This window comes from Phaeocystidibacter marisrubri (assembly GCF_008933165.1).
Lineage (GTDB): Bacteria > Bacteroidota > Bacteroidia > Flavobacteriales > Schleiferiaceae > Phaeocystidibacter > Phaeocystidibacter marisrubri.
Genome location: NZ_WBVQ01000002.1, coordinates 1 through 57671, shown reverse-complemented (window position 1 = coordinate 57671; position 57671 = coordinate 1). Strand labels below are relative to the sequence as shown.

Sequence of the window (57671 nt, the reverse complement as noted above, 5' to 3'; positions counted from 1 at the left end):
ACTTTAAAAATATTGGAAAGTGGGCGGTGCCAGGAATTCGACCAATACGTCTCATCCGAAGTTGCCTCGATCAAGCTTGCCGAAATCCGAATTTGATCACCGGCAACTTGAACCGAACCTTCTAGAATATTTTCCACGTTCAACTTCTTCGCGAGTTCGTCAATAGATAAGTGTGATTCTGCCAGTGAAAAGGACGATCGTCTCGAACAAACCCGCAGTCCAGGAATAGAACTCAATGCCCGAATGATTTCTTCCCCAATCCCTTCTCCGAAGAAAGAATATTCATCGGTTGCTCCCTTATGATCAAAGGGCAGAACAGCAATGGAGGTGCGGTGATTGGACATATCGTAAAAGTAGTATTAAATAGGTTTTAGCCATTCATGCCTCTTTTTGGCAATTTCGGCTGATCACTTCATCCCCCTGTCTCCTTTCATAGCCAAAAACAATGGGAATATAGCCTGTGTCACTAGGCATCCTCTGTTGAAGGCCGTAACTTGTATGGAGTTAATTCTCTCCCGATTTGAGGAAGAACTTCATTCATACGATACACTCATAAATAGATAGACATGGGAAAACCGACATCTGGCAAATGTCCTGTTATGCACGGGGCCAATACCGAAACTCAAAAGACCGTTATGGATTGGTGGCCCAAGGCACTGAATCTAGATATCCTCCAACAACACGATACAAAGTCAAACCCTTTAGACCCTGATTTTAATTACGCGGAAGAGTTTTTGAAACTCGATTTGGAAGCGGTGAAATCGGATCTTAAGGAATTAATGACGACGAGTCAGGATTGGTGGCCAGCCGATTGGGGCCATTATGGAGGCTTGATGATTCGCATGGCTTGGCACTCAGCAGGAACCTACCGAATATTTGATGGTAGAGGTGGGGCAGCTACGGGTAATCAACGTTTTGCACCTTTGAATAGCTGGCCTGATAATGCCAACTTAGACAAGGCTCGTCGTTTGCTTTGGCCCATCAAGAAAAAGTATGGAAATAAGTTGTCATGGGCGGATTTGATGATTCTCGCTGGGAATATGGCCTATGAATCCATGGGACTTAAAACGTACGGTTTCGCCGGGGGGCGCGCTGATATCTGGCATCCAGAACGCGATATCAATTGGGGGTCCGAGAAAGAGTGGTTGGCTGCCACCCACAATCGATACGGTGATGATGAGAAACGCGAATCGCTAGACAACCCACTGGCTGCGGTTCAAATGGGATTGATCTACGTGAATCCAGAAGGTGTAGATGGAAATCCCGATCCACTGAAAACTGCACAAGACGTTCGAACCACGTTTGCAAGAATGGCGATGAACGATGAAGAAACGGTTGCGCTTACTGCAGGTGGACATACCGTTGGAAAAACTCACGGTAACGGTAATGCTGAGGCCTTGGGAGAAAGTCCAGAAGGCGCGGATATCCATGAACAAGGTTTGGGCTGGCACAATCCAAAGGGCAATGGAAATGGTCCGGATACCGTAACTAGCGGCTTGGAAGGTGCGTGGACAACTCACCCAACAAAGTGGGATAATGGCTACTTCTATTTACTGTTCAATTATGAATGGGAATTGAAAAAGAGTCCAGCAGGGGCTTGGCAATGGGAACCGATCAATTGTAAAGAGGAAGACAAGCCTGTAGATGCTTTCAATCCAAATATTCGTCACAATCCCATCATGACGGATGCGGATATGGCTATGATTAAAGATCCGAAGTACCGTGAGATTTCAGAGAAATTCTACAAAGATCCCGAGTACTTTACGGAAGTGTTCGCTCGAGCTTGGTTTAAGCTTACCCATAGAGACCTTGGACCTAAGTCGAGATACCTTGGTCCCGATGTTCCAAGTGAAGATTTGATTTGGCAAGACCCCATCCCTGCAGGGCCAGCGCCATTGTCGGACACCGACTATGCCGCACTCAAGAAGGCCATCTTGAAAAGTGGAGTGTCTAGAGCAGAGCTGATTGCAACGGCATGGGATAGCGCTAGAACGTATAGAGTATCCGATCACCGAGGTGGTGCAAATGGCGCTCGAATTCGACTAGCGCCACAAGTGAACTGGAAAGGAAATGAGCCAGAGCGCTTGGAAAGAGTCCTAGCCGCACTTGAGCACGTGAAGAGTGAATCCGCCAAGCCTATTAGTTTGGCCGATCTCATCGTACTTGGAGGTAATGCTGCTGTTGAAGCTGCCGCTGCTGAGGCAGGCTTTGACATTTGGGTTCCATTTACCGGAGGTAGAGGAGATGCCACTGCAGAAATGACCGATGCTTCTTCCTTTGATGTTCTTGAACCCGTACATGATGGTTACCGCAACTGGTTAAAAGAAGATTTTGATGTTTCAGCAGAGGAGCTGTTGGTGGATAGAACCCAACTCATGGGACTCACCGCTCCAGAAATGACCGTATTGATTGGCGGCATGCGTGTGCTAGGAACCAATTACGGCGGTTCCAAAGCTGGGGTTTTCACCGATAGAGAAGGTCAGCTCACCACCGATTTCTTTGTGAATCTAACCGATATGAACAACAAGTGGGTTCCCAAGGGCCAGAATGTCTATTCAATAGTTGACCGTGCCACTGGAAAAGAGAAATGGACAGCAAGTAGAGTAGATCTCGTTTTTGGTTCTAATTCCATTCTGCGTTCCTACGCCGAAGTGTATGCACAAGACGACAATGCAGAGAAATTTGTACGAGATTTTGTTTCAGCGTGGAATAAGGTGATGGAAGGAGGGATGTAGCAAGTAGTAGGAAATCGTTGAACTTTGCACCACAATCAACACTCCGTGGATACACATCAATCTGCCATACGAACGGCCTATTTCAGCATTATTGGAAATGCCGCACTTGCCCTGGTTAAAGGAGTGGCGGGGATACTGGGGAATTCATACGCATTGATTGCCGATGCCATTGAGTCGACCACGGATATCTTTTCGTCGATTTTAGTGTTGTTGGGTTTGAAATATGCCAAGCGGCCCGCGGATGACAATCATCCTTATGGGCATGGAAAGATTGAGCCTTTGATCACGTTTATTGTCGTTGCTTTTTTGGTGACTTCCGCAACAGTCATTGCCTACGAGAGTATCGTTCACATCCAGACCCCGCACAAGGTTCCGAGTTCATGGACACTGTATGTGTTGGGAGCCATCATTCTTTGGAAGGAAGCATCCTATCAAATCGTGATTCGCAAGAGTCGCGAGACCCACAGCACTTCCTTAAAAGCCGATGCGTGGCATCATCGAAGTGATGCGATTACATCTATTATGGCGTTCCTTGGAATTTCGGTTGCCCTCCTATTTGGAGAAGGGTATGAAACCGCCGATGACTGGGCGGCGCTTCTCGCTTCGGGCTTTATCTTGTACAACAGTTATCGGATTTTCCGACCTGCTTTGAGCGAGATAATGGACGAACATCAATACGACGACTTAGTAGAACTGATCCGTGAAAAGTCGATGGAAGTTGATGGCATATTGGGCACAGAAAAATGTTTTGTCCGTAAGTCGGGCATTAGTTACCACGTGGACTTACACGCGATTGTGAACGGGGCGATATCAGTAAAAGAGGGGCATGACGTTTCTCACCGACTCAAAGATCATCTTCAGTCGCAAATTGCGAATTTAGATCACGTTTTGATTCACATTGAGCCGGATGAATACGACAACGGATAATCCTATGGAATTACGTGTTTTGCAACAAAATGAGAATGCATCAGACCCTCTTTTTCAATCGGAATACGCGCAGCAACTGTTGAGTATCTATGCTGAGTATTACGTCGAAACGGGTTTTCAGTTTCCTTGGGTGGCTTATTTGATAGTGGATGATGGTGAAGTGCTAGGAACGGTGAGTTTCACAAAAGCGCCTGTGGATCACACAGTAGAGATTGCATACTGGACATCTCCTGATCACGAAGGAAAAGGCGTAGCCTCATTCGGTTGTAAGGAGATCGTAAGGATCGCTGTAGAGGCAGATCCAAGTGTGACGATCACAGCTAAGACCGCTCCTGAAATCAACCCTTCCACTCATATCCTCGAGAAGAATGGATTCCGCAAAGTTGAGGTTGTTCAGGATGATGAAATTGGAGATGCTTGGATGTGGAAATATCATGGTTCTGGGGCGGAATAAGTCGTACTTTCCCCCAGCACGCAGGCCATGAAAAACACCAGTCTCATATTTTTGCTCTTGGCGCTTTTAGCGGAGGTGGTTGGAACCATTGGTGGCTTCGGCTCCTCTGTGTTTTTCGTTCCCATTGCCAATTTCTACTTTGATTTTCAATCGGTTTTGGGGCTTACGGCCATTTATCACTTGTCGAGTAACCTCAGTAAAATCGTACTCTTTAAGAAAGGGTTAGATAAGCGACTATTACTTTACATCGGTGTGCCTTCGGTTCTTTTTGTCGTACTCGGTGGGTGGTTGTCGAAGTACCTCAACACAGACTATCTCGAAGCCGTATTGGGCGTGTTTTTGATCGGGTTAAGTGCCATCTTTCTGCTTTTGCCAAGATGGGTCATTCGGGCAAGCAACGCGAATGCGGTGACAGGTGGAGTGCTGTCGGGGTTTTCTGCCGGACTCCTCGGGACAGGTGGAGCTATTCGCGGACTCACCATGGCAGCCTTTAACCTGGAGAAAAGCACGTTTATAGCCACGTCCGCTGTTATCGATTTTATGATTGATTTTTCCCGGACTTTCGTGTATTACGCCAATGGATACATCCATGCACACGATGCTATTTATCTCCCATTTTTAGTGTTGATTGGCATTATTGGAACGATGATCGGCAAGAAAATACTTGTCCGCATTCCTCAACAGAAATTCAAGCGCATTTCACTTTTTCTCATCTTGATGATCGGTACGGTTACCCTCTTCAAGGCCGTATTCCTAGATTGAAGGATTCGTGAAGGGTAGCGAACACTATTGAAGAATAGAGATCGCCATGAAGTTCGTTTCAGCTTCAAGTAGAAAGGTCAACAGGAAAATAGGGAATGGGCGAGGATTTTACACCATCGTACCCGCGTAACTTACTACCCCGATAATGGTACATGAAATGGTGACTCCCAAGCTGATGGCTTTGAAGGCAGAGCTCGGATTGATGCTCAAAACACGAGCGGCAATCACTCCCATATAAGCACCTGTAACGGGTAGAGGAATCATCACAAATACCATCAATCCCCAAAAACCATATTTCTGGATTTTCGTGCCTACTTGAGATTTTGCACGACGCATCATTTTTACGCTGTGTTTACGATAGCGCTTATGCTTCCAGAGTTTATGGTCAAACTTGGAGATTAGTCCATTAAAAATAGGGTAGATGAGTAAGTTACCAATTAGTCCAACGGCAAAAGCCACCCCGGGATGAAGGCCTTTTACCACTCCCAAGGGGATGCCTACTCTCGCTTCACCGAAGGGTGAGACAGAAACGAGAAAAGTATGCAATGAATCAATTAGCATGTTGTGTTTTTGAAGGGGAGTGCAAGATATGCGCTTTGGCGCTTGGTTCGCAAAAAAAAATGTGAAGAAAGGGGGGGAGGTTTACTTGGTTTTAGGGGTTTAAGGTGTTTTAGAGGTTTACGGGGTTGGATGACGGATGGTGGATGACAGAAGGCAGATGGCAGAAGGCAGATGACAGATGGTGGGTGATGGATGACAGGAGTCCAGTCCTACCGCGAGAATCCTTTCGCGTGGTGATGGGGAGTATGTTTTGGGTTTGATGGGTTTAAGAGGTTTAAGGCGTATTAGAGGTTGGGTGACGGATGGTGGATGACGGATGACAGGAGTCCAGACCTACCGCGCGAATCCTTTCGCGTGGTTGTTAAAGGTGTAGGTTGTCAAGTGACGGAGGACGGAAGACTGAGGACAGGTGATGGGTGACTGGGAAACCATTTCTACAGTCCATTCTCCCCTATAACCCCCTGAAACACCTGAAACCCCTGAAACCCCTGAAACCCCTATCTACCGCGCGAATCCTTTCGCGTGGTTGTTGAAGGTGTAGGTTGTCAAGTGACAGTGGACGGAAGACTTAGGACAGGTGATGGGTGACTGGGAAACCATTTCTACAGTCCATTATCCCCTATAACCCCCTGAAACACCTGAAACACCTGAAACCCCTCAAACTTCTAAAACTCCTATCTACCGCGCGAATCCTTTCGCGTGGTCAATGAAGGTAATGGGTGCTGAATGCCTGAAGTTCGACACCCGATGTCTTGAGTCATAAAAAGGTAAGACCGAGTTTATTTATCCGATGAGGCATTAGGTTGAATAATCTCAATGTTGAGGTATTCACTCAGTTTTACAAAATTGTACCTATGACTAGTTTTGGGGTTGGGGAGAGAATGGAATACTAGATTTACAGGAGTTTGTAGTTCTTCCCATCTTTGATAATTGTAGTAGGCTCTTGATTCTGTTGGATACATTGGGTTGGGTTCACGGTGTTCTTCTCCCTCTTCGGGCCAGTCTTTGGGAAGGATGAAGGGTTCGGACAATCGCCAGTTTGCAATGGTGTTCTCGTCTATCCACTCACCCTCAAAATGCGTGAGTACCACTTCGCTCCACGATACGCGCGTCCGATGGTAGTAAAGGGGAATCCAAGCGTGAACGATACCGTTTTTAAGATAATAGAAGCCACAGAAAATATCGTCGGCATTGGGGTGTTCAGAATGTATGCGTTCCTGTAATTCACGCCAATGGCTCACATACTTTTGTTTATTCACGTACGATCCTTCATCTCGGATGATCAGGCCGTTCGGCAAGAATTGAACAGGTTGGACAAGTGAATCTGAATTACCACCTTGACCCTGAAGGGAAATGGCATACACACCGTTCAATCGAAGCGAGTCACGTCGTTCAGATGTGGATGTTGCAAATCGTAGATCATCAATGATTCGAGATCGTACATCATCTTCTAAATTTTCCGTTTTCACGATGCCACAACTCACAGTTGCGAGTAGAAGGAAGGAGAGGTATAGGGTGAGTTGGAGGTTCATGGGGGAGGTTTAGTGGGGTTAATAGGTTTTGGGGGTTTACGGTGTTTTAGAGGTTTACGGGGTTGGATGACGGATGACGGATGGTGGATGACGGATGATGGATGATGGATGACGGATGACAGGTGATGGATGACAGGAGTCCAGACCTACCGCGCGAATCCTTTCGCGTGGTGATGGGGAGTATGTTTTGGGTTTGATGGGTTTGATGGGTTTGATGGGTTTTAGAGGTTTACGGGGTTGGATGATGGATGACGGGTGATGTGAGGCTGGCGCCAGAATACTAGCGACTATTTCGGTTTAAAGCCTATACCCAGTTTTAAATAGAGGATTGAGGTAGTTTCATCTCCAGTTTCACCAATGTTCGATTCATTCGATGTTCTCGGGGATACATGGAGACCTACTCCAAATCGATATAGATACCCATAACTCTTGTATTCGCCATTTATCTTGCGGTACTCACTGGAAATGATTTCTTCCCATCCAATTCGGACACCCACTAAACGTCTATGGCTAAGAGAGACTTTGGTGTTTATTGATTCAGGAACAACATCTGGGTTTTGAATAATGTATCGTGCGTAGAGGGGAACCTCCATGTCTATGAAATATCGATGTTGTTTGGATCTCGACATGGATACGCGTTTCTTTTGTATAAACCCATTTGCTCCATACGTTGAGGTGATTTGAAGTCCGATGGTCATATTATAGGAATGAACACCCAGGAAGTCGGCGTTTAGTGCTTTTATTCGATTGTATAACCTAGAATTATAAGGAGGGGCTCCGTTGTAGGAGTCTAGACGGAAACCAATTCGTGGCCCAACGGAATATTTGGTTATCACATTTGGTCGTAGAACAGCGCTTTTTCTTTCTTCCCAGGAAAACTTACCCAATCTCCTGTGTTTAACCGATTCCCAAAACCTCAAATTGTACCCAAAATTCAGTTCTAAATCAGGGTAAAAGTACAGCCCGTTTTCGATTAGTCGCATTGGGGCTAGTTCTGCGAAATAGATCATCTTCTCCTTATATGTTCCGTGATATGAGAGTGAAACTTGAGGAAAAAGGTCGCATGGTGCAGATAAACTGACTAGGAAAAAGTGGTTGTACTTGGGAAATTGATACTCCGAAGAGTACAATTGAAGAACATCATTGTACCGTTCTGCTCCCATTCCATGAACGACAAATGGAGCCTCATACCCGGAGCTGTCAATTTGGCGAGAATCGCTGAAGTCAAAATCAATTTTAGCTTGAGACCAAAGTTGAGTGGAGCAAAGGAGGACGAAGACAAAGAGAGTAAAGGTTTTACAGCGCATCGAAAGAGAGTATAGAATCAACTTAAATTGGGTGGGAAGTTACTCAATTCATGTATTTACTGTCCTTACTTCATGGTGGGATATGTCACCATTGGATTCAGAATTACTTAATTTAAAGCGCTTAAAGTTCTCTCAATGCTTCGTGTTCTCGTAACAGTTCTCGCTTCCTTGTACGGCTTATCGGCCTTTAGTCAGCAGTATTTTGCGCCATGTAATAGGGATAGGCCTAAAATCCCCATAGAAGATTCTGTAGATGTTCTAGCCTCTTACCAATTGATCCCCGCATTGCTTGATATGAGGGATAGGTTGACATTCTATCGTCTGGATGGCGATTCAGTCATTCGGCTTGATCAGCATGAATATTCTTGGGAAGAACAGGTAGCCACAGATTCCGTTTTCAAAAAGACGCTCCGTGCACATCAGTTTGCTATGATTACACATTTGTTTGCCGTAGCTGCGGTAAATGTAGAATACAGCCCAGATATGAATGGATATGCGGATGGAGCTGACGTTTACATTACTGCACAAAAGCGACATTTTCCAAAGATGTGTGCGTATGCCGGGAATCATATTTATGGGGTGGTTGATGATTTTGTTTTGCTGATGAGACGACTGAAGGAATTTGTGAAAAGTGATCAAGTAGATTTACCTGAAACACTTCAGGAAGACATTTTGAATCTCACGGAGCAATTGAACAGAAGGAATCTCAATCCACAAGATCCTACCTTGGAAGACTATATATATGAGCGAGAGTTTCCCTTTTTTGAGGAGGAATAGAAACATTCATGGAATGCGATTGATGTAATTCAATCGACTTTCCATCTCGAGTCTCATCAATCATTGCTCACATCTCACCCCTCCCACAAACATTTCCCAATCCTTTGAACTAAACCATAGGGGTCAACTGTTAACTCCATTTGAAATTGATCATGGAGAACAAAAGAATAGCCTATTCCATTTTAGAGCTGGCTATAATATCTAAGGGAGAGTCGGTGCAGCAAACGTTGCACAATGCACTTGCGGTTGCTAAGGAAGCAGAAAAGCTCAACTACAAACGGATTTGGTTTGCGGAGCATCACAATTCTGAGAATATTGGAAGCAATGCCACGTCTTTGTTGATGGGGTATGTGGCGGAGAATACCCAGTCTATTCGAGTGGGTTCGGGAGGGATTATGTTGCCAAACCACTCGCCGCTTATTGTGGCAGAACAGCTGGCGACTCTAGCTCATCTCTATCCCAATCGAATTGATTTGGGCTTGGGGAGAGCTCCTGGTACGGATCAGGAAACGGCAAGAGCTATCCGTTCTGATTTTATGGAAGCTGCGCATTCCTTTCCAGGAGAAATAGAAAAGATTCAACAGTATTTTTCGATGGAGAATCAATCGGCAAAGGTGAGAGTTCCGATTGCCGAAGGTCTGGATGTGCCAATCTACTTATTGGGCTCTTCTACAGATAGCGCGCACTTGGCGGCTAGTAAGGGATTGCCGTATGCTTTCGCCAGTCACTTTGCATCTACTCACTTGTTCAACGCCCTGCGAATTTATCGGGACGAGTTTCAACCATCTGACACCACGGCGGCTCCCTACACGATGGCGGGTGTCAATGTGATTGTTGCAGACACCGACGAAGAAGCAGAAAGATTATTCACTTCTACTATTCGAATGTTTATTGGTTTGCTCTCTGGTTCCAGAGGTGCTTTGCAGCCTCCAACAGAACTCACCGCCGACTTACAACAGGCGCTTCAACATCCAGCGCTACACCAAATGCTCAAGTTTTCCTTTGTGGGAAGTGTAGAAACGGTCCGAACGCAGGTTCGGGAATTTGTGGAAGAAACCCGAGTGGATGAGTTAATCGCAGTTTCCAATGTTTATGGTCTAGAAGATCGATTGAAGTCTTTCCGGTTGTTTGCGGAGGTGATGAGGGAGCTTTAGGTTGTTGGCGTCGAGTAACGAGCTTCTAATGTCTGATTCCCAATCCAACGCTCACAACCATTAAGCTCCCTTCAACTTATTAAGTAGCACTCCGTACTTTACACCCTTTCAATCTCAAACCCCGCCCCTTGAACGGCTCGAACAATCTGTTCAGACGTTGCGGTTCCTGTTTTCACCGTGAGTGGTTTTTTAGGGTTGAGAATATCTACTTCCCAAGATTCAACACCTTCGAGTCCATCGAGAGAGGGTTTTACTTTTTCGATGCAGCCTGCACATTTGATGGTTGTATTGAATTTGAATTCGTTCATGACTTTGTTGTTTAATGATGATCAAAAGTAGAAGGAGAGGCTCGCCTAACTTTTATAGTATTTTGACGCAATCCTTCAAGATTTTTGGTTCGTGTTAAATGCGGGCCGAGCGCAATCTCAAACTGTTGAGTACCACCGAAACGGAGCTGAAGGCCATAGCAGCACCCGCAATCATAGGGTTTAAGAGGAAACCGTTGAAAGGGTAGAGAATACCCGCCGCGAGAGGAATGCCAATAATGTTATAGATGAAGGCCCAGAAGAGGTTTTGACGGATCCCCAAAACGGTCTTCTTCGACAAATTCAGCGCTTTTGGAACCGAGGCGAGGTCGGACGACATCAAGGTGATTTTTGCAACGTCCATTGCAATGTCCGAACCCGTTGCCATGGCAATGCTTACATCGGCTTGGGCTAGAGCCTGACTATCATTGATGCCGTCACCAATCATAGCAACGGTCTTACCGGATTGCTGTAGGTCTTGAATGTAGTTGGCCTTTTCCGAAGGCAGCATTTCTCCGCGATAGTGCTTAACTCCCACATTATGAGCTACCGCACGAGCCGTTTCGAGATTATCCCCGGTAAGAATGTGTACTTCGATGTTTCTCGCTAGGAGTTTTTCGACAGCCTGCTTTGAGGTAGATTTCACACGGTCGGTGATTCCAATTAATCCCACAACACGTTGCTCGTTGGCGAAGTAGATGACCGTTTGAGCTTCATCGCTCCACTGCACGGCCAAGTGTAGAATCTCTTCAGACAGAGTGACTTTATTCTCCTCCATCAATTTCTTATTACCCACGTAATAGAGATGCCCAGCACTTGTTGTTGCCCGAACACCTTTTCCCGTGATGCTTTCGAATTGGCTCAGAGATGCTCTCGAGTTCCCTTCCTCCATTAATTGGTTCGTGATGGCTTCAGCTAAGGGGTGCTCCGACTTTTCCTCCATGGCAAGTAAGATGGACTTCCACGTTTCTTCCTGTTGGTTATCAATCCAATACATTCCGCTAATGCTGGGCTTACCCTCGGTGATGGTTCCCGTTTTATCTAGTACCACGACATCTACTTTGTGAGCGAGTTCTAAACTTTCGGCATCGCGAATGAGAATCTGATGATCGGCCCCTTTTCCCATACCCACCATGATGGCTGTTGGCGTGGCAAGTCCTAAAGCACACGGACACGCGATCACTAGAACGGTGACAGATGTGAGAAGCGCGTGAGTGAAGGCATTTTCGCCTCCCCAAATCATCCAAATAGCGAAGGTGAGGATGGCAATGGAAATTACGGTCGGTACAAAAATGGCAGCCACGCGGTCTACTACCTTTTGAACAGGAGCCTTACTACCTTGAGCACGTTCTACCATCTCAATGATTTGAGCGAGTAGCGTTTCACTCCCAATTTTTGTTGCCTCAAATTCAAAACTGCCTTTCTGGTTGACGGTTCCTGCAAACACATCGTTCGATTCACGCTTCAAAACAGCAATGGGTTCCCCGGTGATCATACTTTCGTCTACATAGGATTCTCCTGAAACAACACGTCCATCCAAGGGAACTTTCATTCCTGGCTTTACCCGGATGACATCTCCAACTTTCACATCTTTAATGGGGATTTCTCGCTCTTGGTCGCCCTTCATTACGATCACTGTATTGGGTTGAAGACCTATCAACTTTTTGATGGCGGAGGAAGTGTTGGATTTGGCCTTTTCTTCCATCCATTTCCCCATGGTGATAAAAGTGATGATTACCGTAGCTGCTTCGTAATACACGTGAGGAACCAGTCCTCGCTCTAGCCAATAAGAAGGGTAGAGGGTGTTAAAGACGCTAAAGAGGAAGGCAATTCCAGTGCTGAGAGCCACTAGGGTATCCATGTTTGCTTTTCCATACTTCGCATTTTTCCATGCGCCAATAAAGTAGCTCTTGCCAAAGATGAAGAGGATAGGAATGGAGAGAACCATGGAGATCCACTTACCCGGTTCCCAGTGCATGGCGAACATTCCAATACTGAAAATCGGTGTGGTGAGGACAGCCGACCAGATGGTTCTCCGCTTTACACTTTCATAATGCGCATGCTGTGCATCTCTTTGCACTTCTTTCGCATTCTCCTCGTCCATGATGAGATCATAGCCGATGGATTGAACTGCGCTTTGCATGGATTTCGGGTCTGTATCTGGCGTGTATTCAACCAGAACAGAGCTTGTGGCAAAATTGACACTAGCGCGGACGATGCCTGCCGTGTGCGATAACATCGACTCCACACTTGAGGCACAAGCGGCACACGTCATTCCCGTAACTGGGATGGTGCGCACGATGGTATTTGATTCTGTTGAGTTCATGTCAATGGATCATTTGATTGAGGTACAAATGTCCAAAGGCACGAAGGTGGAATCTTTACAGAATTTTGTGGAAGACTTTTAAGATTTCGTCAAATGCTATCCAGAGGGTGATGACCCGGACGATGCAGTTTCTTGAATTCACCTGGCGTCATTCCAATCTCCTTTTTAAATTGGGTAGATAGGTACGCCGGACTACTGTAATTCAATCGGTAGGCGATTTCTTTGAGGGAAAGCTCGTCGTAGAACAGTAATTCCTTGACTTTCTCCACCCTTTGGCGAGTGACAAAACGCTCGATGGTGATGCCTTCTACCGAGGAGAATAGTCGACTTAGATAGGAATAGTCGTGTGAAAGTTGATCGGCGAGGTAAGTGGAGAAATTCTCCGTTCTTTCCTCTTCATTGTGATGTATGCGGTCGATGATGAGTGTTTTGATTTTGGAAACCAGGCTAGACCGACCTTCTTCCAAGAGCTCAAACCCCAGTTTTTTCAAGGTCTCCGATACCGTGTCTCGAGAGGTTTTTGAAAGGGGTTGATTAAGCACAACTTCACCAAGGGCGACATCTTGCACGTCGTGTCCCTGTTCTGTGAAGGCGTTCTTCACCGCGGTAATACACCTCGGGCAAACCATGTTTTTAATGTGAAGAACCTGTGACATGTCATCTATTTATGTTTGGTAGCGAACTTCAATTGTACTTTCAACAAGGCAAAAGTAAATCAATTCAGTCCGAAGAAGGGCAGGAGGGTTACGAGCAGCAACTTCTTCCTGACTCTTGAATGGGCGGGCAAGCCCTGCTACCATAGGTGCAATACACACAACAATCGCCTTTTTTTGGACGCAGAACTTCTCCGCAGTTTTCACATTCGTAGAAAAACTGACAAGCATCTGAAGGCATGGTTTCCTCCTTCTGGTGACCGCACTTGGGACAGGTAATAGTGGATTGTAGAATTACTTCGCTCATTTAGAATTAGTGAAGAGCAATTGTGAAACTCGATAAAGCTTTCCGGTGTCCCTTCAAAACGGACGTCTGAATCGAAGGTAGTGAGTTTACAATGAAGTGAATTGTAAGGCTATACATCTGTCGCTTTGGGATTGAAATATTCGATGTAATTTTAATCCCATGTCAATGGACCTAGGCGAGATCATCGGTCAAGAACTGAAACTCAAGGATGAACAGAAAGAGCTCATCCGAAAATTGATTCCCATTCATACATATCCCAAAGGGGCCAGTATCACTGCATTGAAAAGTGAGACTGTTCAGGGCTTTTTTGTGTTGAAAGGGTTGGTTCGTCTCCTTCGGAATGTGGATGGGGAAGAACGGAACATTCAGTTTTATACCGAAGGAGATTCCATTGCAGAATCTCTGGAGAAGTCTTCTGATAGAAGTTTAGAATGTTTGGAAGAAACATCGATAGCGGTGCTTACAAGCTCAGCGGAAGCGAAGTTGTTTTCCGCTATCGATGGATTTGAATCCCTTTGCAGAGGTTCGATGGAGGATGATTTTCAGAACCTCCGACACCAATTTGAATCCCTTCTCTCTGAATCGCCTCAAGAGCGATACATCAACCTTATGAAGACCCGACCTGATTTACTGCAACGCGTTCCTCAGTATCACTTGGCCTCCTATTTGGGCATCAAGCCAGAGTCATTGAGTCGGATTCGAAGGAGAATGTCGGAAGGTGGGGATTGATTACATCGCAATCACAATTTTTCCGAAGGCCTCTCCCTTCTGAAGTGAGCGGATCGCTTCATTTACTCGTTCTAAGGGATAGGTTTGATGGATGACGGGCCTTAGTTGAAGACTCTCCACATACTTAGAAATTTCATATAGGTCGGCGGCACTCGGACTAGAGAGCAGCGGACGAATCTGATTTCTTTTCGCTGATCCCCCCAATAGGGAAGCGAAGGTAGCCGATAGAGATACCGCCACGGGAACATACACGCCGCTGGGGGCGAGGATGTTTTTGATTTGTTTCCAACTGACTTTGGCTGCCATATCTATCACAGCATCGTACTTAACCTTGCTCTTGGTGTAATCTTCCGCCTTGTAGTCGATCACCTTCATTGCCCCGAGATTTTGAACGCTATCCCTCTTTTTTGAGCTACAAACGGCCCATACTTCCGCTCCCATGGCGGTGGCTAATTGGACAGCGAGAGACCCCACTCCTCCAGACGCGCCGATGATCAATACGCGATCTCCACGTTTCACATTGGCCTTATCTCGCAAGGCTTTCAGTGCTGTTACGCCTGCCATCGGCAAACTGGCGGCTTCCTCAAAAGACAAGCCTCTGGGAACTGGAATGAACCGATAGGCAGGTGCTGAAACGTATTCGGCCAAACCCCCAAATCCATCAGCACTTAGGTCGCCAAAAACGGCATCTCCTATTTTAAGATGATGAACATTCGGACCCATAGCCACCACCACGCCAGCCACATCTGCTCCCAAGACTTTGTGCTTCGGTCCAAAGAGTCCCGACATCGTTCGAACGGCAAGCGGTTTGCCACTCATCATGATAAGATCAGCAGCATTAAGGGAGGTACTTCGGACCGCGATACGAACGTGACCTTCGCCAAGTTTAGGTTCCGGATAGTTCACGCTCATTTGGAGCTTCGGAACCGCACTGTAAGTGTCGTTTACAAATGCTCTCATGCCTGTACAATAGTTGAAGAATACTTCTTTCGGAACGCGGGAATAAGGAGCCAGAGCAAGAGCCAAATTTCGGCAACCACAGCAAAGAGCATCACAATGGAGGAGAACATTTCCGACTGATTTGGCCAGATTACACTGCCATAAGTTTCCAAGACATAGGTAATACCTGCAACGAGCATCAGGATGGCTAATCCTTTATGGAAGAAGCCAGATTTGTACATCGCATATCCCAATAGGAAACAATGGACGCCGAACATCGCACCTGCTAGGAGGTAGCCCATGTGGTGTGTCTTTACTGCATTCATGGTCAATTCTGCCACTTGTTCATCACTAAAAGAAGTGGCATGAATGGCTAGGTTTCCCGCTTGGAATTGAAAGAGTAAGTTGGAAATTCCAATAGCTGGGTGAGCTATCAGGCGCAATGCACTGAGCGTAGCTGCTAAAACAGAACCCACGGGTTTGAGGAGATAAAAGAAAAGTATGCTGATGAATACGTCGGCAATGAAGGCCGTCAAATCTCCCAGAATGCCGATTTGAAAGAAACGGGAATTGTTCTGAATGGCATCCACAGTGGCGGTACTGTCATCCCACAGGAACATTGTGCCTCGAATGGCTCCTTCACTAAAAAAGGCTCCGATGAAAATGAGGAGATACATGGCTCCTCCCAACGATAGTGTTTTACTGTTAATTCGCATGTCAATCGTTTTTATAGGTTCATTTCATTGAGCTGCAAAATTCAGATGGGAGATAGGTTCAACTTCTTAACCTATGTTAAGAAAGGAATGGAGCATCCTCTCGTTAATGCCCTTTTGAGTAACTTTCGTCCTCCTAATCCCCGTACACTCTTGGAAAGCGATCCAACCCAAATAGCCTTTCAGCATCTGTTTGAAGAATTTCGAACCCATGTAGAACTGACAGAGGAAGAGTTTGCAGAACTCGAACCTTCACTGTCATTAGAGGTGTTGAAAAAGAAAGAATTTCTGGTACAACCGGGACAGATATCCACGCACATGAATTTCATTCACAAGGGGTGTTTGCGCGTGTTTTATTTGGATCAGCAAGCTCAAGAGCACACCTTACAAGTAGGTGTAGAGGGATGGTGGGTGAGTGATTTTTCCAGTTTCATTCGATGGGTGCCATCCGAATTGTATACCCAAGCGCTAGAGGAAACTGTACTCGTTCGAATTCCTAAGAAAGAGTTGGAAGCACTCTATCTCAAGATCCCTGCATTTTCTCACTTCTTTCGGGAGAAAATCCAAGGGGGATATGTTGCCCTTCAAGAGCGTACCATTCATAGTATGTCGCAAGACGCCTATAGTAGGTATCTCGACTTTATCAAGAAGTACCGGAATATCGAGCAGCGCATCCCTCAGTACGTTGTTGCTTCCTACCTGGGAGTGACCCCCGAGTTTCTCAGTCACCTGCGAAAAAAACATGCAAAAGATCTTTCTTAAGATAGCTTAAGCTGTAGGGTTCTGACTGCCAGTAGTTTTGCCTCCAATCAATAACTACTGATATGAAACGAATCATCTATCTAACCGTTCTAGTCGTTTGCACTACCACTGCCATTGCGCAAACGAGTTTCGCTCCAAGCTTGCTTTTTGGAGAGCGTTCACAAGTTTACGCTCATCGATTTGAAGTAGACCTGTCGAGTACGTATTCCATCACGAACATCACACTGATGGACGCCGAGTATGAGTCTACGGAAAACCTCCTTTACTTCACACGGACGTCTTTCAATTACGATCTGAAATCCTGGCGATTTCTAGTGGGAACAGGAATCAAGAACACGGGGATTTTCACCACCGGTGGTGCACAGTACACCTATCGCTATGAGTCTTTTCAAACCTCTTACTTCTTAGGACTCACGTTTGTGGGAGATAGGGCCACACTCGAGCAAAATTTCTCGCTGAGGTTTAATCCTATGCTCTCTCAAAAACTCCGATTCTTGTTCGACACGTTTGTCATTCACAACTCCGATCACAAGGGGATGGACCGTGTGATTCAACAGATGCGCTTAGGTCTTACCATGAATGATATCTCTTTTGGTGCTGCCTTCAAAATGGATCAATTCAGAAACCGAGAAGTCCCTCTGACGAATATTGGCGTGTTTGTAATGGCGGTGATTTAGTCTGCAGTCGTCAAACACCAAACTCCAGTCATCCAGCCTCCGCCATCTATCCTCCGTCACCTATCCTCCGTCACCTGTCCACCGTCATCTGTCCTCTGTCCTCTGTCATCCGTCCTCCAACCATCCGCCCCAAAACTCAAAACAATAAAACCATGACACATTTCAACATCGCCGTTTTTTTAACTCGAATTACCGTTGCTTTTCCCATGCTGTTTTACGGCATCAGTAAGATCGTCAACGGTTTCGACTGGATTGCTAGCAGTCTAGCATCCATGGGATTCCCATCTGTTTTCGCTTATGGCGTTCTCGTCGGTGAAATTGTTGCGCCGCTCGCAATGCTCATCGGATTCAGGACGAGAATCGCTTCTCTCATCTTCAGCTTCAATACACTGGTGGCTTTTTTTGTAGCCCGAACTGGAGATCTGTTTGTCCTCAATCCTCATGGAGGTTGGTCTCTGGATCTGCTCTTCATGTTCATGATGGGTGGGGTTGTTCTCGCTCTGACAGGTGCGGGGAAATGGGCTGTATCCTCAACAACTAAATGGGACTGAGATGAGCTTCGTAAACGGATTACTGGTCTTTGTGGCCTTTGTAGGTGGGGCTGCATTGGCCATTCAAAGCGGATTCAACAGTCAACTGGGGAAGGCCCTAAATCAACCGCTGGCAGCCATTTCCATCTCATTGGCAGGCGGAGCCGTGATTTCGGGGTTGCTCTGGATTTCTAAATCCTTTCGGAATAGTGTTTCTCTAGAGCAAGCAGCTCCCCATTTGTGGTTTAGCGGAGCCATTTTCAGCGTATTGGGGATTGGGATCTACTTCGTGATTATTCCACGGATTGGAATCAACACCACCATAGCCGCAGGGTTGGTAGGACAAATCGTCTTTTCCGCAATAGCCTCACATCAAGGGTGGTTCAATCTACCCGCTCAACCCATCAACTTGACCAAAGCTGTGGGAATGGCACTTATGGTGGTGGGAGTCCTCCTCATTACTTCAAAATCGTAGCAAATGAACACCATTGAATTAAACATCAACAACCTCAAGAGCCTGTGGAAAACGGTAGGCATGGAACGCGGACTTTCGTTTGAGAACCATGCCCTAGCCGGAGTGTACATCCGCGATGAAAGCTGGCCCAATCGGATATGGCTAAAGGACGAAAGCGCCCTTGAGAATTGGCAACTCGCCGTAGAATTTATGGATGCCAATCCCGGTCTGACTTTAACGGCGTTTGGAGAACCGAGTATAGAGTATGCGAGTCTCAGATTGCTTTCTACCCAATATGGGATGGTGAAGGCCATAGACCGTAGTCCTCGCCAATCTGAGCTCACATTGATTCGGGTATCCGATGATGAAACTGCGAAAGAGTGGAGTGCGTTATTCTCCGTTTCATTCGGTTATTCTATTTCTGCCAAAACGGTTCAATCAACGCGAGAGTCCATTGAGTATTACCTCGCCAGAGTTGATGGAGAGTTGGTGGGTACAGCGGTTTTGTATGGTACCGATTCCTTGGTGATGGGAGTGCATTCCATGGGCGTTCTACGCGTGTTTCGAGGGAGGGGATATGCTCGACAAATAATGCAAGCGCTCTTCTTTATCGTAAAGGATCGCCCTCAAACCCACCTTGTTCTACAAGCTTCAGAAGCGGGTAAGCCGCTGTATGAGAAGATGGGATTTCACACAGAATTTATTCAGCAGAACTATGCGCAAACAGCTAAAAACAAGAACAATGACTGATTTACTTACAGCGCTGGAATGGAGATATGCAACCAAGTCATTTAACTCCAGTGTTCGTCTCACCGACCTACAATTAGATGTCCTGAAGAAGGCCGTACAACTCAGTGTGTCTTCCTTTGGACTTCAGCCTTACAAGGTTTTCATCATCGATTCGCAGGAGGTAAAATCCGCCATCATGGAGGCCGCTTATGGGCAGAAGCAAATTGGTGAAGCTTCACATGTTTTTGTCTTTGCTCATCAACGTCAGTATCAATCCAAAGAGGTAGAAGATCTTATTGTGAAATTGGCAGAGAATCAGGGGCGAAAGGTAGAAGAACTGCAACCCTATCAACAATCCATCGACTCTTGGATGGGGGCTATGTCGGATGAGAAGCTCGAAACCTGGATGTCTTCTCAAGTCCATATTGCCATGAACAACCTCCTGCTAGCAGCGGCAACACTAGGCATAGATAGTTGTCCGATGGGAGGATTTGACATCGAGAAAGTAGATGATATCTTGGGTTTGAAATCCGAAGGTCTCAAATCTTGCCTCATTGTTCCCGTTGGTGTGCGAAACGACAAGGACATTTATGCCAATTACCCCAAAACCAGAAAAAGTATATCTGAATTATTCGAGGTTAGATAGAAGAGGGGGCTTGATGTTTTTCCAAGCGTCTATTTATTCAAGTACAACAAAAACCCCGCAGAACTGTGCGGGGTTTTCACTATTGTGAGAGTGGTGGAGGTGTGAGAGATTAATCATCTACCATCGTTGAGTAAGCTATTTAGAAACAGGTTCAATTCCGATTCACACACAACTTACACGACGATCTACACTAATATTCTTTTACTCCATTAAATCGGAATACTTGAAGCTGTACCCCAAGTGTGCCTTTAGTTTCTCGGAGTTGACGATTTTGAATTCATTCTTGGAGTCTTCGTCGAACTCAATGGAGTCAAGACCTATTTTTCTCGCTTCTTTACGGTAGAAATCTCTTCGCTTAGGATGACTATCGGAACAGGCATTAAAGATTTCGTCCCACGCGTTCTGTTTAATTATTTCTCCGATTATCGCGATGCAATCATCTCTATGAATAAAGTTGATGTACCCTTCAGGGTTTGGAATACGTTTCTTGGATCGAACAAAGTTTCCAGGCTTACGGTCATAGCCAAAGAGACCACCGAACCTAAGAATGGTGGAGTGAAAAGAAGGGTTTGAGGTGAATAGTTGTTCAATTTCAACAAGAGGGGTAAGCAAGGTATTCGTGCTTTCCCTGACCACTTCATTGGTGTTTGGGTAGACAGAGGTGGAACTAATGAAGAGCACTTTTTGTACCTCAGAGGCCTCCAAACATTCGATAAGATCCACAAAATGCTCGATGTTCTTACTCGTTATGGCCACAATCAAAATCTCGGCAGATAGAAAGTTCTGAATCGTAGAGTCTATCGAACTTATGTTCATGAGAAATGGCTTAATTCCCGCTTCCGACAGGTCGCTCATTTTTTCCAGCGAAGTGGTTGAGCCAGCCACTTCATAGCCACTGCGGATTAATTCAGTGGCCAAGGCCGATCCCAGCCAGCCACATCCCAATATGCTTATTTTCTGTTGCAAGTTAAATTAGTTTTTGAGGGGGTTGTGATGGTTTGGCTTTGTGTATTTCGTTGAAGGGGAATTCCGCGTAAGACTTGAACATACGTTCTTCTTTCTCATCCTCTGGAAAAAATTCACAGGCCTTAGTAAGAGGCATTTCAATTGAACAGTGAAGTAGATTATTCAGTTCAAATTCTCCACCTTCAAATTCAGGATCTTACTCATGATATCGATGCAACCGTCGAATGGGCAATTGTGTTCATGAGGCGCCATACATTCATTTGGTCAATTTAAGAAAGTTATGGTTGAACATATTTTGTGGCGTGCTTTTGAAGTAAGGTGATATTTTATTTCCAATCTTATCACTAGTCAGTGTTAATTGACTAGGACAATTTTAGAACGGGCAGAGGGAAAAGCAAAGCGCAAAATCGTGCGGAAGTGAGCAAATACGGGAAGTGTAGGGCTCTGAAGGTTGAGGGTTACGTGAGAAGAGCATGAATCGGGTCATCAGAATTCAGCCTTTCTGTCCAAAATCTGGGAGTGACGCCGTGGATGTTGGGATGGTCTAGTTGGGCACCACGATTGAGTAACTTCTCGATGATTTTATACCGCAGATGATTCACCTCCTTTTGATCTTCTCGCCAGGTGAGACCATATTCTCGAATCGCGATGAAGAGGGGAGTGTTGCCATTGGGCTTATCCGCTAAATTCACATTGGCTTCACCGTTCTCAAGTAGGGAGAGTGAAACTCCAGATAAGTCATGGTGGGAAAGAGCTATATGAAGGGAGTTGTATCCGTCCATATTATATTGATTGATATCTGCACCTTGACTCAGCAAGTAATCAATTACTCCTAAATGTTGTTTTGATCCTCTTTTTTCAGGAGAACAAGGAATGGCCCTTATCAAAATAGAGTCTGAATCGAAACTTTCAATTTGCTGATTCACATCGAGTCCGTTTTTCACAAACTCCTTGATCGTCTTTAGATCTGCATGATAAAGAGCACGTTTCAACTCATTGGTGTCAAGATTTTGCGTTTTACGGAAGGAGAAGAGACGTTTCATGTTGTTTTCTTGGAAACGCACATCCGTTAAATCGGACGTGGGTGGTCTTAGTTGACATCCTGCTTGAGCTTCAATCGATCAACTTGATTCTGAAGTTGTTTTCCCCAAATATCAAATTGTCGATAGAAGTCTAAACAATCTTGAATGGTTCTCAGGCTTCCTAATTTCGGTAGAATATCGCTTTCAAAATCAATGCTGAGCTCCGAGATAAAGTCTGCTAGGTTAGTGTGGGTAGTCAATGTGTAGCCAAGCCCACTTTCAGGTCTAAACCTGTGTTTCTTCCTGTCGTCCGATAAGTATGCCTCTTCTCTCAGATTTGTTACTATATCAAAGTAAGTCGCCTTTTTTCTACTGGGGTCTTTAAGGTTCTCTGTCAGTCCAACGCCGATATTAGAACAAAAGCTTAACAATTCCTTACTGTTCCATTGTGAGTTTTGAAGATTAATCACGACACAGAAGTCATCATTTATTTTCCACCAGGTTTGTCTGACGTGCGAAAACCTTCGTCTTTGAGTTTCGGCTTCAAATAAGACTTTATGAATTCTATCTGCTTGTCTTTAGCGGTCATCTTTTTCAGCTAGGGGCTAACGGCCATGTGTATGGCACGTATCCCGCAGGGTATGTGCTATACACGATGTTGTGCATAGTTATTTTATTATTTTCTTCAAAATTCGGTGTCGTTCAAACCGATTAGATTTTTGCCTTGTCCCTTCTTTTGATAGGGATTTATATTGATATACTTCGGACATGAGGTCTGAAAAGTGCTTTTCTAAGAGTTCATCGTTATCATAATTGTCAATGAAGTTTTGATAATTGAGTATTTGCTCATCTGTCAAATTATCATTATCACTTAATATATCATAAACCACGGTGAACAAGGAGTACATATGAACTTGCCTTCTAAGGAATTTCATTCTATCTGAATTTGAATTAATGATTTCGTGAATGGAGCTTAAGATAAATTCAAATTTCTCTTGATCCTTTTCTTTATCCGGATATTCATCGTTATACAAATCGTATATCTGATTCAAATTGGCATTCGAAATATCCTCTGAGATGCCCTTTTTCATGAATACGAGAAGGGTACCAATAAATGATATATCCCTCATTCTTCGTCTGTCGGCTACACCAAAAATTTTGTTTTCCTCCCAAAAATCTAAATCGGCAAGCGTAGATGCGAGTGTCATAAACTCACCTTCAAACTCGGCATTTCTTAATTCCTGAGGATTAAGCGTCATGTTATTACTATTCAGTCGTAGAAACATTTTGACAATGGAATCTCGGTCAACTTGAGATCTAACTAACCTTATTGAAAATATGTAGGCCCATAGAGCTTTTTTTTCTTCCGTCTCCAAGTCCTTGAAATGGCGATTCTTGATTACTGCGAACTTGTTACTATTTGAGTCTAAGTGATTCTCCTTGAGCTTAAAAGTATTGGCAATAAATTGAAAAATTGCACCACACCTCTGTTGCCCATCAATGATAGAGTATTTGGTATCTCCTGTATCTTCATCAGTTCCTGTATTCCATAAATAGATTTCTGGTATTGGATAACCTAAAAGAATAGATTCTATAAGTTGAACTTGATTTTTGAGAGTCCAAACGTAGTGTCTTTGAAAAGAGTTGTCAACCTCTAAAAGCCCTTTGTCATTGAGATCATGAAGCCATTTGGCACTTTGTGGTTGTATGTCTATTTGTTCAATTAGTTTCATCTAGTGTGTTTTTAAGTTTTGTAATACCTTTTAAATGGTATGCTTCAACAGATTCCCAATCGGAATATATGCGATAGTTGATTTCGTGTTGAATATTGAATTTCAATTGTAATTCTGCTTTAAAAGAAAGAATTAGCTTTTGCCACTTCTCTAAGGTTTCATTTCCATAAGTTCTATCATCATCTTTTAGACTTACAAATCCATTAAATACATTGCCGCACTTATATTCATAACCATGTAAGAACTGGTTGTTGGAAATCTTGCGATATGCTTCCCAAATGTCATAGAATAGCCTTCTTGATACAATTATTAAATCGAAATCAGACTCTTCATGAAATTCAGAGAAATTCTTTGAAGGAGAGAAACTGTAGCGTGTCTTTGCACTTCCTACAATCGAAATATTATTAAAAGGAATGCCAAGGTTTCTTGAAATAAATTTTTTGAACTGATCATAATCAGAACTGAAGTCTGGTCCATTGTTCTGGAAATACCAAACCTCTTGACCTAGCAAATAGTCATAATAGATATCCAATTCTTTCTTGGATTTAATATGCTCTACAAGTTCTTGCTTGTCCATTTTCTAATTATGCACAACTCGTTGACATATTCAGTTTGGACTTGCTTTATCTCTGAAATGATCTTGATATGAATAGATTTGAGAGAACAAGCATCAGGTTAAATCTACAAAAAGAAAAAGTCCCCTCGGCCCTCTCTCACGCTAATTGAAACTTTCTACTTCCTTGTCATCGATATCATTGTCATATCCTCTGCCAATTTCCTATTCACAATTCGAGACCATTTTAGAGTTATTCAATGATCCGCAAGTTCTATTTTTCTATGATCTATCTCGGTAAAGGATTCCAAGGGATTACAACCTCCGCTTCGCTTCAGCTGTGATCCCATAAGGGGAAACCTGTGCTAAACTTGAAAACCCACGGCTACTCCTTCGTCGTATCCTAGTTTTTACTTTTCATTTCTTTAAAAGGGGAGCTTGGCGATTACAACCTCCGCTGTGCTTCGGCTGTGATCCCATAAGGGGAAACCTGTGCTAAACTTGAAAACCTGCGGCTACTCCTTCGTCGTATCCTGGTTTTTACTTTTCATTTCTTTCCTTTCAAAGCGGAGCTTTGAGGAAAGCTCTAAAAAGTAAAAACCCCACAAAGCATTGCTTTGCGGGGTTTTCAAGTTTCGCGGTGAGAGGGGGAAATGAACCTCTCATATATCGTCCTGAAAATCAATGTTTCAGAGCTATGTTTCTCAGAAGGGTTACGATTTAGAGACTTCTCAGTGCAGAGGGCTTCTCGCTCAGAAGTTCTCAGTTGGTGACCTTAGCTCGAAGATACTTTTAATTAGCAAAGATGAAATAGAATAAGAATTGTAATATGCCATGTTACCTCGATGAAGCAGTGGTCGACATATATTCTGAGGTGTACTGTTTTTATAGGTTGGAGAATTTGTTATTCTGTGAGATTAGTTCAAAGGTCATTGGTTCAATCTAGCTCATTCTGGGATCATACTCCAACATTACAACCAGTATGAGTCCTGAAGAAATGACTCTTCTAAAAAAACTCCTCAAGATTAATCACTTTCTGACCTGTCGATATCCTATCATAATGATTGAAGGAATGCGGATAAATTTGAATAACAAAAAGTTGATTGTCCTTGATATAGGAGAAATATTGAAGCTTACTGTCTCCGTCGATTTTAACTAATGGAATCCAAAAGTATTTAGCAGAAGCCTTAATCATAACACCACCTCCGACATAACAAGTGTGAGAACTGAATGAGCAGATTCCTGTATTACAATGCCCAGACATGTATACCCTATGGCCGTTAATACTCGGTTGAGGTTCGTTATTATCAAATTTGTAAAGTTCGTATTGTAGTGAATCGACATTTACATCTTCAAGCACTTCGTGAGTAAGGGCTTCTGATGCTTCATTAATACCAAATCGAAGTATTGATATTCTCTTATCATTATAGAAGGCCTCCCTGATTTTGTCTTCTTCAATCGACCCTCCTTCGCAGGCAATTTGGCGGTAAAAGTCAGCTACACTACTTAATTCATCCCATGAAAACCCATGCGGATACAGCTCATCTAGACTACCATTCTCAAATTCAGGATAGCCCCAATATCCATCAATTTTGATGTTTTGAGATTGAGTATCCCTAACCATTCCGAGTGTGAATAATACTGAAAAGAAAATACTGAGTCCATATTTCATACGGGTATCAATTGTCGATAAGAATTAATTATAAGCGAAGAATGAGGTGTTGAGCATGTTTTGGTTCGATGTTAAAACCTGCATCTCAGAGACTTGCTTCTCGCTCAGAAGTTCTCAAAAAGTAACATCCCTGTAAAGGTAGCAAGTAATTGCTGATTACCTATTCTTGTTATACTCAGTAGGGTTTTCCAATCGAATAATGTTATCCTCGATTTTCAATTCAAGTGTGATAGGTGATGCTTCAAAAGAGTCCTGGTCCGTACTAGGAATGACTACTATCGTTATGGTTGAACGGTCTGCTGATAGACTCAATTTTCTATTTTCAAATTGAAATGGTACTGTAAACTGAATCACGCTTCCATTCTCTAACTCCGCATCAAACCCAGTAGGGAAATCGGTTGAGTCCCATTGTAAGTCGTATTGCCCTGTATCGATGCGATTTAAGAAAGTCACGTTGAAGTAGCTTCTAGAATCATAGAAGCTCCCTGAGTAGCCTTGTATTAATGCGATATCCTTGTTAGATAATTGAAAAAGAGTGTCAATTGTCGAACTACTTGTGGTAATAGGAGTTGAACGTGAACTTACACTCTGGATGATGCTATTGTAGCATGTGAACCCTGTATATCCCCGTAGCTCGGAGTAATTGAAGCAAACTTCAACCACATGTCCATTTTCAATTTGATGAAGTCTTGTTATAGGTTCAATACTTTCACTTCGGCCAATTGATAAAAGGGCGCTTGTACTCAAGGAAGAGTCAGCAAACGACATCTCTTCTAGAACCGCCCTGTGAATTATTCGTGTAAGCTGAAGGGAGTCCTTCCGACCATTAAATCCATCTTCTCTAAATTCAATGGGCATCAAAGAGCTTTGGTGTTCTGTGCCTTGAACTATGGAAATGAGCTCGTCGAGCATGGCGTCATTGCTAGTATGGCTTTTAGGGAAAGGCAAGAGAAGTAGAGAATCGTTTCTGATGGTTAGCATTCTGTGTGAATTCCCGTCATTGAGAATGAAGTGGAATCCCTCGTTATACTCGGATTGTCGAAATAGTGAAATACTCGGGTCGGTTAGTACAGGCATCTCTAGCATGGACAACTCATTGTACAAGTCAGGTTCGAAGTAAGTTAAAAATATTGTATCCGTTCCAGTGTAGAGGATTAATTCTGAAATTCCTGTCTCATATAATAGGCGTCCTCCACTAACCCAAAATTTAACGGGTTCGATGGAGCATGTGAGACTCGAATTTAAAAGAGATCTCGCGCATCCATCTGAAACAGGCATAAGTTCATTTGAAAGTTGCTCATTCGAGATTGAATTCAATGGTCGCTGTCCGGAACATTCGAAAGCAAGATTTCTCCAAATGGAAACTGCGAATAGAGAATCTCTGGAGGAGCAAGGAAGGTTGAACTTTAATGGTGAAGTAGTTAAGGGGTCAGACGAGTAAGTGCTCTTCTCCTCACCTAGCAATCTTAGATTAAACAGATTGTCATACGAATAAGTAGACCTTACCGTGTCAAATTGATAGAAGGTCATGTTAAAGTCATCAACTATCAAAGACTTGACAACCTGAATTCTATAAAGCTTGTTTTCTGAGAAGTCAAACTTTGTTTCGGTGGAGTATGAATCGGAGTCTCCCCCAATCATTGCAAGAGGAATGGTAAAACTCGAATCTATGTTTCGAACGAACAGCCGCAGACTGAGCTCATCTCCATAGGCGTGCCCTAAATATTGAACAACTACTACTTCATCGCGTACGTTTGGAATAGAGACAGTCTCAAATGAGGAAGGAAGCACTCCGTCCAGTCGCCAACCGGTGCCGGAAATATGATTTTCTTTCAGAAGAGTGTTGACTTCTTCGTATTGAAAGGTGAAATCCTGAATTTGCAAAGTCTCAAGATTGTCTAAGGTATATTCAGCTTGAACAAAAGGCAAATCTTGAGCAAGGATAAATGATTGAATGCTTAACCCAATAAAAACACAAAACTTCAACCGAAGAGAGCTATTAATTGACATGAAGGAGAAGATCAGAGATATTGATTCCTTAATGATATCAAATAATAGGCCATTCATCGCAACTAAGATTCTTGGAGCCAACTTGCACATCTCCCTCTTCGTGATGATATTAGGTACGAAATCCTCTCTCATGCACAGAATCTTATTCTTCATATTGCTCACGTCACAATTTGCCATCGCACAAGGCCTGCTCCCAGTGAACCCTGGCGAGAAATGGGGATATATCAATCTTGAAGGTGAGATGGTCATCGAGCCGCAGTTTTCATTTGCTGGGACCTTCCACGACTCTCGAGCGGTTGTTCGGGATTCAGGGTACTACTACCTCATTGAAACAACTGGCGAGCAAATCGGGGAGCTGTTATTCGAAGATGTCACCTGGCGATACAACCTCGGATTGAGAGTTGTCATCAACGGCGAGGAGCTAGTTCTATCGTGGAATGAGTTGAGCAACTTAACATCGAATGACATACTAGATTCAAGCTATCAATTCGAATTAGGACAGCAAGGAGAGCTACGTAGAGTAGATTTGGGGCAAGGTTTAGTATTTGTTGGAGAGGGAGAGTACTTGTTCTCGGATTATAGGGGTAAGCAACTTGTAGATGAGCACGGAAAAATTCTCGCTTCCGGTCTCCTTGAAGCTTATCGTCTTCACGATTCAATTCTGTGTATCTTGAATATGCGTGAAGGAGGTAATATTTTTTTTAGTGAAGGCGAAGTAATTCATAGCTCAAGGACCGAACTAAATTGGGGTGCATATTATTATTCTCAGAATAGAATTCTCAGCGGACATCTGAATTCAATGGAAGCAGATTTCCTTCCTTTAGGTTATGCCGATATCGAGTGGCTAGGTTATGGTGACAGTATAAGTCAAGAGCAATATTGGCAGGATAGATTGGGTTTAACTGTAGGCGACAATAACAAGCTTCTTTTCCTCTCTCCTCTTCGCCGAAGGACTTCGAAGTTTTCTGGATACCAAATGGCAACATTTAAGATTGGTAAATCTAGACCTGACTTTTATAAGAGGTGGGATTGGCTAGAGAATGTGCGCGTGGGTGTTGTTAGTGCAAAAGGTAGAGAAGTGCTGTTTCCTGAAACTTTCGATAATATATCAGTTTGGAAGGGTCACCATTGTTTAGTGCGTATTGCAAATGATATGGACACGTTGGATCGATTTGGAAGTCGATTAGTTGAAAAATGGATTCTTGTTGACTCCTTGGGAAATCAAATTGGAAACGACACTATCCTTAAACCGCGGGTTAGAAGAAAAGATGGATGGTCAGATAATGTTTCTACACCTACTTATACCTACTCCATTCCTTACTTTGATAGAGATTCTTCTAAGTACTACACCTATAATTCCTGGGGGCAACGCGACTATGAGAGTCCAAAGGCTTTGACATATAATTCAATCAGAGAGAATATCCCGTCACCACTTAGACATGACGGTCAAGCTGAAAGACAACGCCTGCATAATCTCGGATATGAGGCGAAATTCTACTTGGGATATACAAACAACCGATACAGACGCATTGGATCTCTATCTGTTCGGCAATTAGGAGCCACAGTCCTGTGGGATTCGTTAAACTCAAGCTCCCTTTGGGGATATGAACGAATAGGAGAGCCTGACTGGTGTGTAACTAATTATACTGTGTACGGTAGTGACTCCGACTTTGTGTACTTCTTTGATTCTGGAAACTCAATTTTACTGAGTAATGACGAATATTTATCGACTTCAATTTTAGACATTAGTGCTGAAGTGGTGTTCGTTAATTACTTGAGTACTTGGGGATATATTACGTCTACGGAGAAACGATTAGCATTTGATTTTCATCATTCAAGTTTCGTCGGTTATGAGCCAGGTTTTCTGCCGAATGGACCTGGCTTTTATGTTAACGAATTCAATCGTGAAAGAAGATATACCGGGGATCATTTTACCTATTACTCCATTCCATTTTTTAGACCCAGAGGTGTTCAACTCGAGTTGGATTGGACAGACTGGGATTCACAATATGAATGGTCCATCATTAATGATTCAGGAGGGGAATTGTCCAGAATGAAGGCGCACATTGAGTTGTTTCATCGAGGAAGTTGGATGCGTGTGGGGAAATGGCAATTTGACAACCCAGTTAAGAATCATCACATCTATCCTGTTGGAACAATCCAAACTAACAATGGAGATATACCATCCACAATGAGAATAGTCTTAGAGTACGAGTATGATCGCGATGGCGAAGTAGTGAATGGAATGTCCATTAGCGAAGAAGTGCCGTGCACGTACAACGCATATCATGTGAGTAAAGCGAATCGGTAGAATTATGAGGTAATGCTATTTCATTCTATATATCACTATCTCGTACAATTGCAACATGGTACTTTTTTATACTCTCTAATAGCTCCAATAATTTGGAGGTTTGATCCCTTATAGCTCCATGGTAGGGTTACACTCTGTCTATTTTTTATGTAGATTCGGATAATTATTAATTAAATCTCTTTCTCTCATGAAAAGCAGAGCTAAAATTAGATTTTGGCTTGCTCAAGCTTTCGTATGGTCTATTTCCATAGGAGCTTTTGGGCAATCCATTTACGAATCTTCGACAAGTTGTGGAGGCTTAGATGCCGGACCTGAGCCCGAGTCAGAAACCGAGACTAAATGGGAGCCGTCTGGAATGACTTGTACGTATTCGAGTACTTCATATGTTAACTATTATTCTGATCAGGATAATTGGATACCTACATCGACCACCGCTGACAAAGAAATTCATGTGAATTTCATTATTTATCAGAATGCGGGAAACTCTCCGGCAGTGAACTGGCAGAATACCCCAGCTCACTTAGCGAGGTTAAATCAAATTGCTCAATGGACAGATGAGTTTTATGATCTCTGGTCCAATGCACCATCAGATCCAATTGACGGAATTCCTGATTTAGAAGACAGAAAGATAAGAGTCGTTTTAGACGAGATTCTTTTTGTACAGACTTCTAATGCGTATAACGTTACTCAGGCAACAGCTGTTGCTCGGCAGCAGTACGCTGAAGAAATGCACAATCGAGTGAATATCCATATTTTCCCTATGAATGTTGTTACGAATGCATGGGGGTATGCGTCAAGTACTAGTCTGAATATTGTGACTTCAGATGATCCTCACAACACGGGCTATGGTTGTATTCCAACGAGTACAAATGATAATTGCCCTGTAAGTGAAGCTGTTTTTGGATCTCAAAATTATCGGGATTGGAGTTTGGCTCATCACCTTAAACATGAGTTAGGGCATATCATAGGATTGTGTCATGTGAATCCGATTCAAAACAATTGTACTGAGTCATTGAACACAAATAATCCGGACTTCTTATCTGATATTTTTGATGCACCTTGGTGTTCTCCTTCACCATGTTATCCTGGTATTGTTGGAGATCCGTTTCTTTCTGACAATGATGGGATAACCAATAATATTATGGCATCTAATGCTCAGCATTACATGTCGCCAATGCAAGCTGGTCGCTCGCACAGAGCAATTTCGCTTAATAACGTCAGCAAGGCAACTACAGGATATTCGGAGACTCCATTAGTTGTAAGTACTAGTGAGACTTGGGATTTTCGAATGAAGGTTTACTCTGATATCGTAATTAACCCAGGTGTTATCCTTACAATTAAATGTCGATTGACGATGGTTCAGCAGGCACGTATTATTGTTAAACCTGGTGGACAATTATATATTGAAGGAGGAATAATCACTGCGGACGATGGGCCTTCTAATGGGACATGGGGCGGTGTATATCTTGAAGGAGATAATAATACTGCTCAGAGTTTGAATACTCAAGGAACATTAAGAGTATTGAACGGCGCAATTGAGCATGCTCGTGACGCTGTTACCACTATTGGTATTGATCAAAGCGGAAACTGGCAGTGGGGAACTCAAGGAGGTATTGTTTTATTGAATGGAGCAGAGTTTAGAAATAATAGACGTGACATTCAATATTTGCCACATAAATTCTCTAATGATAATAATTACGGTTACTATTCTAATTTGGTTAACTCAACCTTTAGAAAAACTGATGATTATCGTCATGATGCAATGATTTCAGCCGTTTCAATGTATGAGTGTATTGGTATTGACTTTGAAGGTTGTGAATTCTTGAATGAGAATACAGGAGACTACATCAACTACGCTCAAGCGATTTTTGCTCAAAACTCAATTTTTTCTATCAATGAGGGAGGATTGCCTTTCCAGCGTTCAAAAGTTGAAGGTTTTGCTGAAGGAATTAGAAGTGAAAACTACTCTCTGGAATCATTAAGCGATGACATTGTTAATGTGAAAAACACTGATTTTAAGAATAATCTACATGGTGTATATGTTTCTGGATTAGTTGCAGGTGTTCATATCGTTGACAATCATATTGATGTTCCCAATTCCTACATAGCCTTTCCAGGGGGGCAGCCGCCAGTAGCTCAAACTGCAAGGTATGGAGTGTATGTTGATCAATGTGGAAAGTTTGATGTTCGTCAAAACTCTTTCAAGGCTACCGTTGAGTCAGGTACTGAGTTATCTGTAGGTTTGATCGTAGCAAACTCTGGTCCCGTTGTGAATAGAGTTTATGCTAATGAGTTCGATAACTTTGATTACGGAATCCAAGCTATTGGAGATAACATGAATGGTGCAGATAATTCAAAGCCTGGATTGTATTTCCAATGTAACCACTTCGGGTACACTAATCAATGGGGAACAACTTACGGAGAGGATGTTGATATCCATGTGGATGCAGTAGTTCTCACTCAGAACACCGGTGTAAGTATGCTTCAAGGTTATGATCAGTCAACTGTTGCTACACTTCCTCATAATACTTTTGACAATGTGTATTCAGGTTCGACTCAGATTTCGAACTTGTCTAAGTCATTCGTAATCTATTCATATGAGGCATCTACACCATTAGTGGATCCAACGTATGTGACAATTGATGTTATCAAGAATATCACTAACAATACAGTAGGGTATGATCCGACAACTTATTGTGGGGATGAGCCTGAGTCTGAGTCTTATGACTTGCCGACATTGGGCAACGAGATTACAAGTATGGAGTCTCAGTTAAGCTCTAATAATAGCCTAAGAACTCAGTTTATAAATGGAGGGAATACTGCAGCTCTTGAGGCTGAAGTATTATTTGCTGATGATCAACAAGAATATCAGGATTTGTACATATCTCTTATGGATGCCTCTCCATATGTGGAGGACTATTTGTTAATGGAATTATTGGAGAAGCCTGATTTTCCTGAATTAGCATTGAGAAATGTATTTGTAGCAAATCCACATGGTGCTAGAAATCCTGAGATATGGGAGGCGCTAGTCAATAGAGATCCAGCATTGTCTCAACAAACTTTGGATGATATTGAGAATGAGACTCAGACTATTTCAGCGTTTGATGTTTTGCAAGCAGAGATATCTTATACCATAGGTAGTCTTGATCAAGCGAAAGACGATTACATTAGTGGATGTCTTGCTTCGATTGAGACTGAAAAGTCAAATCTATTGTCTTTCTTATCAAGTGAATCAATGCCTAGCTATCAATACCTGTTAGCTGAGATTCATCTTGCAGAGGGTGAATTGACTAATGCTCAAAGTGTTCTTAATAACATTCCTGTTAATTATTCGTTGAATTCATACGAAACTAGTATCTATAATTCTACAGTAGCTTTTTATGATGTGATCATTGCGGCTAAAGAGAATGGTACACCAATGCATTCCTTATCAGCTGCTTCACTTACAGCACTTGAGGATGTGTATAATAGTGGAACAGGGGCTTCGGTTCAAAAAGCAAAAGCGTTGCTTCATTTGAATGGGGTGAATACTGATTATATTGAGCCAGTAATGACTGGTGCCGGTTCTTTCAAGATGTCAGCGGAATCTGCCAACATTAATTCAGACCGTCCATTAGTTCCTAGTGTTTCAGCAGAAGTTTACCCTAATCCTTCAAATGGTGTAGTAACTTTGGAATGGAATCCAATCGATCTTATGACTGCTGAGTCAGTGACTGTAGAAGTTGTATCAATCACAGGTCAAATTGTTCACACAGAGGTGATCAAAGATGTATCTCGATCTTTCTCAGTAATTGACTTGAATGAACAACCTGCAGGAGTGTATGTGATAAAAATGAGAAATGATGAGACAACGCTTTACAGCGGTAATATCATTCTTCAATAAGTAATTAGATTATTAAACTTTAGCGACCGGATGCTTTTCCGGTCGCTTTTTTGTTTAAATTATTTTCATGAAGTCAATTGTAATAGCGGTCTTAGGTCTTTTTTCTTTATCAGTGAATGGGCAATTGCCTTACACGAATGTTGCCAACCATATCGCACATAATTCTGATGCCTCAATTGAGGTAGTCGGCGATTACTACTATGTAGCGAATATTACTAATAATGTTTCACCGCTTTCCTTTCAATATGCCAGATTGGATACAAATGGTCTTGTTTTAGATACTCTGACGTTAGAATATGACCCGTCTTATTATTTCAATACAAATTGCATAAAATGCTTTACCTATCATCAGGGAAGCTTCTATCATGCTATTAACAATGGTTTTAATCATATTCCTGGCAATGACACATCTGAGATTTTGTTACATAAGGTTGCCAATGATCTATCTGATACTATTGTTTCTACAGTTTACAGTACATCATTAAGAAATTCTCTTTTCGCAACAGATATCGTATTTGATTCTGATTCAACCTTTATTATGTCATCTCTTCATGGCTATTATAACGGAACTGATCCACAACAACCAGGGTATTGGAAGATTGGGAGTGTTATTTCAAGGTTAGATACAAATTTCAACTTGATTTGGGAGACTGAAATCCCAGATATCGATATGAACCGAAATAATGGACTTTCACCTTCCCAAATCGTCATCGATAATAATGGAGGAATCTTTGTAGTTGGTCCTGATCATATTTATTCAACATCCTCGTTAAATGAAGCTTTTGTCGCAAAAATCAGTCAAGCCGATGGGCATCTTTATTGGAGGAAACACTTCACCAGGACTCGAGGTATCGACGGGATGTATTTGACGTCAAATTATGATGGAACATTCACCTTCGTTCAAAATTTCAGTATTAATCCGACACAATGGAACCCAATTCTCAATGTTGGTATTCTAGACAGCAATGGTGTTGTTCTGAATGAAAGAGAGTTTAATTGGGGATCAACACCAATAATTGCCGAAGGATTAATTAGACTTCAAGATGGGTCTTACTACGTAAGTGGAGTTTATGACGTTGCCTATGGATTAGGCTTTAGGTTCACGCCTCAATTAGATAGCTTATGGTCCACTTCATACGAGTATCCATTTACCGCAGGATTGTCCAATGTTGATGATTTTCAGCAAGACTCTAGTGGAATGCTAGTTCATACTGGTTGGACAGTTACAAGCGATATAGATAACTGGCTATTCCGGATTGATCTTCAAGGATGTGACTCTGTCAATTGTGGTTTAAATATTACGGAAGAGTCAAATCTTCAAGCGTTTTCAGTTTATCCAAACCCAAGTAAACAAGATTTCCATCTCGAAATTGCCGAAGATTTTGTGAATGCTCGAGTTTCATTTGAGTTAACAGACATCTATGGGCGTATTGTTTTGAAGAATGTCATCAATCAAAGTCCGATGAAGCTCTCAATTGAGAAGGCGGGAGTCTATTTTATTACAATAAGAAATGAACACCTCAGTGTTTTACATACCGAAAAGTTAATTATAATAGAGTGAATCGTTATTCAGGGATTCCGCATTCTTCCACATATTGTTTGATTTCCATCACTCTTAAAATTCTTCTGGAGTTGAACTCTACAAGCTTCTCATTTGAATAGTTCAATAAAGGGTGCTTGGGGATTACAACCTCCGCTGTTCTTCGGTTGTGATCCCATGAGAGGAAACCTGTGCTAAACATGAAAACCCATGGCTACTCCTTCGTCGTATCCTAGTTTTTACTTTTCATTTCTTTCCTTTCAAAGCGGAGCTTTGAGGAAAGCTCTAAAAAGTAAAAACCCCACAAAGCATTGCTTTGCGGGGTTTTCAAGTTTCGCGGTGAGAGGGGGATTCGAACCCCCGGAACGCTTGCACGTTCGGCAGTTTAGCAAACTGCTGGTTTCAGCCACTCACCCACCTCACCGTGGGGGCTGCAAATATAACACACAATGTGATTCTGACAAGCCTTTTTTTAATCTGGATATTCAACTCTGAGGTGATGAATACTCATCAGCTTCTTTTTCAGGATCTGACGAGCGCGAGAAATTTCTCCAAGGGTGATATTTGCATTGTCAAATTGCCCTGAACTCTGCTGGTGATCGATCAATTTGTCGACCATTCCCGCGAGCTGTTCTGCCGTGGGTTGAACCAAACTGCGCGTGGCAGCTTCTACGGTGTCCGACATCATCAGTACCGCGGTTTCTTTACTGAAGGGTTTTGGACCGGGATACTTGAATTTAGCCGCAATTTCTTCGGGTAATTCTCCCTCGTGTTCAGCGCTGTATTTTCTGTAGAAATATTCTACACGAGTGGTGCCGTGGTGGGTGCGAATGAAGTCGATCACCATGTCGGGGATGCGCTTGGATTTGGCCAAAACGATTCCTTCTAGTACGTGATCTACTATGATCTCGGCGCTCTCTAGCGAGTCAAGGTCGTCGTGTGGGTTAATACCGGTGTTTTGATTTTCTACAAAGTAGATGGGGTTGAGCATTTTTCCAATGTCGTGATACAAAGCACCGGTTCTGACTAACATGCTGTTTCCTCCAATGTCGTCAATCACGCTCTCGGCTAAATTGGCCACCTGAAGCGAGTGCTGGAAGGTGCCCGGAGCTTTGAGTCGAAGTTCACGCAAGAGTGGCGAATTGGTATCGCCGAGCTCAAGCAAGGTTAGGTCACTCACCAAGCTGAACATCTTCTCAAAAATGAAGATGAGTGGGAAGGCCATCATCACACTCATTAGGCCATTTAATGCAAAGTAGCCGTATTCGTATAGGTGTTCACTGTTGGTCACATCACCTCGAATAAGGGTGAAAGCGAAGTACGACAAGATGTAAATGACGGTGATTTTGGCGGAGGCCATGAATAACTGTGATCTCCTATACAACGATGAAACCGTTACGATGGAGAAGATGCCCGCCATGAACTGGAGGAAGATGAATTCGAAGGAATTCGGTGCGACGAGTCCCACAATCATAATGACCATCAAGTGAATGAAGAGGGCCAAACGCGTGTCGTAAAAACTGCGCATGATGATGGGAACCAGCGGGAATGGAATGATGTAAATCAGCGATTGATCGTAGGAAATAACGAGGTCGGCCAAGAGGACCATGCCGACCAAACTGACCAAAATCAAGGTGAGACTATTGCTGTTGACCAAGATTTGTGGACGGAATTGGCGCAAAAAGAGGAAGAGCATAACGAGCACAATGGCTGTGAGGGTGAAGTGCCCCACCAGTACAACCCAGTGTGAAGAGCTGTTGCTGGTTCCTTCCAACGTTCTCCTAAAACTGGCAATGCGTTGTTCTATGGTGGCATCTACTACCTGACCACTGTACACGATAATTTCACCTTCGCTTACCAATCCTTCGGTTGGAGATATGCTGTTCAAATACTGATTCTTTTTCCGAGTGGTTAGATCCGAATCGAAAGTGATGTTCGGACGAATCATATCGGGAAGGTTGGAGGCCAGTACCGATCTCAGCTGGGGATTGCCAATGGTGTCGATGTAACTCTTGAGGAGGGATGTTGCTCGCTTAGGTTCGATAAATTGATCGGGATCTACCTGAACGAAGACCCCGCGGTTTGCCAAGTACCAGATGCGCTCTTTGGCGCCAGAGGTGGATGGAGGCGTGAGGATTCCTTCAGAGTACAGCGCATCTAAGTACAGCTTTCCGAGACGGTCGGCATCTGCGGATTGAAAAGCCGAATCGTAAGGGAGGCGCTGTATGCGCTCGGTCCATTTCTCTTGGGAAACGGTTTCGATGTCGTTGTTTTTTTCAAAGTAAAGAGGGTAGGATTCCTCCCAGGCTTCGCGTTCCGCGCGGATCTCTGACTTCACTTTATACAAAGGGAAATTGAATGGAGATTCCAGATCATCGTGCAACCAAGGTTGCCCAACTTCGTATTCGTACTTAAACCGACCTTGATCGGGGAGTACGTAGAGAACGCACATCGCCGCAACGAGGAACAAAAACAGATTGTAGAGAATCTGTGAGTGCTTTTGCAAGAAAAGGGTAAACTTCTTCATAGAAGGGGATTCCATTCAAATGTAAGCTCTTGCCGTGTTGTATCAAAGGCAGAAGACGTCTGCGTGCAGAAAGAAAAAACCCTTCGAATTTCTCCGAAGGGTTTGTGATTATTTTCTACTCGCTTGCTTTTCAAGGTTTCGTTCAATCTCATGACCTGGTCGGCGCCATTTTGGCTTTTCGCCTAGCGCTGGAGTCATTTGATCTTTTGGAATCGAAACTGGTTGAGCTTTATCTGCAAATGGAGCTTTTGGAGTGATGCCCAAGATCTTGAACAATTCCATGTCTTCGTTTACATCGGGATTTGGAGTGGTGAGAAGCTTGTCTCCCGCAAAGATGGAACTCACACCTGCCATAAAGCAGAAAGCCTGACCTTCTTTGCTCATCTCCGTTCTACCTGCTGAAAGGCGAACTTGCGTTTTAGGAAGAACGATGCGGGTTGTTGCAACCATGCGAATCATATCCCACATGGAGATGGTTTCCTGCTCTTCCATTGGAGTTCCTTCTACCGAAACCAATGCATTGATCGGCACACTTTCTGGGGGGTTCTCCATTTTGGAATAGGTTTCGAGCATACCTGCGCGGTCTTCAATGCTTTCTCCCATTCCGATGATCCCACCTGAACATACATTGATACCCGTTTTACGCACGTTGCCGATCGTTTCCAATCGGTCTTCGTAATCACGTGTTGAGATCACTTCCTTGTAGTATTCTTCGGAAGAGTCTAGGTTGTGATTGTAGCTGTGCAATCCCGCTTCTTCCAAACGCTTGGCTTGGTTCTCGGTGATCATTCCCAGTGTACAACACACTTCCAATCCTACTTCGTTTACCGTGCGTACCATGTCGAGCACCTGATCGAATTCAGGGCCGTCTTTAACGTTTCTCCAAGCGGCGCCCATGCATAGACGTGACGAACCGTTGGATTTTGCGCGAAGGGCCTGCGCTTTTACGTGGGGAACCGTCATCAAATCTTCTCCTTCCACTCCTGTAGAGTAGCGGGCAGATTGCGGACAATATCCGCAGTCCTCCGGACAACCTCCTGTTTTTACAGAAAGAAGTGTAGAGATTTGAACTTCGTTCGGGTTGTTATTCTCGCGGTGAACAGTGGCAGCCTGGTACACCAAGTCCAAAAGTGGAGTGTTGTACAGGTCTACAATTTCTTGTCGAGTCCAGGTTTTATTCATCGTGCTGAGTTGTATTCAATCGCTAAACTTACGGCATTGGCGCCAAAGCCAACAGCGTTTACGATAATTCTGTTTAGAGTTTCGGGTTCATGTTGGGGTGCCCAATCTGGACGCATCCAACGGTTGTTTTTCATCATTTGAATTGCCATCCAGATACTTACGGGGCCGGAAGAGCCGAAGCAATGCCCGGTTAAATATTTGGAGGATGTCACGGGAATATCTTCACCGAAAAGTGTGTGAATTCCCGCTATTTCTGAACGATCTCCTTTGATGGTTCCAGGAGCGTGTGCGATAATGGCGTCGGGTTTATCCCAGCCGGCTATCTTGCAGGCCATCTTCATGGACGATTGCAAACACTGACCATCGGGGGAGAGTCCGGTAGCCGACATTCCGGTTTCAGTACCAAATCCTACCCCTACAATCCTTGCGGCATCTTCTGACGCTTCGGTGGATAGGTGGAGCAAAACAGAGCCTTCTCCCAGTACCATGGTGTTGGTGTTGAGATTTGGGTCCAGAGCTCTACACGGCCATTCGCCTTCGCCACCTACAATCTTAAGGGCTTTCATCTGGCTAAGCGTGAATGGGGTAATCGGTGCCTCGGCGCCTCCGGCAATGGCCTGCGATACAAATCCAGCGTTGAGCCAAGCACATGCATCAGCCACAGCTCTGAGTCCACTCGCACATGTGATGCTTTGGTCGATATCCACGTGGCTGTTCATCTGCAAATAAGCTCCAACGTTTGAAGCGAGCTGTCCAGCAGTGGTGGTCGGCGAATCCAATAGATGGGAAGCGCCAGAATCTGTATAATTCTCGTATGCCTTTTCCCAAGTTTCCGTGGCGCCTCGAGAGGAGCCAATGGCTATGAGGGTGGATTGATCTTTCTTCAATCGACTCAACTGTTGTGAAGCAAAGAGTGCAAGTTGAGTACTTCTATCCAACTTTCGGTAGGGCTTGTAGTCTGGAGCGAATTCAGCAAATGCGCTGTGTTCTACTCGAGCCACAGGGTAGCCTTCCAGTTGTGTGAAGGTTGATTCTCCCGAGAGGGCCTTTTCCCATGCAGATAGGGGATCGATTCCCAAATTGGCTATGAAGCCGATGTCGTTTATGTAGACCGGTTTCATGCTTCAATCAGGGTGTCTAAACATCCGCGAATGATATCGTAGATGTGTTTCATTTCAGATTCTGATGTGGTGAAAGGAGGAAGAGTGTAGATCACATTTCCAAGAGGTCGCAGTAGTACGCCGTGATTGGTAAAGTAGGCGTAGAGCTGGTCTCGGAATGCTCCGTAATGCTCAGAATCGCTGTTTGTTTTTATGTTGATAGCGAGCAATGTGCCTTTTACGCGAACGCTATCCACCGCAGGGTGTTGCTCTAGTTCTAGGGCGGCCTCGCTTTGAAGCGTCATCAGTTGTTGTCTACTCGCTTGAATATCGGGCGAAGCCCAAAGTTCTAAACCGGCAATGGCAGCGGCGCAACCTAGTGGATTTGCGGTAAAGGAATGTCCGTGCATCAAGGCTTTGGAACGGTCATCCGAATAGAAGCCTTTAAACACCTCTTCGGTAGCGGTAGTTAATCCCATAGGGAGAACGCCTCCAGTAAGACCTTTGGAAAGGCACATGATATCTGGCCGGACCTCCATTTGCTCAGAGGCAAACATCGTTTCAAGTCGACCAAAACCTGTCATGACTTCATCGGCAATGAGGAATGCTCCAGTGTTCTTTACAGTGTTGAGGATTTTATCCAAGTCGTTGGCCTCATAAAATACCATTCCTGCAGCGCCTTGAACCAATGGCTCGTAGATGAAGCCGGCAACTTCGTGAAGCGGCAAGGCGTGAAGAGCTTCAAGGGTAGCATCCAATCCGTTCGCGCTTGGAACGGGTATGCGCACCACTTTGGGAAGCATGTCTGAGAATGCGTTGTTGAATACGCCCAAACCTCCCGTGGCCATGGCTCCGAAGGTATCGCCGTGATAGGCGTCTTCAAATGCCAAGAGGAGTCGGCGGTTTTCTCCTTGGTTGTAAAAATATTGGAGGGCCATTTTCATGGCGACCTCTACTGAAGTAGATCCGTTGTCACTGAAGAACAATCGGTTCATTTTTCCGGGTAGGTGGGGGAGTAGCAATTCCGCAACTCGCGTAGCTGGAGCGTGAGTGAAACCTGCAAAAAGCACGTGGTCTACCGATTCAAATTGGCGGTTTAAGGCCTTTTTGATGTGTTCATTTCCATGACCGTAAAGGTTTACCCACCAGGAAGAAATCGCATCGATAAGAACACGACCGTCTTCCAAATACAACTTTGAGCCTTTGGCTTTTACCACAGGTAAGTGGGAGCCAAAGTCCTTCATTTGCGTGTAAGGGTGCCATTGATGTGCTCGGTCTGCTTCGGCAATCGGACTATCCGTCGGTTGCACGTCGCGATTCGACAGCATTTCGTCTAAGTCGAGATTCTTTACTCCTCCAGCCATTCTTCCAACTTCTTCTGCAGTAGAACACTTTGAGCGGCTACGAAATTTGCGTCAACCTGATCGGTTTCCTCAATTCGGCCAATGTGTTCGCAATCACCGAGCGAAAGTATAGCATCTTCAGTAGATGGATTCGGGTTTCCGACAAATATTATCCCCGGTTTGAAGCCCAAATTGTTCAAAAGTGCAACCGATAGTAAGGTGTGGTTGATGCTACCCAAGTAGTGGCGCGAAACGAGGATAACGCGATCCTCTGGTTTTAAGAGATTTACAATCGTGTCCTTCTCATTCAGGGGAACCAAAAGGCCACCTGCACCTTCTATCAATAGTCGATTTGCACGTGGTCGAACTACCTTGTTCAAATCGATGCGAATGCCCTCTTGATCAGCAGCGGTGTGCGGAGATAGAGGTGCTTTAAGTGTGTAACTTTCTGGGTGAAATGCGATCTCGGTTTCACCAACTAGCGTTTTAACGGTGCGTGTGTCCGAGTCTTCTGGATACCCACTTTGAATCGGTTTCCAGTAATCGGCTTTTAGCGCCTTACAAATAATGGCCGACGCGACGGTTTTGCCTGCGTCGGTATGAATTCCTGTTAGAAATACCGTTTTCATTCTTCGAAGTACTCATTCAGCCTTTGGCAGAGCATAGAGATCTCGGCCTCGGTATTGTAACTGTGCAAGCTGATGCGAATGCGTTCCGTTCCGCTTGGAACCGTTGGATGCAAGATGGCTTTGGTAAGAAGCCCTCCACTCAACAAAACGTTTTCCAGTTGCACAGCCGCCACATGGTTTCCTATCACCAATGCCTGTATTGGAGTTTGGCTAGGTATAAGTTGGGAAGCGGCGAGATTGTTCAGGTTGTTTTTGAAAAATTGGATGTTCTTTTCGAGCGCTGCTCTTCGTTCGGGTCCTTCTGTTTCCAAAAGTTCAAAATGTGCACGAATGCGATGAACCGTTTCGGGGGGAAGTCCTGTGGTATAAATCAGGGAGCGCGCATGATTTACGAGGAAGTCCTTGAGGATAGAGTGGGAGAGAACCGCTCCACCATGAAGTCCCAACGCTTTAGAGAATGTCACCACCGTGGCAAAGACGCTGTCTTGAAGTTGATGAGAAGCGACCAGTCCCCAACCGTAGACGCCCACAGCATGTGCTTCATCCACAATGAGTCCAACGTTCGGGAGATTACAGATTTCGGCCATCTCAACCAGAGGTGCCATATCGCCATCCATGCTGTACACTGATTCTACCACGACATAAACGTGGGGTGCTTGGTTTGCATGTTGATCGATTAACTTTTTCAGATGTGCTGTATCGTTGTGCGAAAACTTGTTCGTCTTTGCATGAGAAAGTCGCAGGCCATCTCGAATGGAGGCATGACACAATTCATCGTATAGCACGACATCTGAACGCTGTGGTAGTGACGAAAGCAACCCGAGGTTGGTCATGTAACCTGTCGGGAAAATCACTGCAGCTTCATACCCAAAAGTCTTCGCTAAATAGCGTTCAGTCACGCCGTATTCCTCGTGATTTCCACTAATCAGCCGACTGCCACCTGCTCCGTGTTTGAAGTCGGAGTTCAGCGCAACATTCTGTTGTGCAAGTCCCAAATAATCATTGGAAAAGAAATCCACCCCATCACCATAGGTAGACAGCACACGCAATCGTGCATTTTCTTCCACAGAGTGAAGCGTAGCTTGTATGGAGTTGAGGATGGTTTTCATGGAGGACAAAGGTAAGGAAGTGCAGGGGAAGGGGGCTGTTGAGATGCGCAGCATTTTAGACGGCTCATGATGAATTGGAAATGCTGTAAAAGCGAGTCGTGATTGTCATCCCTTCATCCCCGTATCCCGTGCTTCTACCCCTTAATCACCGAAAGATAAATCGGCATACCGATCGCGATGTTGAATGGAAACGTGATAGCCAGAGCCATGGGAACATAGAGTCCGGGGTTGGCTTTCGGTACGGCGAGCTTCATGGAGGCAGGGACAGCGATGTAGGAGGCGCTTGCAACCAGAATGCTCAGCAAGAGTCGGTCGCCTTCACTGCCCGTGATAAATCCGCTGAGGTAGGCGGTTGTGATTCCATTGAATAGGGGCAGTGCGATGGAAAAGGCGAATGGAAATAATCCATGTTTGCGGAGTTCGCTCAATTTCTTTCCACTGATAATCCCCATATCCAAAAGGAAGAATGCCAGGAAGCCTTTGAAGATATCGGTTGTGAATGGCGCAATTCCCGCTGCCTGTTTCTCACTGGCGATAAATCCAATGGCTAGACTACCTAAAATCAAGAGGACACTGCCATTTGTGATGGAATGTTTAACCGAATGCAAGATGGAAGGATGGTCGGCGTCGCCGGAATCTCTGTATAGAGAAATCAATAGCAGTCCAATAATGATGGCGGGAGCTTCCATCAGAGCCATCAAGGCAATCATGTATCCTCCAAATTCTATTTCTCGCATTTCGAGGTAGGATACCCCCGTTACAAAGGTCACCGCACTGATGGAACCAAAAGCTGCTGCAATCGCTCCGGCGTTGTCCACACCGAGTTTCTTTCGGAGAACGAAAAATGCATAGATGGGGACAACCACGGCGGAAGAGATGCCAAATAGAATGGTCCACAACATTTCTGTTTGAAAATGGCTATGTGCGAGTTCTTGTCCTCCTTTAAAACCAATCGAAAAGAGGAGGTAGAGGGAGATGAACTTTGAAGTCGTTTCAGGAATGAACAAATCACTCTTCACTTGAACGGCTACGATGCCCAGTAGAAAAAAGAGTAGTGCTGGGTTCGAGAGGTTTTCAAAAAGTATATCTAAAGACATGTTACTGCTTCTTGAGGTTGCAAAAGAGCCGGGGATTTTCCCGGCTCTCTTTTTTGGTTTTAGATTGAATTCAGTGATCGGTTTCAGGTACTCTAACCACCATTTGAACCGTACAGGAGATTTGGAACTCCGCTTCATCTCGATCAAATTCCTCGAGCATCAAATCCAAGGTTCTCTTTTCAGCTTGCAGCTCTTTGATTCGCTTTTTCAAGTGAGCCGTGTCGCTTCCAAAACGCTCTTCCAAGGAAAAGCACTTCTGATTGAGGAATCGAATCTTGTCTTGAATCAAGGAAGTCAATACTTCATTGGCCTCTTGTGCGCCGTAGTTACTGTCGATGAGTCTAAATTGATAGTTCTGCATGACTTCTGGTTTTTGGTTCGTACTCGATAAATTATTGTCCTTGACCGAGGGAATATCCTCGCACTCCATCAAAGAAGTAAAGGTTCTCTGTCTTGATCACATCGATATGATGCTGGAAGGCTTTCTCCAACAATTCCCAAATGGCCTTTGGACTTGAGTTGGTTTCTTCGTCAAACTCGAAACGACATCTCCAGTGGTCCGTCAGAAACGTTTCAGGAAGCCCATTCGGCCATACTTTTACACCTCTGTTGGTGATCAACTTTAAGTGGAGTGTGTTCGCTATTTTGTGAAGGTTTTCGGCGAGTTCATCGGGATGTTCTCCCTTCCAATCCACAAATACATCAACCCCTTTCAAGATTTTCTTTGCAGGCTGCTTGCGGACGTATTTTGGAAGGTTGAATTCACCTTGGGCTTCGGACTTCACCACCTCGAAGAACTGCGGCGTAGAGCCCAATCGTTGAATTACTTCGCGGGCAAACTCAGTCGTGCCTACTAACTTCTTGCTGCTTTCTTTTTTAAAGATATCAGCCGTGTGGATTCCGTCTTCGATCGTTTTCAACCAAGCATTTTGAATACGCTCTGCTACTTCCGTTTGTCCGATGTGGTTGAGCATAAGCACCGCAGCCTTTAGCAATCCAGATGGATTGGCCATGTCTTTACCCGCTATGTCTGGAGCCGAACCGTGAATGGCCTCAAACATGGCGCATTGTTCTCCAATGTTAGCCGTTCCGGCCAGTCCAACGGAACCGGAGATTTCTGCCGCGATATCCGACACGATGTCGCCGTAAAGATTTGGCATGACAATCACATCGAAAATTTCAGGAGTGGCAGCGAGACGAGCGGAACCGATATCAACAATCCAACTGTCGGATTCAATGTCTGGATACTCGCGGGCAATCTCGCGGAAAACCTCATGGAATAGGCCATCTGTGTGCTTCATGATGTTGTCCTTGATGAAACAACTCACCTTCTTTCTGTTGTAATGGCGGGCGTATTCAAATGCATACCTCACAATCTTCTCACATCCTGGGCGCGTGATGAGCTTCAGGCACTGAACCACTTCATCGGTTTGTTGATGCTCGATACCCGCATAGAGGTCTTCCTCGTTTTCTCGGATAATGACCACATCCATATCTGGATGTTTGGTGTGAATGTGCGGAAAGTAGCTGCCACAAGGACGAACGTTGGCGTACAGTCCCAGTGACTTTCTCATGGTGACATTCAAACTCTTATATCCTCCGCCTTGGGGTGTTGTGATGGGGGCTTTTAAGAACACCTTGCTTTCACGGATCACATTCCACGCTTCATCTTCTATGCCGCTGCTGTTTCCGTTGAGGTATACTTTCTCACCCACTTCAATCTCCTCGATTTGGAGGTTGGCCTTAGCGGCTTGCAGAATGGAAAGAGTCGCATTCATGATTTCAGGTCCAATTCCATCTCCTTTCGCCACAGCTATTCTGACAGCTTCGCGAGTGGTAGGACGCTTCATTTCGGTTTCTAGCGCTTGATTCATCATGTTGTTGATATTGTGTTGAACTCATTTTGGCGAGGGGGAATCTTCGGTGCTCCTCGTCAAATCCGTTGCAAAGGAATGGGACATGTTTTATTAATTTTCATTTATTTGTTTTATTGAAAACATAAGTGATTGTTTATGAATTACACACTGAATCAGCTACGTGTTTTTGCTAAGGTGGTTGAAAATGAAAGTGTTACCAAGGCGTCTGAAGTGTTGCACATGACGCAACCAGCGGTGTCGATTCAGTTGAAAAAATTTCAGGATCAATTTGAAATTCCGCTGACAGAGATCATCGGAAAGCGACTTTATGTGACAGAGTTTGGACGAACGATTGCAGAAATCGCCAAGAACATTCTCTCCGAATCTGAGGCATTGCAATACAAGACCAAAGAGTTCAAAGGACTTCTCACAGGGACACTTCGGATTGCTTCTGCATCCACGGGAAAATATGTCATGCCCTATTTTTTGAGTGCTTTTAGTACATCGAATCCCAATGTGAATTTGATATTGGATGTGTCGAACAAGGAGCACGTGGTGCAAGGGCTTAAGAATAATGAAATCGATTTTGCATTGGTTTCGGTATTGCCAACTGACGTAGAGGTGCACGAAGAATTGCTCGTAGAGAACAAATTGTTTCTGATTTCTTCTCGGGAAAAGATCGATTCATCAAAACCCTTGATTTTTCGGGAAAAAGGTTCAGCGACTAGAATGGCCATGGATACCTACTATGGGGAGAAATCTCGACAGAAGAGTATCGAACTCACCTCCAATGAAGCGGTGAAACAAGCGGTAATTTCTGGACTTGGCTATTCTATCCTCCCTCTGATTGGGATCAAGAATGAACTCTCAAATGGAGAGTTGCACATCATTCCAACCAAGGGTTTGCCTGTAACTACGCAATGGAGACTCATTTGGCTCAAGCAAAAAAAACTATCTCCAGTATCGGAAGCATACTTGGATTTCCTCCGAAATCACAAAGACGAAATCATCCGTGAAAAGTTCGATTGGTACGATACGTATGAGCACGTGTGAGGAGAGGCTTTCGTGATCTTTTGAAGGAACATGTATAGGAGTCTGCATCTTTCATCCTATCCAATGCTCAGCCTGGGTTGGTATGGGCAGAAATGAAAAAAGCCTCGCAAATTGTGCGAGGCTTTTTCTTGGTCGGGAAGACAGGATTCGAACCTGCGACCCTCCGGTCCCAAACCGGATGCGCTACCGGACTGCGCCACTTCCCGTCCTAATTGGGCTGCGAAGATAAACAAGAACTTTATTTCTGCAACACCCTTTTTGATGATTTTGAAAGAAAAATTTCGGTGATTTTTCTAAATACCTGAAACTCTAGGAATTCCAAACCTTTGCTGCTATCAGCTCATCAAAGAACGATGCAAATGTCGGATATTTTGTGCGAATTGTGCAAGAACTTTATTAATTTCGCCGTCCTGTTAAGGGAAAATGGTCCGGTAGCTCAGCTGGATAGAGCATCTGCCTTCTAAGCAGACGGTCATAGGTTCGAATCCTATCCGGATCACCACTACTAAAACCCTGCGTTCCAAGCGGAATGTGGGGTTTTCTCTTTTATACAGCTCGGTGCAGCTGTTGGTAAAAATCGACCTCAGAGGTTGTCAAAAGGTACCAAAAGCCACAAATGTTGTTAACTTGTTGTTAGTTTTTGACCTTCTAACAACATGCACGAGCTCTCCACTAAGATCCTTTTATACACCCATTCGAAAGAAACCAAGAAAGGTTTTCCGATCAAAATGCGTTTGACGAAAAACCGTCAAACCAAGTTTGTACATCTCAATGTGTACTCATCAAAAGCGTTTTGGAATCCGAAAGTCAACCTGGTGAAATCTCAGCATCCCGATTTTGTGGCCGTCAACAAACGCATCAAGGAAGCAGAGATCAAGGCCATGGAATGTCTCGAGCGCAACTTTGGGCTGGATGATTCCATTAAGTACATCTCCGGGAAATCCGTCAGCAGCTTGAGTAGTTTTTCGGAGTTTGCCAGGAACTATATTGAAGGGCTGGAGAAAGCCGGGCGAACCAAAACAGCTATAACCTACAATACCGGTCTTGATCAGTTCGAAAGAATATCAGGCAACACGAAGCTTCAGTTCTCAGACCTAACCTATACCAGGTTATTGGATTTTAGGAATGAGAAGATGGGGGAGGGCGTGTCAAACTCTACGATCCATAATTATCTCAGGGTACTTCGAACGCTCGTCAATGCGGCCATTAATGCCGGATACATGGATCAAAGCGATTATCCATTCAAAAAAGGGCTCTTCCCAAAAGTTGCTCCCACTAGGAAACAAGCCATTACCAAAGAGGATGTTCAGCGCCTCAAATCGCTCGAGCTCAAAGAAGGATCCCTTATGGAAATCGCCAGGGACATTTTCTTACTGCAGTATTACCTCGCTGGAATCGATTACGTGGATTTGATACAGTTGCCAGCAAACATCGTTAAGAAGCCTTCTATTCGCTTTTTGCGACAAAAGCTATCGGGTGGAGGATTTGAGGTAGAAGTGCCGATTATCGAGCCAGCAAGGGCACTGATTAAGAAGTATGCAGCACGAGCGGACAAGCAATTACTCTTTGCCTGGCATCATCAACCGTCAGAGAATAAGCTCTACGCATCCCAACGGAATCGAATTCAAAAGAAGATGGCCATTCTCTTACCAGGAATAAAAATCGGGACTAAGACAGCTAGGCACACCTTCGCATCTCATGGCCGGCAAGCAGGAGTGGACCCAGATCTATTAGCACAGCTCATGGGGCATGAAGTGCCGGGGTATCAGATTGCGAATGTTTATAAAGAAAGATATGGGATTTCAAGTCTTAAGCTGGCGATATCACAGGTCGTGGAGTAGTTAGTTTTTATAATCGCAATAGAATTTCAATAATAACTTCAATACGTAAGCAAAACCGATAACTGCAATAAAATTGACAGATATATTTATTATTTGAAGGGTTGTACTTGGGTCATTCCCTTTAAAAGTATTGATAATCATTGCAATCATTCCTACAGCTGAAACTATGAATGTTCTAGAGGCGTATTTTGAAGTCGCCTGAATTGATTTAGTCGTTGCATTTAGTAGTAATTGGTTATTGAAATCCTTTTCTTTTTGGGACGTCGCATCGGTGACTAAAGCCTTCTTCAGTTCTGATTTGGAGGCGAGATGGGTAAGGAATAATGTGAAAATACTCAAAGTGCTTCCAGCAATGAAGTTGATGAATTCATCCAGTATTGATAAAGAGTTTAAGATTTCACACATACTCAAGAGATGTACCTAAATATTAGTGGTTTTAAATGCTCTACAGCCTCTTGGATGTTCAAAGAGTTAAATTTTTCAGGGTCCAGGAACAGGGCGTCCTTAAATTTCTCTGTGACCATCTCTTGGAACTCTTCCTTTGCTTCTGAGTACTCTATTTGAACTGTAGTCGATACGCCGTCCTTTTCGATAGTAAAAGTACGATTTTCTTTGTCTGGATTGTTTGACGGATTGGTGAAGATCTTAATAGCGGCCTCTACGATGGAGGCTGGGATACTCTTAAATTTTGAAATTTTCCTTGTTGAAGTCTCTGATTCTACAAGGTACGGCATTAAATTTGAGTTGCCAGTGAAGCTAGAACTAGAAGAGTCTTTTACATGAATCATCTCACTAAAACTGTCAATTTGTTCCCATGTCGAGACTTTTTGAATTATTTCATCAGTGGTGACTTTGTTAGTTTTTTCATTCAAAAGTCTAATAATTGCTTTGAAGGCACTATTGAAATCTATCGCTTCAACATATGGGTTCTCTAATCCAAAAAAATAGTACCGAACTGAATAGCTACCTCCCGTTGCTTTGATGTCAGCAAGTATTACCATGAAATTTTTCATGGTGCCAATTTTGTCTTTACTATCCAAATGATTCGCCTCTTGGTCATGCAAGATGTAAGTAGCGTCCTTAGGTGATTTAGCTACGTCAAACTGAATTCCGAGAAAAGGCGAATTGTCCACTGAAATAATTTCAGCGTCCACGATGTATAAACCACGGCTGATTTCCTTGTTCCTCTCCTTTCTTGATTGAATAAGTGATTTATTTTTTTGGTAGGGTTGAAGAGTAGTGAGCTTTTGACGAAGTAAATATTCTTTAGTTGGAATATGCTCTAATTCAGTGAAACCACCGACCTCGGCTGTTTTTATATCGCTAGCAGAAACGGAAACTTTATATGTGTGCATTTTCATTTATATTACGGATTCCAGTCGAGTATTAATCAGATCCAGTATTGCGCTTCAAAACCAATGGAATTTAATTCGTTTAATATGAGATTGTCATAATAATGGTTGGGCGTGCGAAGGGAAATAACAAATGTATTGAAGCCTATTTGTGGTTCAATATTAATGATGTCAGCTGGAGGGATTATATGTCCAAGAGCGTGTTTTAAATTCTCCTCACTGTAGGGTGATTGTGATGAGGATCTAACATGAAATTCAATAGTGTGTAGATTTTCGTTAGTAGGTGACTTGGTCTTTAGATGGTCGAGTACTTGAGATAGCATTTTTACAATAGTTTTGTCAGTAGAGTTTGAATTGGATTTAGCTATTTCAATTTCTTGTTGTAAAATCAGATACTCGTAAAAGTTACTCAACGGGTTTTCTTGGTCGTCATTCCAACGAATGTTTTCAATCGAACAAAAAAATCGGGATACCCGGCAATTGAATCTTCATAATATAGCACGCGATTATCATGTATGTCAAAGGGTATGATTGTGTTGTTAGTGGCTATTAATATACAAGGTCTTCGCTGGGCGTGTCGAACTGCGAGCTCATACATCACGTTAGGATTGTGATTTGAAATATCTGAAATCACTAGGTCAACTGTAATTAACGATTTAAGAATCTGATGAGTGATCTTACCTGAGATGTCTATGGTGTGCGAAGCGCTTACAGTTGCTATGTTTAATTCTTTCTTGTTTTCCTTTATTAAAGAAATCAATCCATCGATTCTTTTGCGTTCTGGTGATCCATTGTCTCCAATTGGGCCAATGATAAACACTGAAATAGGTGACTTTTTGTCGTCCATATTTGTAATTATTGTCTATTGTAATCAGTGTGAATGTACAACAAGAAATTATCAATCAAATCAGCAGAGGGTGTTACATACTGCATGCCGATAGGTTGTAAGAGGAGAGGGGGAGGCGCAGGCGCAGGGCACTATAAGTTCCATGTAGTATCGAAATGTTGGCAGAAGAGAAGTTAACTGAACAGTAAGAAGACGTCTACCTAGTGGTAGGGCTGATGTCAACACGCGCCAAGGGTGATGATTTTAGGAAGTAATATTCTAAGTGGCTAAAGCAGTTTGGTCTAAACGGCTGTAAACACATCAGACACAGCTTCGCTACCCACCTCTATCAATTGGGCGCTACAGGCGATATGGTGACCTATGCCCTTCTTCACTCGAGCCAGTCTGCTATTGGAATCAAGTCCATGCGGATAGTGTACATCAAAATGCAGGATGATGGCTGACCAAGTAATTACAACAGCTAGAATCAAGTGTTATGCATGGTAAATCGTGAAAACTCTATCTTCATACTCTCAAATTCATGACATGGCACAACTTAGCTTTTACGATAGATTACTCGCAATTGACGTACACGAGGACATCCTAAATAGAGGATTTAAGGACGATGAGAAACCACAAGAGATAGCTGACAACCTTGTGCTGCCCTTAAAAATTGTGAAAGAATGTGTCTTACTCTATGAAAAAAGAGAATTAGAGATCGGAGAAATCGTTAAATCGTCACTGGACCACAAAGTTCATATAATGCTAGCCATACTGCAGCAAGTTGAAAAGTATGAACAAGAAATAAATACGGACAACGCGCGAAGACCAAAGTCTGAGTTACTCGGTAATCTTGATCGTCAAATACGTGGGAACCTTGTTCAATTAAGATCGCCTGATAAGAATGAGAACCGCCCCATGTTATCATTGGCTGATTTACACTCAGAGCTAAAAAGCGCTTCAGAAGGCAATAATTCAAAAAAGAAGCTTGTAGACGATCTGATAAAAGAGATTGAGACTAAAAAACAAACAGCAGATAATCTTTCCAAGAACCTCGCCACTCTAGTCAAAGAATACGAGAATAAGGGAGCCAAGCTGACAGCGAAAGATTATGCAAGGGTATACGGAGGTGAAGCCGATAAACGAAAACGAATCGCGGCAGGATGGATGATTGCAAGCATTATGCTTGCAATTACCACCTTTTGTCTCTTAACAGGTGTTTATGACGGTTCACTATTGACTGATGAGCTCGATAAATTCTACACAGACATCAAAGCGCATGGTGCGGAGAATCTGGACATTTCTACGTACTTGACCTATCGCACTGTTTCAAGGATTGCTATGATCTCACTCCTTGTCTTCGCATTCACATTTACATTAAAACAATTCAACATCAACCTGCACAATTCGATAATAAACCGAAGACGTGAGAACGCATTAAATTCTCTAGAAGTATTTCTCACTTCTACAGTTCAAGAAGATATTCGTGGTGCAGTTCTGTTGGAAATCAGTAAATCAATCTATTCGCCTACATCCACAGGTTATATAAATGACAAGGGAGAGAGCAACCCATCCTTCATTGAGCTCACTCGTTTACTCTCAAAACAGAGTCAAAATAGTTGATACTTGCATTTGAGGCTGACCATCGCCACACCAACCCACCACAAAAAAAGGGCGTTACGGTAGTAACGCCCTTTTTTTGTGGTGGGTGATGAGGGATTCGAACCCCCGACCCTCTGCTTGGTGAGCAGAGACCTGATTAGTAATAATAAGCTTACTGGAAGCGGGGTTAATTTCGAAACAGTGATTCTTCAATTAACTGAGAGAATGTAAAACGATCTCCAGCTATTTTCGTTAAAACCTGATTTTGGCTAAGTTCTTCAACTAATTGCGGAAGGATAATTTCAAACTCCTTTGGTCTGACCGTAATTTCATTCGACCTAAGATAATCATGTACAATTCTCTTGAAGATTTTCTTATCGGCATCTGAAACTTCAGTAGCCCGCGAATTCCTTGGTCTTAAATATCTTTGTACATCATCTTTTTCGTGCATTATCATCGAGCGAGTAGCTCGCATTTCTCTCCGCATTTCTTCGATGGCATTCAAGATATATGTATCGGAGCTTACTTCCCTGTCTTCGAGGTGAGCTATTTTATATTTCCCAAAGTTTTTTAGAAAGGTGGAATAATTTGAGTCGTTTTGGGCTTTTTGGTGAGTTGCTTTTAGCTTTATGCCTAAGTTTTTTTTGAACTCCAATATCGAAGTGAAACGTAAATCTCTAGGGTATTCTAAGTGTTCGATCAGAGAAGTGTCAAATGAATACCCTGTTAAATCATCTTTGATGATGATAGTGGGTTTATCAAAGGCTAGTCTCATTCCTAATTCGAACATTACATTAGCATTTTTACAGCTAACGTCACAAATGATGATATCGCTAGAATAGATGTTTTCAACTATTCTGTTGTGAATTACTCCGATGTCATCCGAATCACTAACAAGGTTAGCATTAAATTCACTTGTGCTACAAACATCCTTGATGATACTTAGAACATCACTCCAGTGACTAGCTGGACATCCATCTATTTCGCTGATAGGCATTATAATTCCGCAAGTAGGAGTGGAGGTCTTAGGTTCTTTTCTTTCCATTTTAATAAGTATAAATCACATTGCCATAATGTTGATTATCAATATTTGGTTGGTTATTTGACGTCTTAATTAGTAAGTAGCTTATAGTTATCCTTCAACCCTTACCAATCCCAAGATTACAGCAATACTTTGTATTTCTTTTACTGGAACCTCGAACGCTGGATATTCATTATTATCACTTACAAACTTGTATTGCTGATCGCTTGATCCTGGCATGAGTCGCTTTACCAACACTCCTCGCTCTTCCACAGCTAGTACATGCGGTCTATTCCATTCTATGAAACTAGGATTATGAAGAATCTTGCAGGCTATTACATCACCAGGTCTGTATGTAGGAATCATACTGTCTCCTTTTACCGGCAACATGAAGTCTGCGTCCTTGAATTCAGGTGCGTAATACTCTGCAACAACCTGAGCTCTTTCCAGGGCAAGATCAAAGTTGGCGGACCCACCCAATGCAGCAATTGACAGAAGAGGAATGCCTGCTCCTTGAGAAGATTTTGCCAATGCTTGATTCTGCTTTGCTGTAGCGGAGGACTTCAGGCCAAACTCATATTGTAGATATCCTATAGTGGCTTTGGGAATCTTGGTTTCATCCGCTTCCCATCGTTGAATTGTCTGCCTAGTAACTTCTAACAATGAGGCTAGTTCGTCTTGTGTAATATTTTGTTTCCTCCTTAACTCCTTTAACATCAGATATATAAGAATTATTCACGTCTAAAATGACGCAAATTGTTGCATTTGACGCATAATGTTGCTTACTTCGTCGTGTTGTTAGTCCACAAAGTCCAAGCGGTATACCGCAATTGATTTGGGAACTAGCACAATTCAGCAAGGTAAGAAAATAGTACCATGACAGAGAGACAAAAATCAAGATCAGAAAGGGTAAAGGCGTTGAATGCCAAACTTCGAATGGAGTATCAATTCTATTATGCTCTTGGATATCGTTCACCTCTAATTATTTCGCATTTAGCAAAGAAGCATTTTATAGCTGATTGGACGGTACGCGACAAGATTGGTTCTGTTACTGAATTGCAAGATTCAACAGTAGATCAATGTGACTTATCAAAAGTGTCAATTGACGCTGAGAAGTTAGGTCAATACTCAATCCTTCAGAAGTAAGATGGACGCTGTAACCAAAGCTATGAAAGAGCAACGGCTATTCTTAGTCACTGAGGATATGCTTAAAGATCTAATTCGCTCTCAATCTAAAGACTTGTACCAGGCGAAAGGCCGTGGTTTAATGACCTACGAGCAAGCTCGTGAAGTGTTTCAACTCTCAGAAGCGGGATTTAAGAAGTTACTCAATGACCCTAATACGCTTCTGCAGAAATCTAGTATCAAAGGAAGGCTGAAAGCTGAGAGTGTTTTCAATGAGGTTGAACGCCTTTGTAATCCTGCGGACTTATGAAAAATGTAAAACTTGGTTCTAGACTTCTTCAATACAAGGGGCTAAGCTTGGGAGATACTCACATTCAGGCGCTTAAACGAATTGAGCAGTCTCCTACTGCTATCGTCGTGGGCTTGTCCGGGGATGTTCTAGCTCTAAAATGCCTAAAGAAGGTTTTGATTGTAAAGTCTGGCCAAACTGTCGGACTTCAGCAATTAGGCTACTACCCATTTCTCAAGACTTCGGTTATCGTTCCAGTGTCAATTGACCAGTATGATCGGTTGCACCATCTATTTATGAAGTCAGAAACTCGAGGAGATTTTGAGAAGAAGTTCAACGAGTACGCTAGGACTCAAAATTGGATGGCAGCATGAGGACAGCAATTGAAGAATACATATTCCTGTTAGATAGGCTAGCGTTAATCTCTCAGAATAAAGGGGTAGAGGTTGAGTATTCTTGGGATAAGGAGCCTCAAAATCGAAATTGCCCCTTGCCCAGGGAATTAGCATTTGATATTCAAATCACAAACTACCTCCATCATGAATTTGATGTGATATGGTATACCGAGGCCGAGGTCTTCAATGAGATTGAGATGTCAATTGCAACAGGTAGCCTAATTCGGGCTCCATATACACGAGACTGGAATCTATCTAGTGCACACTGCTCAAAGACTCTAAAAAGAGGTCGACTGACAGAATCGCGGAAAGCGCGAATTTCCATGCTGCTCAAGCACATCTTTGGTGGACTACCTAATCATCTATTTCAATTCGGCTATGAGTAGTTACACGTTATTCTCGAGGCAGACGAGTGCTCCGTCCGAATATCACGTCCTCCATGGCATATCCAAATCTCTTCATTCCAGGAAGGATACCCGACGACTTTACTTCAATGTCAATTGTCACAGTTCCAGACTTTTTACTTTGAATATTGAGTCTCGGTTGACTTATTCCAATAAGAATGTGCTCAATGTTTCTAACCAACCTCTCAGAAACACGTTTTGTTGGATTCAAACTAGCAAGCTCACCACAATAGAAGGACAGTCCGATTCGATTCTTCAATCCAAGTCTTTTAACCGTCTTCTTAAGTTCTGTATCGAGATCTTGATGATATGCAATTCCTATGTAGAGAAGGTTTGCTCCATGAGCAATTGCATAGTAGTATTCATTGTGGTTAACAAGATCAGATTGCGCTACTTTCTTCCATGCGACAACCGCTTCCTGGATGCCTTTAGGAGCTTTGGTAGGCTTTTTCATTGTCTAAATAGATTTGATTGGACCTTCAATTTAGACAATTCTCCCCTCGGTTTTTCTGTACTCTTTTCGACCGAGGGGATTTCTCTAAAAAACTATACTCTTTTGTCATGAGTAGGATCATTCAAGTCGATAGAGCTTTTTTGGCTCCAGGTAGATTGAAATTTTCGCGACCAATAGGTTTGGTGGTAGCTGATGATTTAGGGAATCAGTTTGAGATTCTTGAACGCTTTTTAATCGTTAGGACTCGACATACGAAGGAGTACACTGTGAACTATTATGGGCATTGCATAGACTTTGGTTCCAATCCGAGTTGGCTTTGTGAGGGGATAGGTATCACCGTCTCCGAATTGGATAACTATTTCGATCAATTGGAGGAAATAATGGAGGGTTGGCCCATTGCTAGAGCTCATCTTTTAAAGAGGATTGAGAACCACTAATGAAATCAACAAGCATGGAAGGGATAGACTTTTTAATCCTTAAACAGCGCTTGGCAACCTGTCAAGCAATGCTGATCTGCGCTTTGAAAATCATACAAGGCCATAGAAGCCTAGCTCTTTTACGAAAGGACTGGATACAAGCTGCTGAGGAAGATGATGAAGCTCTGATGTACACTTTGGCTTCATGTATTCACGCCGCTACGAAGACCTTAAATAGCTATAAGAGCGAATACGATAAGCTTGAACAGAAACTAAGAAGACTAACACGCACAGAGGAACGTGTCCAGGGCATAGAGTCGTCTAAACCTACCATGGTCAATTGACGCGCCCTGGCCGTTTTTTAAAACTGGCTTAGTGCCA

At 43.5% G+C, this 57671-nt stretch carries 56 protein-coding genes and 3 tRNA genes (1 of these 59 running past the window's edge); 24 read left to right on the top strand and 35 right to left on the bottom strand.

Translation table 11 applies throughout. The annotated features are described in order from the left end of the window. A protein-coding gene (locus F8C82_RS07590) for a helix-turn-helix domain-containing protein (RefSeq protein ID WP_151692990.1) crosses the window boundary here: on the bottom strand, positions 1–344 show its beginning. Its footprint begins 1438 nt before the window's first position; only the first 344 of its 1782 coding nucleotides appear in the window; its start codon is at positions 342–344; its stop codon lies beyond the left edge, outside the window. Positions 345–566: 222 nt separating this feature from the next. Between F8C82_RS07590 and katG the strand changes: the two genes are divergently transcribed. From katG to F8C82_RS07570, 4 genes are read left to right on the top strand one after another with little or no spacing between them, the layout of a single operon-like run. Beyond that, on the top strand, positions 567–2735 hold the full coding sequence (gene katG, locus F8C82_RS07585) for a catalase/peroxidase HPI (RefSeq protein WP_151692989.1): 2169 nt from the start codon (positions 567–569) through the stop codon (positions 2733–2735). Between the two features lie 45 nt (positions 2736–2780). Beyond that, the gene (locus F8C82_RS07580) at positions 2781–3662 is read left to right on the top strand and encodes a cation diffusion facilitator family transporter (protein ID WP_151692988.1); all 882 of its coding nucleotides are present in this window, start codon (positions 2781–2783) and stop codon (positions 3660–3662) included. Next, positions 3643–4116, top strand: a complete 474-nt coding sequence (locus F8C82_RS07575) for a GNAT family N-acetyltransferase (RefSeq protein WP_151692987.1) — start codon at positions 3643–3645, stop codon at positions 4114–4116. The genes F8C82_RS07580 and F8C82_RS07575 overlap by 20 nt, the downstream gene beginning before the upstream one ends. 27 nt (positions 4117–4143) lie before the next feature. Beyond that, positions 4144–4878, top strand: coding sequence for a sulfite exporter TauE/SafE family protein (locus tag F8C82_RS07570; protein WP_151692986.1), 735 nt, complete (start codon positions 4144–4146; stop codon positions 4876–4878). Positions 4879–4986: 108 nt separating this feature from the next. Here F8C82_RS07570 and F8C82_RS07565 read toward each other — a convergent pair whose 3' ends face one another. From F8C82_RS07565 to F8C82_RS07555, 3 genes are all read right to left on the bottom strand, one after another. After that, positions 4987–5439, bottom strand: a complete 453-nt coding sequence (locus F8C82_RS07565; RefSeq protein WP_151692985.1) for a COG2426 family protein — start codon at positions 5437–5439, stop codon at positions 4987–4989. Positions 5440–6218: 779 nt separating this feature from the next. Beyond that, on the bottom strand, positions 6219–6971 hold the full coding sequence (locus F8C82_RS07560; protein ID WP_151692984.1) for a hypothetical protein: 753 nt from the start codon (positions 6969–6971) through the stop codon (positions 6219–6221). Positions 6972–7258: 287 nt separating this feature from the next. Continuing rightward, on the bottom strand, positions 7259–8278 hold the full coding sequence (locus tag F8C82_RS07555; protein ID WP_151692983.1) for a hypothetical protein: 1020 nt from the start codon (positions 8276–8278) through the stop codon (positions 7259–7261). A 135-nt stretch (positions 8279–8413) separates the two neighbouring features. Between F8C82_RS07555 and F8C82_RS07550 the strand changes: the two genes are divergently transcribed. Beyond that, positions 8414–9055 (top strand): hypothetical protein, encoded by a 642-nt coding sequence (locus tag F8C82_RS07550; protein WP_151692982.1) that lies wholly within the window; start codon positions 8414–8416, stop codon positions 9053–9055. 152 nt (positions 9056–9207) lie between these two features. Continuing rightward, positions 9208–10209, top strand: coding sequence for an LLM class flavin-dependent oxidoreductase (locus F8C82_RS07545; RefSeq protein ID WP_151692981.1), 1002 nt, complete (start codon positions 9208–9210; stop codon positions 10207–10209). Between the two features lie 98 nt (positions 10210–10307). On the opposite strand, the gene F8C82_RS07540 is transcribed toward F8C82_RS07545, so the two are convergent. From F8C82_RS07540 to F8C82_RS14885, 4 genes are all read right to left on the bottom strand, one after another. Further along, positions 10308–10517 carry a heavy-metal-associated domain-containing protein gene (locus tag F8C82_RS07540; RefSeq protein ID WP_151692980.1) on the bottom strand — a complete coding sequence of 70 codons (210 nt, stop codon included), beginning with the start codon at positions 10515–10517 and terminating at the stop codon, positions 10308–10310. A 94-nt stretch (positions 10518–10611) separates the two neighbouring features. Next, on the bottom strand, positions 10612–12840 hold the full coding sequence (locus F8C82_RS07535; protein WP_151692979.1) for a heavy metal translocating P-type ATPase: 2229 nt from the start codon (positions 12838–12840) through the stop codon (positions 10612–10614). An 89-nt stretch (positions 12841–12929) separates the two neighbouring features. Then, on the bottom strand, positions 12930–13496 hold the full coding sequence (locus F8C82_RS07530) for a helix-turn-helix domain-containing protein (RefSeq protein WP_151692978.1): 567 nt from the start codon (positions 13494–13496) through the stop codon (positions 12930–12932). Between the two features lie 88 nt (positions 13497–13584). After that, complete coding sequence (locus tag F8C82_RS14885) at positions 13585–13800, bottom strand: GDCCVxC domain-containing (seleno)protein (protein ID WP_151692977.1); 216 nt, start codon at positions 13798–13800, stop codon at positions 13585–13587. 159 nt (positions 13801–13959) lie between these two features. Between F8C82_RS14885 and F8C82_RS07520 the strand changes: the two genes are divergently transcribed. Then, positions 13960–14529 carry a Crp/Fnr family transcriptional regulator gene (locus tag F8C82_RS07520; protein ID WP_151692976.1) on the top strand — a complete coding sequence of 190 codons (570 nt, stop codon included), beginning with the start codon at positions 13960–13962 and terminating at the stop codon, positions 14527–14529. On the opposite strand, the gene F8C82_RS07515 is transcribed toward F8C82_RS07520, so the two are convergent. Together F8C82_RS07515 and F8C82_RS07510 are read right to left on the bottom strand one after the other, a co-directional pair. Next, on the bottom strand, positions 14530–15489 hold the full coding sequence (locus F8C82_RS07515; protein ID WP_151692975.1) for an NAD(P)-dependent alcohol dehydrogenase: 960 nt from the start codon (positions 15487–15489) through the stop codon (positions 14530–14532). It lies immediately after the preceding gene. Continuing rightward, positions 15486–16184 (bottom strand): DUF4386 domain-containing protein, encoded by a 699-nt coding sequence (locus F8C82_RS07510; RefSeq protein ID WP_151692974.1) that lies wholly within the window; start codon positions 16182–16184, stop codon positions 15486–15488. The genes F8C82_RS07515 and F8C82_RS07510 overlap by 4 nt, the downstream gene beginning before the upstream one ends. A gap of 87 nt (positions 16185–16271) precedes the next feature. Here F8C82_RS07510 and F8C82_RS07505 point away from each other — a divergent pair, with 87 nt between their 5' ends. The 6 genes from F8C82_RS07505 to F8C82_RS07480 all read left to right on the top strand — a co-directional run bounded on the left by F8C82_RS07505 (position 16272) and on the right by F8C82_RS07480 (position 19979). Beyond that, complete coding sequence (locus F8C82_RS07505; RefSeq protein WP_151692973.1) at positions 16272–16943, top strand: Crp/Fnr family transcriptional regulator; 672 nt, start codon at positions 16272–16274, stop codon at positions 16941–16943. Positions 16944–17005: 62 nt separating this feature from the next. Beyond that, positions 17006–17620: a hypothetical protein gene (locus F8C82_RS07500; protein WP_151692972.1), complete on the top strand. Its 615-nt coding sequence runs from the start codon at positions 17006–17008 to the stop codon at positions 17618–17620. Between the two features lie 152 nt (positions 17621–17772). Further along, positions 17773–18171 (top strand): DoxX family protein, encoded by a 399-nt coding sequence (locus F8C82_RS07495; protein WP_151692971.1) that lies wholly within the window; start codon positions 17773–17775, stop codon positions 18169–18171. A gap of 1 nt (position 18172) precedes the next feature. Then, positions 18173–18625: a DMT family transporter gene (locus F8C82_RS07490; protein WP_151692970.1), complete on the top strand. Its 453-nt coding sequence runs from the start codon at positions 18173–18175 to the stop codon at positions 18623–18625. 3 nt (positions 18626–18628) lie between these two features. Further along, a complete protein-coding gene (locus F8C82_RS07485) occupies positions 18629–19354 on the top strand; it encodes a GNAT family N-acetyltransferase (protein ID WP_151692969.1) in 726 nt (241 codons plus the stop codon). Further along, positions 19347–19979, top strand: a complete 633-nt coding sequence (locus tag F8C82_RS07480; RefSeq protein ID WP_170266190.1) for an NAD(P)H-dependent oxidoreductase — start codon at positions 19347–19349, stop codon at positions 19977–19979. The genes F8C82_RS07485 and F8C82_RS07480 overlap by 8 nt, the downstream gene beginning before the upstream one ends. A 201-nt stretch (positions 19980–20180) precedes the next feature. On the opposite strand, the gene F8C82_RS07475 is transcribed toward F8C82_RS07480, so the two are convergent. From F8C82_RS07475 to F8C82_RS07445, 7 genes are all read right to left on the bottom strand, one after another. Beyond that, positions 20181–20945, bottom strand: a complete 765-nt coding sequence (locus F8C82_RS07475) for an NAD-dependent epimerase/dehydratase family protein (protein WP_151692967.1) — start codon at positions 20943–20945, stop codon at positions 20181–20183. Between the two features lie 458 nt (positions 20946–21403). Continuing rightward, positions 21404–21988 (bottom strand): ankyrin repeat domain-containing protein, encoded by a 585-nt coding sequence (locus F8C82_RS07470; protein WP_151692966.1) that lies wholly within the window; start codon positions 21986–21988, stop codon positions 21404–21406. Positions 21989–22035: 47 nt separating this feature from the next. Next, positions 22036–22530 carry a DUF4304 domain-containing protein gene (locus tag F8C82_RS07465; RefSeq protein WP_151692965.1) on the bottom strand — a complete coding sequence of 165 codons (495 nt, stop codon included), beginning with the start codon at positions 22528–22530 and terminating at the stop codon, positions 22036–22038. A 105-nt stretch (positions 22531–22635) separates the two neighbouring features. After that, on the bottom strand, positions 22636–23700 hold the full coding sequence (locus F8C82_RS07460) for a DUF262 domain-containing protein (protein WP_151692964.1): 1065 nt from the start codon (positions 23698–23700) through the stop codon (positions 22636–22638). After that, a complete protein-coding gene (locus tag F8C82_RS07455) occupies positions 23687–24277 on the bottom strand; it encodes a hypothetical protein (protein WP_151692963.1) in 591 nt (196 codons plus the stop codon). The genes F8C82_RS07460 and F8C82_RS07455 overlap by 14 nt, the downstream gene beginning before the upstream one ends. Positions 24278–25259: 982 nt before the next feature. After that, positions 25260–25925: a hypothetical protein gene (locus F8C82_RS07450; RefSeq protein WP_151692962.1), complete on the bottom strand. Its 666-nt coding sequence runs from the start codon at positions 25923–25925 to the stop codon at positions 25260–25262. Positions 25926–26081: 156 nt separating this feature from the next. Then, a complete protein-coding gene (locus F8C82_RS07445) occupies positions 26082–27935 on the bottom strand; it encodes a hypothetical protein (protein ID WP_170266186.1) in 1854 nt (617 codons plus the stop codon). 130 nt (positions 27936–28065) lie between these two features. Between F8C82_RS07445 and F8C82_RS07440 the strand changes: the two genes are divergently transcribed. The 3 genes from F8C82_RS07440 (at position 28066) to F8C82_RS07430 (ending at position 35690) form a co-directional block, all read left to right on the top strand. Continuing rightward, entirely contained in the window at positions 28066–30246 is a 2181-nt protein-coding gene (locus F8C82_RS07440) for a WG repeat-containing protein (protein WP_223279514.1), read from the top strand. Between the two features lie 187 nt (positions 30247–30433). Continuing rightward, a complete protein-coding gene (locus F8C82_RS07435) occupies positions 30434–34129 on the top strand; it encodes a T9SS type A sorting domain-containing protein (RefSeq protein WP_151692959.1) in 3696 nt (1231 codons plus the stop codon). A 67-nt stretch (positions 34130–34196) separates the two neighbouring features. Continuing rightward, positions 34197–35690, top strand: coding sequence for a T9SS type A sorting domain-containing protein (locus F8C82_RS07430; protein WP_151692958.1), 1494 nt, complete (start codon positions 34197–34199; stop codon positions 35688–35690). Positions 35691–36006: 316 nt separating this feature from the next. On the opposite strand, the gene F8C82_RS07425 is transcribed toward F8C82_RS07430, so the two are convergent. The 10 genes from F8C82_RS07425 to F8C82_RS07380 form a co-directional block, all read right to left on the bottom strand. After that, positions 36007–36093, bottom strand: a tRNA-Ser gene (locus F8C82_RS07425). Positions 36094–36141: 48 nt separating this feature from the next. Continuing rightward, entirely contained in the window at positions 36142–38196 is a 2055-nt protein-coding gene (locus tag F8C82_RS07420; protein WP_170266189.1) for an HD family phosphohydrolase, read from the bottom strand. Positions 38197–38304: 108 nt separating this feature from the next. Next, positions 38305–39378 (bottom strand): biotin synthase BioB, encoded by a 1074-nt coding sequence (gene bioB / locus F8C82_RS07415; RefSeq protein WP_151692956.1) that lies wholly within the window; start codon positions 39376–39378, stop codon positions 38305–38307. Then, the gene (locus tag F8C82_RS07410) at positions 39375–40499 is read right to left on the bottom strand and encodes a beta-ketoacyl synthase N-terminal-like domain-containing protein (RefSeq protein WP_151692955.1); all 1125 of its coding nucleotides are present in this window, start codon (positions 40497–40499) and stop codon (positions 39375–39377) included. Before F8C82_RS07410 ends, bioB begins: the two co-directional genes overlap by 4 nt. Then, the gene (bioA, locus tag F8C82_RS07405; protein ID WP_151692954.1) at positions 40496–41842 is read right to left on the bottom strand and encodes an adenosylmethionine--8-amino-7-oxononanoate transaminase; all 1347 of its coding nucleotides are present in this window, start codon (positions 41840–41842) and stop codon (positions 40496–40498) included. Before bioA ends, F8C82_RS07410 begins: the two co-directional genes overlap by 4 nt. Next, positions 41827–42450 (bottom strand): dethiobiotin synthase, encoded by a 624-nt coding sequence (bioD, locus tag F8C82_RS07400; protein WP_151692953.1) that lies wholly within the window; start codon positions 42448–42450, stop codon positions 41827–41829. Before bioD ends, bioA begins: the two co-directional genes overlap by 16 nt. Next, positions 42447–43559, bottom strand: coding sequence for an aminotransferase class I/II-fold pyridoxal phosphate-dependent enzyme (locus tag F8C82_RS07395; RefSeq protein ID WP_170266188.1), 1113 nt, complete (start codon positions 43557–43559; stop codon positions 42447–42449). Before F8C82_RS07395 ends, bioD begins: the two co-directional genes overlap by 4 nt. Positions 43560–43693: 134 nt before the next feature. Beyond that, the gene (locus tag F8C82_RS07390; RefSeq protein WP_151692951.1) at positions 43694–44656 is read right to left on the bottom strand and encodes a sodium-dependent bicarbonate transport family permease; all 963 of its coding nucleotides are present in this window, start codon (positions 44654–44656) and stop codon (positions 43694–43696) included. A gap of 70 nt (positions 44657–44726) precedes the next feature. Then, entirely contained in the window at positions 44727–45017 is a 291-nt protein-coding gene (locus tag F8C82_RS07385; RefSeq protein WP_151692950.1) for a hypothetical protein, read from the bottom strand. 31 nt (positions 45018–45048) lie between these two features. After that, positions 45049–46533 carry an NADP-dependent isocitrate dehydrogenase gene (locus F8C82_RS07380; protein WP_223279513.1) on the bottom strand — a complete coding sequence of 495 codons (1485 nt, stop codon included), beginning with the start codon at positions 46531–46533 and terminating at the stop codon, positions 45049–45051. A 135-nt stretch (positions 46534–46668) separates the two neighbouring features. Between F8C82_RS07380 and F8C82_RS07375 the strand changes: the two genes are divergently transcribed. Then, positions 46669–47565, top strand: coding sequence for a LysR family transcriptional regulator (locus tag F8C82_RS07375; RefSeq protein WP_151692949.1), 897 nt, complete (start codon positions 46669–46671; stop codon positions 47563–47565). A 129-nt stretch (positions 47566–47694) separates the two neighbouring features. Here F8C82_RS07375 and F8C82_RS07370 read toward each other — a convergent pair. Further along, a tRNA-Pro gene (locus tag F8C82_RS07370) sits at positions 47695–47771 on the bottom strand. 219 nt (positions 47772–47990) lie between these two features. Here F8C82_RS07370 and F8C82_RS07365 point away from each other — a divergent pair. Both F8C82_RS07365 and F8C82_RS07360 read left to right on the top strand, forming a co-directional pair. Next, positions 47991–48067: transfer RNA gene (locus F8C82_RS07365), tRNA-Arg, on the top strand. Between the two features lie 154 nt (positions 48068–48221). Continuing rightward, positions 48222–49406, top strand: coding sequence for a site-specific integrase (locus F8C82_RS07360; protein WP_151692948.1), 1185 nt, complete (start codon positions 48222–48224; stop codon positions 49404–49406). Here F8C82_RS07360 and F8C82_RS07355 read toward each other — a convergent pair whose 3' ends face one another. The 4 genes from F8C82_RS07355 to F8C82_RS07340 form a co-directional block, all read right to left on the bottom strand. Further along, the gene (locus F8C82_RS07355) at positions 49407–49811 is read right to left on the bottom strand and encodes a hypothetical protein (RefSeq protein WP_151692947.1); all 405 of its coding nucleotides are present in this window, start codon (positions 49809–49811) and stop codon (positions 49407–49409) included. Positions 49812–49813: 2 nt separating this feature from the next. Beyond that, complete coding sequence (locus tag F8C82_RS07350) at positions 49814–50767, bottom strand: hypothetical protein (RefSeq protein WP_151692946.1); 954 nt, start codon at positions 50765–50767, stop codon at positions 49814–49816. 400 nt (positions 50768–51167) lie between these two features. Next, a complete protein-coding gene (locus F8C82_RS07345; protein ID WP_151692945.1) occupies positions 51168–51605 on the bottom strand; it encodes a hypothetical protein in 438 nt (145 codons plus the stop codon). A gap of 281 nt (positions 51606–51886) precedes the next feature. After that, the gene (locus F8C82_RS07340; RefSeq protein ID WP_151692944.1) at positions 51887–52075 is read right to left on the bottom strand and encodes a hypothetical protein; all 189 of its coding nucleotides are present in this window, start codon (positions 52073–52075) and stop codon (positions 51887–51889) included. 55 nt (positions 52076–52130) lie between these two features. Here F8C82_RS07340 and F8C82_RS07335 point away from each other — a divergent pair, with 55 nt between their 5' ends. Beyond that, positions 52131–53207, top strand: a complete 1077-nt coding sequence (locus F8C82_RS07335; RefSeq protein ID WP_151692943.1) for a hypothetical protein — start codon at positions 52131–52133, stop codon at positions 53205–53207. A 166-nt stretch (positions 53208–53373) separates the two neighbouring features. On the opposite strand, the gene F8C82_RS07330 is transcribed toward F8C82_RS07335, so the two are convergent. Together F8C82_RS07330 and F8C82_RS07325 are read right to left on the bottom strand one after the other, a co-directional pair. After that, a complete protein-coding gene (locus F8C82_RS07330) occupies positions 53374–54231 on the bottom strand; it encodes an RNA helicase (RefSeq protein WP_151692942.1) in 858 nt (285 codons plus the stop codon). Positions 54232–54318: 87 nt separating this feature from the next. Then, a complete protein-coding gene (locus tag F8C82_RS07325) occupies positions 54319–54924 on the bottom strand; it encodes a LexA family transcriptional regulator (RefSeq protein WP_151692941.1) in 606 nt (201 codons plus the stop codon). A 159-nt stretch (positions 54925–55083) separates the two neighbouring features. Between F8C82_RS07325 and F8C82_RS07320 the strand changes: the two genes are divergently transcribed. From F8C82_RS07320 to F8C82_RS07310, 3 genes are read left to right on the top strand one after another with little or no spacing between them, the layout of a single operon-like run. Next, on the top strand, positions 55084–55353 hold the full coding sequence (locus F8C82_RS07320) for a hypothetical protein (RefSeq protein WP_151692940.1): 270 nt from the start codon (positions 55084–55086) through the stop codon (positions 55351–55353). 22 nt (positions 55354–55375) lie between these two features. Next, positions 55376–55642, top strand: coding sequence for a hypothetical protein (locus F8C82_RS07315; RefSeq protein ID WP_170266187.1), 267 nt, complete (start codon positions 55376–55378; stop codon positions 55640–55642). Next, positions 55639–55995 carry a hypothetical protein gene (locus F8C82_RS07310; protein WP_151692938.1) on the top strand — a complete coding sequence of 119 codons (357 nt, stop codon included), beginning with the start codon at positions 55639–55641 and terminating at the stop codon, positions 55993–55995. The genes F8C82_RS07315 and F8C82_RS07310 overlap by 4 nt, the downstream gene beginning before the upstream one ends. Before the next feature lie 414 nt (positions 55996–56409). On the opposite strand, the gene F8C82_RS07305 is transcribed toward F8C82_RS07310, so the two are convergent. Further along, complete coding sequence (locus F8C82_RS07305; RefSeq protein ID WP_151692937.1) at positions 56410–56874, bottom strand: hypothetical protein; 465 nt, start codon at positions 56872–56874, stop codon at positions 56410–56412. A 107-nt stretch (positions 56875–56981) separates the two neighbouring features. Between F8C82_RS07305 and F8C82_RS07300 the strand changes: the two genes are divergently transcribed. Then, the gene (locus F8C82_RS07300) at positions 56982–57311 is read left to right on the top strand and encodes a hypothetical protein (RefSeq protein ID WP_151692936.1); all 330 of its coding nucleotides are present in this window, start codon (positions 56982–56984) and stop codon (positions 57309–57311) included. Positions 57312–57671 lie beyond the last annotated feature (360 nt).

Excerpts from the sequence above, each read along its gene's own strand:
- F8C82_RS14885 (WP_151692977.1), bottom strand. The coding sequence starts at position 13,800 with ATGAGCGAAGTAATTCTACAATCCACTATTACCTGTCCCAAGTGCGGT.
- F8C82_RS07360 (WP_151692948.1), top strand. The coding sequence starts at position 48,222 with ATGCACGAGCTCTCCACTAAGATCCTTTTATACACCCATTCGAAAGAA.
- F8C82_RS07390 (WP_151692951.1), bottom strand. The coding sequence starts at position 44,656 with ATGTCTTTAGATATACTTTTTGAAAACCTCTCGAACCCAGCACTACTC.
- F8C82_RS07435 (WP_151692959.1), top strand. The coding sequence starts at position 30,434 with ATGAAAAGCAGAGCTAAAATTAGATTTTGGCTTGCTCAAGCTTTCGTA.
- F8C82_RS07320 (WP_151692940.1), top strand. The coding sequence starts at position 55,084 with ATGACAGAGAGACAAAAATCAAGATCAGAAAGGGTAAAGGCGTTGAAT.
- F8C82_RS07570 (WP_151692986.1), top strand. The coding sequence starts at position 4,144 with ATGAAAAACACCAGTCTCATATTTTTGCTCTTGGCGCTTTTAGCGGAG.
- F8C82_RS07495 (WP_151692971.1), top strand. The coding sequence starts at position 17,773 with ATGACACATTTCAACATCGCCGTTTTTTTAACTCGAATTACCGTTGCT.
- F8C82_RS07505 (WP_151692973.1), top strand. The coding sequence starts at position 16,272 with ATGGAGCATCCTCTCGTTAATGCCCTTTTGAGTAACTTTCGTCCTCCT.
- F8C82_RS07555 (WP_151692983.1), bottom strand. The coding sequence starts at position 8,278 with ATGCGCTGTAAAACCTTTACTCTCTTTGTCTTCGTCCTCCTTTGCTCC.
- F8C82_RS07440 (WP_223279514.1), top strand. The coding sequence starts at position 28,066 with ATGCACAGAATCTTATTCTTCATATTGCTCACGTCACAATTTGCCATC.
- F8C82_RS07380 (WP_223279513.1), bottom strand. The coding sequence starts at position 46,533 with ATGATGAATCAAGCGCTAGAAACCGAAATGAAGCGTCCTACCACTCGC.
- F8C82_RS07520 (WP_151692976.1), top strand. The coding sequence starts at position 13,960 with ATGTCAATGGACCTAGGCGAGATCATCGGTCAAGAACTGAAACTCAAG.
- F8C82_RS07540 (WP_151692980.1), bottom strand. The coding sequence starts at position 10,517 with ATGAACGAATTCAAATTCAATACAACCATCAAATGTGCAGGCTGCATC.
- bioA (WP_151692954.1), bottom strand. The coding sequence starts at position 41,842 with ATGGCTGGAGGAGTAAAGAATCTCGACTTAGACGAAATGCTGTCGAAT.
- F8C82_RS07535 (WP_151692979.1), bottom strand. The coding sequence starts at position 12,840 with ATGAACTCAACAGAATCAAATACCATCGTGCGCACCATCCCAGTTACG.
- F8C82_RS07305 (WP_151692937.1), bottom strand. The coding sequence starts at position 56,874 with ATGAAAAAGCCTACCAAAGCTCCTAAAGGCATCCAGGAAGCGGTTGTC.
- F8C82_RS07480 (WP_170266190.1), top strand. The coding sequence starts at position 19,347 with ATGACTGATTTACTTACAGCGCTGGAATGGAGATATGCAACCAAGTCA.
- F8C82_RS07575 (WP_151692987.1), top strand. The coding sequence starts at position 3,643 with ATGAATACGACAACGGATAATCCTATGGAATTACGTGTTTTGCAACAA.
- F8C82_RS07560 (WP_151692984.1), bottom strand. The coding sequence starts at position 6,971 with ATGAACCTCCAACTCACCCTATACCTCTCCTTCCTTCTACTCGCAACT.
- F8C82_RS07325 (WP_151692941.1), bottom strand. The coding sequence starts at position 54,924 with ATGTTAAAGGAGTTAAGGAGGAAACAAAATATTACACAAGACGAACTA.
- F8C82_RS07420 (WP_170266189.1), bottom strand. The coding sequence starts at position 38,196 with ATGAAGAAGTTTACCCTTTTCTTGCAAAAGCACTCACAGATTCTCTAC.
- F8C82_RS07470 (WP_151692966.1), bottom strand. The coding sequence starts at position 21,988 with ATGAAACGTCTCTTCTCCTTCCGTAAAACGCAAAATCTTGACACCAAT.
- F8C82_RS07530 (WP_151692978.1), bottom strand. The coding sequence starts at position 13,496 with ATGTCACAGGTTCTTCACATTAAAAACATGGTTTGCCCGAGGTGTATT.
- F8C82_RS07410 (WP_151692955.1), bottom strand. The coding sequence starts at position 40,499 with ATGAAACCGGTCTACATAAACGACATCGGCTTCATAGCCAATTTGGGA.
- F8C82_RS07430 (WP_151692958.1), top strand. The coding sequence starts at position 34,197 with ATGAAGTCAATTGTAATAGCGGTCTTAGGTCTTTTTTCTTTATCAGTG.
- F8C82_RS07315 (WP_170266187.1), top strand. The coding sequence starts at position 55,376 with ATGAAAGAGCAACGGCTATTCTTAGTCACTGAGGATATGCTTAAAGAT.
- F8C82_RS07350 (WP_151692946.1), bottom strand. The coding sequence starts at position 50,767 with ATGAAAATGCACACATATAAAGTTTCCGTTTCTGCTAGCGATATAAAA.
- F8C82_RS07455 (WP_151692963.1), bottom strand. The coding sequence starts at position 24,277 with ATGGACAAGCAAGAACTTGTAGAGCATATTAAATCCAAGAAAGAATTG.
- F8C82_RS07395 (WP_170266188.1), bottom strand. The coding sequence starts at position 43,559 with ATGAAAACCATCCTCAACTCCATACAAGCTACGCTTCACTCTGTGGAA.
- F8C82_RS07300 (WP_151692936.1), top strand. The coding sequence starts at position 56,982 with ATGAGTAGGATCATTCAAGTCGATAGAGCTTTTTTGGCTCCAGGTAGA.
- F8C82_RS07500 (WP_151692972.1), top strand. The coding sequence starts at position 17,006 with ATGAAACGAATCATCTATCTAACCGTTCTAGTCGTTTGCACTACCACT.
- F8C82_RS07330 (WP_151692942.1), bottom strand. The coding sequence starts at position 54,231 with ATGGAAAGAAAAGAACCTAAGACCTCCACTCCTACTTGCGGAATTATA.
- bioD (WP_151692953.1), bottom strand. The coding sequence starts at position 42,450 with ATGAAAACGGTATTTCTAACAGGAATTCATACCGACGCAGGCAAAACC.
- F8C82_RS07335 (WP_151692943.1), top strand. The coding sequence starts at position 52,131 with ATGGCACAACTTAGCTTTTACGATAGATTACTCGCAATTGACGTACAC.
- F8C82_RS07485 (WP_151692969.1), top strand. The coding sequence starts at position 18,629 with ATGAACACCATTGAATTAAACATCAACAACCTCAAGAGCCTGTGGAAA.
- F8C82_RS07510 (WP_151692974.1), bottom strand. The coding sequence starts at position 16,184 with ATGCGAATTAACAGTAAAACACTATCGTTGGGAGGAGCCATGTATCTC.
- F8C82_RS07450 (WP_151692962.1), bottom strand. The coding sequence starts at position 25,925 with ATGAAATATGGACTCAGTATTTTCTTTTCAGTATTATTCACACTCGGA.
- F8C82_RS07490 (WP_151692970.1), top strand. The coding sequence starts at position 18,173 with ATGAGCTTCGTAAACGGATTACTGGTCTTTGTGGCCTTTGTAGGTGGG.
- katG (WP_151692989.1), top strand. The coding sequence starts at position 567 with ATGGGAAAACCGACATCTGGCAAATGTCCTGTTATGCACGGGGCCAAT.
- F8C82_RS07385 (WP_151692950.1), bottom strand. The coding sequence starts at position 45,017 with ATGCAGAACTATCAATTTAGACTCATCGACAGTAACTACGGCGCACAA.
- F8C82_RS07355 (WP_151692947.1), bottom strand. The coding sequence starts at position 49,811 with ATGTGTGAAATCTTAAACTCTTTATCAATACTGGATGAATTCATCAAC.
- bioB (WP_151692956.1), bottom strand. The coding sequence starts at position 39,378 with ATGAATAAAACCTGGACTCGACAAGAAATTGTAGACCTGTACAACACT.
- F8C82_RS07565 (WP_151692985.1), bottom strand. The coding sequence starts at position 5,439 with ATGCTAATTGATTCATTGCATACTTTTCTCGTTTCTGTCTCACCCTTC.
- F8C82_RS07460 (WP_151692964.1), bottom strand. The coding sequence starts at position 23,700 with ATGAAACTAATTGAACAAATAGACATACAACCACAAAGTGCCAAATGG.
- F8C82_RS07375 (WP_151692949.1), top strand. The coding sequence starts at position 46,669 with ATGAATTACACACTGAATCAGCTACGTGTTTTTGCTAAGGTGGTTGAA.
- F8C82_RS07445 (WP_170266186.1), bottom strand. The coding sequence starts at position 27,935 with ATGTCAATTAATAGCTCTCTTCGGTTGAAGTTTTGTGTTTTTATTGGG.
- F8C82_RS07345 (WP_151692945.1), bottom strand. The coding sequence starts at position 51,605 with ATGGACGACAAAAAGTCACCTATTTCAGTGTTTATCATTGGCCCAATT.
- F8C82_RS07515 (WP_151692975.1), bottom strand. The coding sequence starts at position 15,489 with ATGAGAGCATTTGTAAACGACACTTACAGTGCGGTTCCGAAGCTCCAA.
- F8C82_RS07310 (WP_151692938.1), top strand. The coding sequence starts at position 55,639 with ATGAAAAATGTAAAACTTGGTTCTAGACTTCTTCAATACAAGGGGCTA.
- F8C82_RS07550 (WP_151692982.1), top strand. The coding sequence starts at position 8,414 with ATGCTTCGTGTTCTCGTAACAGTTCTCGCTTCCTTGTACGGCTTATCG.
- F8C82_RS07545 (WP_151692981.1), top strand. The coding sequence starts at position 9,208 with ATGGAGAACAAAAGAATAGCCTATTCCATTTTAGAGCTGGCTATAATA.